Origin of the sequence: uncultured Nostoc sp. (assembly GCF_937863485.1) — a bacterium.
Taxonomy (GTDB): domain Bacteria; phylum Cyanobacteriota; class Cyanobacteriia; order Cyanobacteriales; family Nostocaceae; genus Nostoc.
The window spans coordinates 1-48,343 of sequence record NZ_CALMFY010000240.1; the positions used below are offsets into that span (position 1 = coordinate 1).

General features: G+C 41.5%; 41 protein-coding genes and 2 pseudogenes. 22 read left to right on the plus strand and 21 right to left on the minus strand.

Going from position 1 to position 48,343, the window contains the following annotated elements; translation table 11 throughout:
* On the minus strand, window positions 1-2,561 hold a 2,561-nt coding region (locus tag Q0541_RS32445; protein ID WP_298920828.1), incomplete at its 3' end, for an NACHT domain-containing protein.
* Window positions 2,562-2,710: 149 nt separating this feature from the next.
* On the opposite strand from Q0541_RS32445, the gene Q0541_RS32450 reads away from it, so the two are divergent.
* On the plus strand, window positions 2,711-3,526 hold the full coding sequence (locus Q0541_RS32450) for a Uma2 family endonuclease (RefSeq protein ID WP_298920830.1): 816 nt from the start codon (window positions 2,711-2,713) through the stop codon (window positions 3,524-3,526).
* Between the two features lie 98 nt (window positions 3,527-3,624).
* Window positions 3,625-4,479, plus strand: coding sequence for an HIT family protein (locus Q0541_RS32455; protein WP_298920832.1), 855 nt, complete (start codon window positions 3,625-3,627; stop codon window positions 4,477-4,479).
* A gap of 263 nt (window positions 4,480-4,742) precedes the next feature.
* Here the strand turns inward: Q0541_RS32455 and Q0541_RS32460 are convergent, their stop codons facing one another.
* Window positions 4,743-5,588, minus strand: a complete 846-nt coding sequence (locus Q0541_RS32460) for a Uma2 family endonuclease (protein WP_298920833.1) — start codon at window positions 5,586-5,588, stop codon at window positions 4,743-4,745.
* An 814-nt stretch (window positions 5,589-6,402) separates the two neighbouring features.
* Between Q0541_RS32460 and serA the strand changes: the two genes are divergently transcribed.
* Window positions 6,403-7,983, plus strand: a complete 1,581-nt coding sequence (serA, locus tag Q0541_RS32465) for a phosphoglycerate dehydrogenase (protein WP_298920836.1) — start codon at window positions 6,403-6,405, stop codon at window positions 7,981-7,983.
* Between the two features lie 122 nt (window positions 7,984-8,105).
* Window positions 8,106-9,026, plus strand: a complete 921-nt coding sequence (gene prmA / locus Q0541_RS32470; protein WP_298920839.1) for a 50S ribosomal protein L11 methyltransferase — start codon at window positions 8,106-8,108, stop codon at window positions 9,024-9,026.
* A 405-nt stretch (window positions 9,027-9,431) separates the two neighbouring features.
* Here the strand turns inward: prmA and Q0541_RS32475 are convergent, their stop codons facing one another.
* Window positions 9,432-10,616, minus strand: a complete 1,185-nt coding sequence (locus Q0541_RS32475) for an acyl-CoA dehydrogenase family protein (protein WP_298920841.1) — start codon at window positions 10,614-10,616, stop codon at window positions 9,432-9,434.
* 646 nt (window positions 10,617-11,262) lie between these two features.
* Here Q0541_RS32475 and Q0541_RS32480 point away from each other — a divergent pair.
* Window positions 11,263-12,978: an iron uptake porin gene (locus tag Q0541_RS32480; protein ID WP_298920843.1), complete on the plus strand. Its 1,716-nt coding sequence runs from the start codon at window positions 11,263-11,265 to the stop codon at window positions 12,976-12,978.
* Between the two features lie 391 nt (window positions 12,979-13,369).
* Here the strand turns inward: Q0541_RS32480 and Q0541_RS32485 are convergent, their stop codons facing one another.
* Together Q0541_RS32485 and sfnG are read right to left on the minus strand one after the other, a co-directional pair.
* Complete coding sequence (locus Q0541_RS32485; RefSeq protein WP_298920845.1) at window positions 13,370-14,578, minus strand: SfnB family sulfur acquisition oxidoreductase; 1,209 nt, start codon at window positions 14,576-14,578, stop codon at window positions 13,370-13,372.
* A gap of 431 nt (window positions 14,579-15,009) precedes the next feature.
* On the minus strand, window positions 15,010-16,107 hold the full coding sequence (gene sfnG / locus Q0541_RS32490; protein WP_298920847.1) for a dimethylsulfone monooxygenase SfnG: 1,098 nt from the start codon (window positions 16,105-16,107) through the stop codon (window positions 15,010-15,012).
* Window positions 16,108-16,781: 674 nt separating this feature from the next.
* Here sfnG and Q0541_RS32495 point away from each other — a divergent pair.
* Together Q0541_RS32495 and Q0541_RS32500 are read left to right on the plus strand one after the other, a co-directional pair.
* Entirely contained in the window at window positions 16,782-17,831 is a 1,050-nt protein-coding gene (locus tag Q0541_RS32495; protein WP_298920849.1) for an LLM class flavin-dependent oxidoreductase, read from the plus strand.
* 23 nt (window positions 17,832-17,854) lie between these two features.
* Window positions 17,855-19,942, plus strand: a complete 2,088-nt coding sequence (locus tag Q0541_RS32500) for a LysR family transcriptional regulator (RefSeq protein WP_298920851.1) — start codon at window positions 17,855-17,857, stop codon at window positions 19,940-19,942.
* Here the strand turns inward: Q0541_RS32500 and Q0541_RS32505 are convergent.
* The 4 genes from Q0541_RS32505 to Q0541_RS32520 all read right to left on the minus strand — a co-directional run bounded on the left by Q0541_RS32505 (window position 19,873) and on the right by Q0541_RS32520 (window position 24,112).
* Window positions 19,873-20,280, minus strand: coding sequence for a TnsA endonuclease N-terminal domain-containing protein (locus Q0541_RS32505; RefSeq protein ID WP_366941958.1), 408 nt, complete (start codon window positions 20,278-20,280; stop codon window positions 19,873-19,875). The genes Q0541_RS32500 and Q0541_RS32505 overlap by 70 nt on opposite strands.
* Window positions 20,281-20,563: 283 nt before the next feature.
* Window positions 20,564-22,444 (minus strand): glutamine--fructose-6-phosphate transaminase (isomerizing), encoded by a 1,881-nt coding sequence (glmS, locus tag Q0541_RS32510; RefSeq protein ID WP_298920853.1) that lies wholly within the window; start codon window positions 22,442-22,444, stop codon window positions 20,564-20,566.
* A 441-nt stretch (window positions 22,445-22,885) separates the two neighbouring features.
* The gene (psaC, locus tag Q0541_RS32515; protein WP_012411495.1) at window positions 22,886-23,131 is read right to left on the minus strand and encodes a photosystem I iron-sulfur center protein PsaC; all 246 of its coding nucleotides are present in this window, start codon (window positions 23,129-23,131) and stop codon (window positions 22,886-22,888) included.
* 744 nt (window positions 23,132-23,875) lie between these two features.
* A complete protein-coding gene (locus Q0541_RS32520) occupies window positions 23,876-24,112 on the minus strand; it encodes a hypothetical protein (protein ID WP_298920860.1) in 237 nt (78 codons plus the stop codon).
* Between the two features lie 210 nt (window positions 24,113-24,322).
* Between Q0541_RS32520 and Q0541_RS32525 the strand changes: the two genes are divergently transcribed.
* Window positions 24,323-24,691, plus strand: coding sequence for a Dethiobiotin synthetase (locus tag Q0541_RS32525; protein ID WP_298920862.1), 369 nt, complete (start codon window positions 24,323-24,325; stop codon window positions 24,689-24,691).
* A 76-nt stretch (window positions 24,692-24,767) separates the two neighbouring features.
* Here Q0541_RS32525 and Q0541_RS32530 read toward each other — a convergent pair whose 3' ends face one another.
* Window positions 24,768-25,379 carry a hypothetical protein gene (locus Q0541_RS32530; RefSeq protein WP_298920864.1) on the minus strand — a complete coding sequence of 204 codons (612 nt, stop codon included), beginning with the start codon at window positions 25,377-25,379 and terminating at the stop codon, window positions 24,768-24,770.
* Window positions 25,380-25,582: 203 nt separating this feature from the next.
* On the opposite strand from Q0541_RS32530, the gene Q0541_RS34675 reads away from it, so the two are divergent.
* Together Q0541_RS34675 and Q0541_RS32535 are read left to right on the plus strand one after the other, a co-directional pair.
* Window positions 25,583-25,690 carry a hypothetical protein gene (locus Q0541_RS34675; RefSeq protein ID WP_366941956.1) on the plus strand — a complete coding sequence of 36 codons (108 nt, stop codon included), beginning with the start codon at window positions 25,583-25,585 and terminating at the stop codon, window positions 25,688-25,690.
* Window positions 25,672-25,908 (plus strand): hypothetical protein, encoded by a 237-nt coding sequence (locus Q0541_RS32535; RefSeq protein ID WP_298920867.1) that lies wholly within the window; start codon window positions 25,672-25,674, stop codon window positions 25,906-25,908. The genes Q0541_RS34675 and Q0541_RS32535 overlap by 19 nt, the downstream gene beginning before the upstream one ends.
* 149 nt (window positions 25,909-26,057) lie before the next feature.
* Here the strand turns inward: Q0541_RS32535 and Q0541_RS32540 are convergent, their stop codons facing one another.
* Window positions 26,058-26,444, minus strand: coding sequence for a hypothetical protein (locus Q0541_RS32540; protein WP_298920869.1), 387 nt, complete (start codon window positions 26,442-26,444; stop codon window positions 26,058-26,060).
* 494 nt (window positions 26,445-26,938) lie between these two features.
* On the opposite strand from Q0541_RS32540, the gene Q0541_RS32545 reads away from it, so the two are divergent.
* The gene (locus tag Q0541_RS32545) at window positions 26,939-28,843 is read left to right on the plus strand and encodes a chloride channel protein (protein WP_298920871.1); all 1,905 of its coding nucleotides are present in this window, start codon (window positions 26,939-26,941) and stop codon (window positions 28,841-28,843) included.
* Window positions 28,844-29,048: 205 nt separating this feature from the next.
* On the opposite strand, the gene Q0541_RS32550 is transcribed toward Q0541_RS32545, so the two are convergent.
* Entirely contained in the window at window positions 29,049-29,219 is a 171-nt protein-coding gene (locus Q0541_RS32550) for a hypothetical protein (protein ID WP_298920874.1), read from the minus strand.
* 149 nt (window positions 29,220-29,368) lie between these two features.
* The gene (locus tag Q0541_RS32555) at window positions 29,369-29,782 is read right to left on the minus strand and encodes an AbrB family transcriptional regulator (protein ID WP_298920876.1); all 414 of its coding nucleotides are present in this window, start codon (window positions 29,780-29,782) and stop codon (window positions 29,369-29,371) included.
* Window positions 29,783-30,255: 473 nt separating this feature from the next.
* Between Q0541_RS32555 and Q0541_RS32560 the strand changes: the two genes are divergently transcribed.
* From Q0541_RS32560 to pyrR, 3 genes are all read left to right on the plus strand, one after another.
* Window positions 30,256-30,696 (plus strand): Rrf2 family transcriptional regulator, encoded by a 441-nt coding sequence (locus Q0541_RS32560; RefSeq protein ID WP_298920878.1) that lies wholly within the window; start codon window positions 30,256-30,258, stop codon window positions 30,694-30,696.
* Between the two features lie 273 nt (window positions 30,697-30,969).
* A complete protein-coding gene (cbiB, locus tag Q0541_RS32565) occupies window positions 30,970-31,941 on the plus strand; it encodes an adenosylcobinamide-phosphate synthase CbiB (protein WP_298920880.1) in 972 nt (323 codons plus the stop codon).
* 108 nt (window positions 31,942-32,049) lie between these two features.
* Window positions 32,050-32,586: a bifunctional pyr operon transcriptional regulator/uracil phosphoribosyltransferase PyrR gene (gene pyrR / locus Q0541_RS32570; protein ID WP_298920883.1), complete on the plus strand. Its 537-nt coding sequence runs from the start codon at window positions 32,050-32,052 to the stop codon at window positions 32,584-32,586.
* Window positions 32,587-32,594: 8 nt separating this feature from the next.
* Here pyrR and Q0541_RS32575 read toward each other — a convergent pair.
* Window positions 32,595-32,795: pseudogene (locus Q0541_RS32575) on the minus strand (hypothetical protein); the annotation flags it as partial.
* 433 nt (window positions 32,796-33,228) lie between these two features.
* Between Q0541_RS32575 and Q0541_RS32580 the strand changes: the two are divergent.
* Together Q0541_RS32580 and Q0541_RS32585 are read left to right on the plus strand one after the other, a co-directional pair.
* The gene (locus Q0541_RS32580) at window positions 33,229-34,509 is read left to right on the plus strand and encodes a DUF4912 domain-containing protein (protein WP_298920885.1); all 1,281 of its coding nucleotides are present in this window, start codon (window positions 33,229-33,231) and stop codon (window positions 34,507-34,509) included.
* A gap of 83 nt (window positions 34,510-34,592) precedes the next feature.
* Window positions 34,593-35,519, plus strand: a complete 927-nt coding sequence (locus tag Q0541_RS32585; protein ID WP_298920887.1) for a phosphodiester glycosidase family protein — start codon at window positions 34,593-34,595, stop codon at window positions 35,517-35,519.
* A 389-nt stretch (window positions 35,520-35,908) separates the two neighbouring features.
* On the opposite strand, the gene Q0541_RS32590 is transcribed toward Q0541_RS32585, so the two are convergent.
* The gene (locus Q0541_RS32590; protein ID WP_298920890.1) at window positions 35,909-36,223 is read right to left on the minus strand and encodes a hypothetical protein; all 315 of its coding nucleotides are present in this window, start codon (window positions 36,221-36,223) and stop codon (window positions 35,909-35,911) included.
* Window positions 36,224-37,093: 870 nt separating this feature from the next.
* Between Q0541_RS32590 and Q0541_RS32595 the strand changes: the two genes are divergently transcribed.
* The 3 genes and pseudogenes from Q0541_RS32595 to ovoA all read left to right on the plus strand — a co-directional run bounded on the left by Q0541_RS32595 (window position 37,094) and on the right by ovoA (window position 41,178).
* Window positions 37,094-39,319 (plus strand): EAL domain-containing protein, encoded by a 2,226-nt coding sequence (locus Q0541_RS32595; RefSeq protein ID WP_298920892.1) that lies wholly within the window; start codon window positions 37,094-37,096, stop codon window positions 39,317-39,319.
* 46 nt (window positions 39,320-39,365) lie between these two features.
* A pseudogene (locus Q0541_RS32600) lies at window positions 39,366-39,500 on the plus strand (CRISPR-associated RAMP protein); the annotation flags it as partial.
* Between the two features lie 316 nt (window positions 39,501-39,816).
* Window positions 39,817-41,178 carry a 5-histidylcysteine sulfoxide synthase gene (gene ovoA, locus Q0541_RS32605; RefSeq protein ID WP_298920894.1) on the plus strand — a complete coding sequence of 454 codons (1,362 nt, stop codon included), beginning with the start codon at window positions 39,817-39,819 and terminating at the stop codon, window positions 41,176-41,178.
* A 274-nt stretch (window positions 41,179-41,452) separates the two neighbouring features.
* Here the strand turns inward: ovoA and Q0541_RS32610 are convergent, their stop codons facing one another.
* The 5 genes from Q0541_RS32610 to Q0541_RS32630 all read right to left on the minus strand — a co-directional run bounded on the left by Q0541_RS32610 (window position 41,453) and on the right by Q0541_RS32630 (window position 43,621).
* On the minus strand, window positions 41,453-41,794 hold the full coding sequence (locus tag Q0541_RS32610; RefSeq protein WP_298920898.1) for a hypothetical protein: 342 nt from the start codon (window positions 41,792-41,794) through the stop codon (window positions 41,453-41,455).
* A 199-nt stretch (window positions 41,795-41,993) separates the two neighbouring features.
* Window positions 41,994-42,239 carry a hypothetical protein gene (locus tag Q0541_RS32615; protein ID WP_298920899.1) on the minus strand — a complete coding sequence of 82 codons (246 nt, stop codon included), beginning with the start codon at window positions 42,237-42,239 and terminating at the stop codon, window positions 41,994-41,996.
* Between the two features lie 206 nt (window positions 42,240-42,445).
* Window positions 42,446-42,625 carry a chlorophyll a/b-binding protein gene (locus Q0541_RS32620; RefSeq protein WP_104906897.1) on the minus strand — a complete coding sequence of 60 codons (180 nt, stop codon included), beginning with the start codon at window positions 42,623-42,625 and terminating at the stop codon, window positions 42,446-42,448.
* A 71-nt stretch (window positions 42,626-42,696) separates the two neighbouring features.
* Window positions 42,697-42,894, minus strand: a complete 198-nt coding sequence (locus Q0541_RS32625) for an NblA/ycf18 family protein (RefSeq protein WP_298920903.1) — start codon at window positions 42,892-42,894, stop codon at window positions 42,697-42,699.
* Between the two features lie 490 nt (window positions 42,895-43,384).
* Window positions 43,385-43,621: a hypothetical protein gene (locus tag Q0541_RS32630; RefSeq protein WP_298920905.1), complete on the minus strand. Its 237-nt coding sequence runs from the start codon at window positions 43,619-43,621 to the stop codon at window positions 43,385-43,387.
* Between the two features lie 665 nt (window positions 43,622-44,286).
* Here Q0541_RS32630 and Q0541_RS32635 point away from each other — a divergent pair.
* Window positions 44,287-44,547, plus strand: a complete 261-nt coding sequence (locus Q0541_RS32635; RefSeq protein ID WP_298920907.1) for a hypothetical protein — start codon at window positions 44,287-44,289, stop codon at window positions 44,545-44,547.
* Here Q0541_RS32635 and ilvC read toward each other — a convergent pair.
* The gene (gene ilvC / locus Q0541_RS32640) at window positions 44,512-45,525 is read right to left on the minus strand and encodes a ketol-acid reductoisomerase (protein ID WP_366941959.1); all 1,014 of its coding nucleotides are present in this window, start codon (window positions 45,523-45,525) and stop codon (window positions 44,512-44,514) included. The genes Q0541_RS32635 and ilvC overlap by 36 nt on opposite strands.
* Window positions 45,526-45,782: 257 nt before the next feature.
* Here ilvC and Q0541_RS32645 point away from each other — a divergent pair, with 257 nt between their 5' ends.
* Complete coding sequence (locus Q0541_RS32645; RefSeq protein ID WP_298920911.1) at window positions 45,783-46,709, plus strand: DUF4349 domain-containing protein; 927 nt, start codon at window positions 45,783-45,785, stop codon at window positions 46,707-46,709.
* Window positions 46,710-46,943: 234 nt separating this feature from the next.
* Entirely contained in the window at window positions 46,944-48,305 is a 1,362-nt protein-coding gene (locus Q0541_RS32650; protein WP_298920914.1) for an NAD(P)/FAD-dependent oxidoreductase, read from the plus strand.
* The last annotated feature ends 38 nt before the right edge of the window (window positions 48,306-48,343 follow it).

Genomic DNA, 48,343 nt, shown 5'->3' on the forward strand with positions numbered 1-48,343 from the left:
GCTATACGTCGCACATCCCCTTGATTATCAGCAGTGGCGCGGTCTTTGAGAATCGAGTGGGTGTCCGGGTCTTCTTTAAAATTGCTGGCTAATGCTTCGATGGCTATACGTCGCACATCCCCATCATTATCAGCAGTGCTTAGGTCTTTGAGAAACGAGCGGGTGTCCGGGTCATCTTTGAAATTGCTGGCTAATGCTTGGATGACTACATCTCGTACATACTCTTCATTATCAGCAATGGCACGGTCTTTGAGCCAGTGTAAGGTATCGCTGTTATCTTTCCAAATCATGGCGACTGTTGCAACTGCTTGAGTGCGAATTTCCTGAACTAGCTCAGTTTCTTCTTCATCTTCATAAGGTTCGTAATAGTACCAGAGGTCATATTTAGTTAAGTCTTTTAGCTTATCAAGCAATTTATTAGCCACTGACGCAATTATCGAGCGATTTCTCACTTCTGCAAGACAGTTAGCCGCTAAAAACAAGTTGATAAATTTTTCCTCCTCGCCATCTTGCACCATTAAGTAATCAAGAATTTCACCAACGAATTTTGGCTCAATCATTCCCGCAATTAACAGCAACACCTCATGCCAAATTTCATCTTGCCAGTGTTTGCCAAAAACTTCAGTTTTGAGATTCTCAATTGTAATACTGCGTTCCTTCTCAAACTGCCAGACAAACTCCCAAGCACAGAAATATTCTAAAAAAGTCCGATGCACAAAGGCATAGTAATCTGCACCCAAAAAACATAAAATAAAGTTGCGAGTCCGCAGTTGATTAATCATCACCCGCGCAACTTCTCTAGCTTGAGTGATTTCTAGACTTTTGAAATAGTCAGTCAAAATCTTCTCTAAATTACCTACACTAATCAAATTGCCAGCCAAACCTTTATCGCCCGTTTGCATATGATAGGCAACCTGACGCAACATCGCTTGCTTATCTTTATAATCAATAATTTTAGGATCTAACCTCTTATCTTCTTGCAAAGCACGTTCCACATCCCATTGATGCAGCAATACCCGCGATGCTTGATTATAAAGTTCGGCTCTATCTCTTGGCAATTCCTGATTCCGATTCAGAATCGCCATCATCGTCAACAACAGAGGATTTCCTGCTAGTTCTGCAATAGATTGTGAAGTCTTAATCCCTATTTGCAGCCGTTCCCGTTTTCTAACTTTATCCGCTATATCGATAAAAGTTAACTCATGCCAGCGGTAAATAAAATCCTGAATTTGTTCTGGTTCTAAATCTTGCAATATAAAGTGGTGAAACTCAGCATCTCGCAAACGTTGCGGTTTGTAGCCAATCACGCGAGAAGTGACAATCACCTGCACATCACGATATTCATTAGTGAAGCGATGAATATCAGTAATTACATCTTCTCGTTGAGCAGGATCAAATACCTCATCCAAACCATCGAACATCACCAAAGCCTTACCACTCTTTAGCTGTTCGTGTAGTTGATGTTGGTTGAGGTGAGAAATCGCACCACTACATTTATGAAAAAATTCTAGAAAACTATGACACTCTTTATCCTCCCGCCGCCGCATATAAGTGCGTAACTCAATCAGCACAGGAATCGGTAGAGAAAAAGAATTATTCAGAGGACTCCTAGCCCAATTTAATGCCAAGTATTTTAATAAAGTAGATTTCCCTGAACCAGGGTCGCCCAGAATCACGATATATTTATTAGTCTGCTGCTCATTTACAATATCCACTATAGAACGTTTCGGTTGTTCTAAATAAACTCGTTTGTAGCGCTCTAATTCTTCTAACTCAACTTCTGCTTCCAGTTCGTTAGTTTCTCGCAATCTTCGGAGATGTTCTTTCGGCAGCTCGTGAATTCGGGGAATAACTTGGTGAATTTCGCGGACATTTTGTGCTATGAATATATCCCAGACTTTGAGTTTATCTCGATAATCATAGGTACTCGTATCTAAGCTGTCTAAATTAAGATTGCTATAGGTTTCTTTAATAGCTTCTTGGTATCTTTCCAAATCAAAATCAGGAATAATCCCGGCTATCTCTGTTGTCTTGTATCGGATTTTGTCTAAATTTTGGGAATTCAGAATCTCTCGCAGTTCAGGAACTCCTATAATAATCTCTTTAACCGTTTGCAGATATTTCCTGGCAATCCGTTTCCAGTTAAAATCATCCGGTAACGGGTATGAAGCATTAAGTTCATACCAAATTGTTTCTAATTTCTTGGTATCTATGGTTTGACAGTCATCTTTAAAAGCAGTTCCCAAAATTGCTTTGACTTCTGGATGCTTCAGAAATTTATTTAACGGCTGCTCATACTTTTTGATTTCATCTTCAGCAAGTTCACTATCATCTAAATCCTGCTGCATGAGTTGCAAAAATTCTGTTACAGCCATGACAACAGCTTTCTCCAGGGGTTCTCGCTTAAAAGGCGCGGTTACAGCATTATTAAAGATATTTTTGAAAAAATCTTTAGCGTAGTCCTTGAGTAAATCCTTGACAAACTCTTCGCTGATAATAGTTTTGACAAGAAATCCAACCGCTTTTTGACCTATCCAAAGAGTGAACCACTCAATTATCATACTCACGCCTGCTAAGTGCTTGACTACGAGTATATACACTAGCTTGAGGAATATTTCCAGATTTCTGAGTCTTCTAAGTTAAGAGCGATGCTAGCTGAAGATTTGTTAAAAATAACTAATAACTGTGAATTGATATTAGGAGTAGTTTTATGGTTCTACAAGTTAACCCTATCCAAAAAGAACCAATTGTTACTTGGGAAGCACTTCCAGCCGACTTCATTTTACCTGACGATCCAGTGGAAAATATTCAACAACCTGCGATCGCTGCTGCGCTTACCGATGCTTTGGGAAGCACAGGACGCATCCAACCCCAGATGCTGATTGGCTCTAATTTTGGACTTGTAGCCACAGTCAACAAAAAAATCGTTGTCAAAGCCCCTGACTGGTTTTATGTCCCTCAAGTGCAACCTGTAGCCGCAAATGTAATTCGTCGCAGCTATACCCCAAATTTAGAAGGCGCTGCTGTGGCTGTGGTGATGGAATTTCTTTCAGACACAGAAGGTGGAGAACTATCAGTTCGCTCAACTCCACCCTACGGTAAACTCTATTATTACGAAAAGATTCTCCAAGTTCCAACCTACGTAACCTACGATCCTTATGAACCAAGCATAGAACTACGCTGCTTGCAAAATGGACAATATACTTTGCAGCAAGCAGACGCTAATGGACGTTACTGGATTCCTGAGTTAGAGTTATTTCTCGGAATTTGGCAAGGTGAAAGATTATGCCAAACCATGAATTGGCTGCGGTGGTGGGATACAGAAGGAAATTTGCTGTTGTGGAGCAGCGAACAAGCCCAACAGGAACACCAACGCGCTGAACAAGAACGCCAACGCGCTGAACAAGAACGCCAACGTGCTGAACAAGAACACCAACGTGCTGAACAAGAACGCCAACGCGCTGATATATTAGCAGCTAAGTTACGTGAGCTAGGTATTGACCCTGATGCGACGCCGATAGCGTAGCGGTAGCGAGTCCGCGAGCGTCATAGCCCGTTGTAGACATAGCATAACCTCAAGGGATGCTGGGAATAATAATTTTGGGACATCAGCACCAAAATTCTATGAAACAGCAAAAAAATCAGTTCAGCCATCTCACTGCGATCGAAAGAAGTTATCTGTCATTTCCTGCACAGTTTTTATTAAATCAAAACCTTTTCCAAGGCAAAATACTAGACTTTGGTTGTGGCTTTGGTAATGATGTTAAAATATTGCGCCAAAAAGGTTGTGATATTACAGGCTATGACCCCTATTATTTTCCACAATATCCTGATAATAAATTTGATACCATAATTTGCTTCTATGTTTTAAATGTTTTATTTACTGAAGAACAAACTAATGTTCTTATGGAAATATCACACTTATTAAAACCAGGAGGCAAAGCTTATTATGCTGTAAGAAGGGATCTGAAAAAAGAAGGATTTCGAGAACATTATGTTCATAAAAAACCTACTTATCAATGTATTGTCAAACTTCCCTTTGCTTCAGTTTGCTTAGATGAGCATCGAGAATTATATGAGTATGTTCACTATAATCATCAGCAAAATTCATCTAATTATTGCATCTTCTGTAATCCTCATAAAAGTCTAAAATTATTAACTGAATCAGCAACTGCTTATGCTATTTTTGATGGTTATCCTATAAGTAAAGGACATATTTTGATTATTCCTAAACGTCATGTTAGCAGTTATTTTGAACTACCATTGAAAGAGCAATCTGCTTGCTGGCTTATGGTGAACAAAGTACAAGAAATTCTCAAAACAGAATTTGAACCTGATGGTTTTAATATAGGAATGAATATTAACAGAGCCGCCGGTCAAAATATTATGCACACCAGTATTCATATCATCCCTCGTTACAAAGGTGATACTGTCTCTACTAAAAGTGGAATCAGGAACGTTATTCCTAAAAAGCAATAGTTTTTTTCCTGACAGTTTTTAGTAGCAAACCCAGATATATAGCAAATACATAAATTTGAAAAACCTGATTTTTCAGTCTTGTTGAAAATATTGCAAAATATTTCAGTTAACGTGAGTTCGATGGGTTACATGGTGTTGGCCTAATTAGTCTAATAAAAAACTTCTAAGAGGTTTTACTATGCAAAATCTGTCCCTCTCCGACGGGCGAGAGAAACTTGAACTTTAATTCAAGACAGGGAGAGGTTCGTCGAACTCACGTTCAATTAACCCAGATTATCTGGATCTATTCCCAGCGCTCTTAATTTTTCTGTCAATTGTTGCACCTTTTGTTCTGCAACTTCAGCGCGTTGTGCTTCTTGTTGAGCGCGTTGTGCTTCTTGTTGAGCGCGTTGTGCTTCTTGTTGAGCGCGTTGTGTTTCTTGTTGAGCGCGTTGTGTTTCTTGTTGAGCACGTTGTGTTTCTTGTTGAGCGCGTTGTGTTTCTTGTTGAGCGCGTTGTGTTTCTTGTTTTATTTGTTCTGCGGGCGTGAGATACCGTTGTCCTTGTTCACCATACCAATACATCCATTCCCGCGTTACACCGCAATAATTTCCCCTTTCGCAACCAATTCCCAGCCCAATTTCTGGTAGCCAAACGGGGTTTCCCTCTTGCAATTCATATTTACCATTAACTAACTTATGCACTTCCAAATGCGGTTTGCGACGGCGACGGGAGGAATAAATCACGTAGTAAAGTACACCCAAAGCCGCATATTCATCCAATTTAGTAGTGTATTCCTTGCGATAATTTTGGGAAACTACTTCTAGCACGAAAATCGGTACAACATTTTCATCCCACAGCACATAACTAGGACGCAACTCTTCATCATAAAACCGCTCTACCCCTAAGCTTAAAAACCCATCTGGCACAATCGGTGGTTTATCCGGGTGATAATAAATACCCATATCTATCCCAAATAACCAGTCCATACGTTCTGCCCAGAGTATCAGCAGGATCGCCTTCAGCAAGCCTGGTATTAATTCTTGCAGTTCATTATCCACAGGCGTTTCATCAGAGTCGGGTAATTCCTCGGCTGAAGGCAAGTACCTTGGTAAGTTGTAGTGTAACATGGCTGGTTTCCCCAAAAATCAAAGGATATTTGGCTCTATTTGGCTCACCAGAATTATAGCGATTTCTTTGCTAGCGATATCTACGACGGGCTGTGACACTCTAATACTCGCTCTAAGCGTTGGTACAACCTCTCGTAGAGAAGGCTTTACGCAACTCTACAAGACACTGTTCGCTTTCGCTACCAGTGACGCACGGACATTAACTATGTCATTAGTTTACTACTATATATTTAAGTAATTTACTAATACTAATTGGCAGCTTTTAGCTACTAGACAATCTTAAGTCTGCGGCAATCATGAGCAACAAAATTTATTTGATTACCTAAATTCTAACTGTCACAATCCGATTATCTTGATGATGCAATGCTTTGCTTTGACTAAGGGATACTACTTGTGGTAATGAGAAACAGCCAAGATTCGACAGATATAATAGTTGCTGGCTGGTTTTTTGGTTGTGCAGAGCATTGCCTCAGCTAAAGTTGCAGCCCAGTCAATAATACAGGCGTTTCTATCCTACCAAGGAAGTTGCTTAACCCGAGAAAATTTTGGTAACTCTTAACTATTAATAAATATATAAGTGCTTAGTGCTATTCATGCTTTATATTTAGCGACAGGGTGGCGCAAACAGCCACTCATGTTCAAATACTTAGGAGGCAGTACCCACCGGAAGCAACTCACGCTTCGATACTATCAGCACGGAGCGTAAGAAGGTTAAGTTGATATTAAAACGAATAATTTTTGCTGAATTGCGACAGATAAAGACTAAACTAAAAAGTCTTGTGCAGCAAAACCTGTAGCTTTAAATGAAATAATCATGTCTAAGGTTCTTGTCTCAGATTCTATTGACCAAGCTGGAATTGACATTCTTTCTCAAGTTGCTACCGTTGATGTCAAAATAGGTCTAAAACCAGCCGAACTGCTCCAAATTATTGGTGAGTATGACGCGCTGATGATTCGCTCTAGTACACGCGTCACCCAAGAAATTATTGAAGCCGGCACGCAGCTAAAAATCATCGGTCGTGCTGGTGTGGGTGTGGATAATGTGGATGTTCCTGCTGCCACACGCCGGGGAATTGTGGTAGTCAATTCTCCAGAGGGAAATACAATTGCCGCCGCAGAACATGCGCTAGCGATGATTTTGGCCTTGTCTCGCCACATCCCCGATGCTAACGCTTCGGTGAAACGCGGTGCGTGGGATCGCAATAGCTTTGTCGGCGCGGAAGTCTACAAAAAAACTCTCGGCGTTGTTGGTTTGGGTAAAATTGGCTCCCATGTTGCCACTGTAGCTAAGACAATGGGGATGAAACTCCTAGCTTATGACCCTTTTATTTCTACAGACCGAGCCGAACAACTTGGCTGTCAGCTAGTGGAGCTAGATTTACTCTTCCAGCAAGCAGACTATATTACCCTACACATCCCTAAAACCCCAGAAACCACCCACTTAATCAATGCCACAACCCTGGCAAAGATGAAACCCACAACCCGGATTATCAACTGCGCTCGTGGTGGGATCATTGATGAAGTAGCTTTAGCAGCAGCTCTGAAAGCGGGTAAAATCGGGGGTGCAGCCTTGGATGTGTTCGAGTCAGAACCACTGGGTGAATCTGAATTGCGATCGCTAGGCAAAGAAATCATCCTCACCCCCCATTTGGGAGCCTCCACCGCGGAAGCTCAAGTAAATGTGGCTATTGATGTTGCCGAACAAATTCGGGATGTACTTTTAGGACTACCAGCACGTTCAGCCGTCAACATTCCCGGACTCGGCCCCGATGTGTTGGAAGAACTCAAACCCTACATGCAACTAGCAGAAACTCTAGGTAATCTGGTGGGACAACTAGCTGGCGGACGGGTGGAAGTACTCAATATTCGACTGCAAGGGGAACTCGCGACCAACAAAAGTCAGCCTTTGGTAGTAGCTGCCCTGAAAGGATTACTTTACCAAGCTTTGCGGGAACGGGTAAATTACGTAAATGCCAGCATAGAAGCTAAAGAACGCGGAATTCGGGTGATTGAAACCCGCGATGCTTCCATTAGAGACTATGCCGGAACGCTTCATCTAGAAGCCACGGGTACTTTAGGGACTCATTCTGTCACAGGCGCTTTGTTGGGTGAGCGGGAAATTCACCTGACTGATGTTGATGGTTTCCCGATTAACGTCCCACCCAGCAAATATATGTTGTTTACCCTGCACCGCGATATGCCGGGGATTATCGGCAAACTCGGTTCTTTACTCGGCAGTTTTAATGTGAATATTGCCAGTATGCAAGTAGGTCGTAAAATCGTCCGTGGTGATGCGGTAATGGCTCTGAGTATAGATGACCCCTTACCTGAGGGTATTTTGGATGAGATTATAAAAGTCCCTGGTATTCGGGACGCGTATACAGTAACACTTTAATTTTGGATTTCGGATTTTGGATTTTGGATTGGTAATGGCTAATTGCTCATTGTTTTTCGCATTGGTCATTATCCGTTACCTAGTCCCCAATCTAAAATCTAAAATCTAAAATCTAAAATTATATGGCAAACACCTGGTGGGAACTACAGATTTTATGTGAGCCAGACCTAGAAGATTCTATCTTTTGGCGACTGGAAGATTTTGGCTGCCGTGGTACAGCTAGTGAAAACAAAGGAAATTCATCTTTAGTTAGGGCTTATCTACCGACGATTCAAACGCAGCTACTAGATTTGGCAGCGCTATCGCTGTGGCTGCGTCAAGATGCCCTCTGTGTGGGACTTTCATCTCCCTCCCTGCAATGGCAGTTGATTGATGAGGAAGATTGGGCGACTAGCTGGAAACAATATTGGCATCCGCAGGAAATAGGCGATCGCTTCCTAATTAACCCCGCTTGGCTACCATTACCAGAAACAACGGAACGGTTAGTGATTCGTCTTGACCCAGGTGTAGCATTTGGTACGGGCAACCATGCCACCACTCAGCTATGTTTGGAATCCTTGGAAATGCGGCTGAGTGGAGTTCCTCAGTCGTTTGTGGGTACTAGTGGCAAACATGAACATCTAGTAATTGCGGATATTGGCTGTGGTTCTGGTATCCTTTCCATTGGGGCACTGCTACTGGGGGCAGAGAAAGTTTATGCAGTAGATACTGACCCTTTGGCGGTGCAATCAACTATCAGTAATGGTGCCCTGAACGACATTAGTCCAGAACGTTTACTACCAGCACTGGGAAGTGTAGACGTTTTGACAAAACTAGTTGAAAAACCAGTGGACGGTATTGTATGCAATATTTTGGCTAATGTGATTATTGAATTGGTTCCAGAAATGAGTGCGATCGCCAAACCTGAAACTTGGGCTATCTTCAGTGGTATTTTACTAGAACAATCAAAAGCTGTTGCTGACGCTTTAGAAGAAAATGGTTGGATCGTTGCTACCCTGTGGAAACGAAAAGAATGGTGTTGCTTGAATGTACGGCGTTCTTAACCCAATGAATACTAGTACGCTACGGCGTAAATAAAGCAACCATTTAAAATCCCTAAAAAGCCCATTCCATAATACTTTTGACTTTTGACTTTTGATTTTTGACTTCCGCCTTGCGGTACTAGTACACTGTGGCGTCAGTTTGCCTACCTTTAAGACGTTGTGATTACCTACATTTTTGTCACAGTCAAAGTATCGCACCACTGTAGAAATTGGTATATTTGGGAAACTAAAATACTTTGTGAATAACCTTGGTCGCTTTTTTACAACAATATGAGTGCTGTAATAAGTAAAATTCAGTTTTGATTTGCCAAAAATGGAAACAACACTAGTGGTTTTGATTCTCTAATCAGAGAACTAGAAAACGACAAAACTAGTACTGTGATCTCAAACAAGCAAAGTCAATAATTATGAATAAAAGTTGGGTTTTGGCAGTTGATCATTTAAAGCCCAGTTTCCTATATCTTGGATTTTGTAATCTACTGGATCATGGAGAGTGAACGTGCGGAGATTACGCCAATACCGGTCAAAGCCATATTTTGCATTAGTAGCGCGTGCACCCATAACTTCAAAGATGCGGTTGGTGATGTCTAAACCGACTCTAGTGGCAACGACTTTGGCAGTAGCGACCAAAATCGCACATTCTCCCCGTTGTTCTGCGGTAAGTGACCATTCTTGCTCCCAAGCTGCTTGGAGTAGTTCTCCCGCCTGTTCAGTTAAATATGTGGCTGCTTGGAGATCAACCCATATTTTGCCAAAGTGCTGGAGGATGTAAGGATCTTTGGTAGCACTCTCTACACCTGATGTCAGCCAAGGTTTTGTATTAGTGCAAGTATATGTTTTAGCAGCTTCAAATGCTCCTTGTGCAATTCCCAGGTAGATATTAGCAAGATTCAATTGAGTTAAGCACGCACGAATAGTGGTGAAGGGTTGACTGGGTTTGTCTCTACTACCAAGAATTTCGTCAGGGTACACCAACACATTCTCAAAAGTCACACTACCACTGTCTGTTTGACGTTGCCCTATATTATTCCAATCATGATTAACAGTAACACCTTGCCGTTGGGTAGGAATTACCAGAATACTCAATTCACCATTTTCTTGATGAGTGGCAGTGATTGGTAATATATCTGAGTCTTGAGAACCAGAGCAAAAGCTTTTGATGCCGTTGAGACGGAAATAATCATTTTCCGGTGTCAGAGTAGTTCTTTTATCCAAAGGGTTGAGGGCATTGCACCAAAACCAATTGTTGCGAATAGTTTCTGAGTAATACCGCTGTTTTTGCTCTGCCGAACCAAAGATATAAGGAATTACTACACCTAGATGGTGGTAAGAAAAGACGTGAGCAATGGAGCTATCAACTTTGGCAAACTCACGGGTAATTTGCAGAACGGTAATCCAGCTTTGCCCTAAACCACCGTACTCTGTGGGTACAATCAGCTTCAGCAAGTTGCTTTGGCGCAAGCGATCGCGTTCATGTTTTGGTGTTCCCCCTTTTGCATCCCGCTCTACAGCAGTCTTTGCAAATTCTTTTGCTAAAGACTTAGCTAGATCAATATAATTTTGAGACTCTTTGGTTTCGATTAATTGCATATCTTGCAACTTCTCCTGCTAACCTTTTGTGAGGAGCAACTATAAATTTGTCTGGAAAAACTTTCAATCTACAGTGTTTTGATAAAACTACCGTACTATAGAGATATAATTGCATAGTTTAACTAATAAAGCAAGTTCAAATTAAATTAATTTTGCTAAAGCTATAGGTTGTTAGTGCTGGATCAAAAAATATTTGGTTGAGAGTAAAACAGAAAAACAAGTATATTAAAAAAAATATGATAATTTACTTGTTTTTTCAGACTATATATGCAATATTAATAAATTAAATCCATTAATCTACTTTAACTAGATAAGTAAACAGTAGATAGTAAGTAATGGGCAAAAAAATCAGATTTCTGTCTAAAGTTTAAATATTTTTTACAGATAGATATTCCCTTAGCAAATAGATCAGCTTAAACAGGGATTATTTTGTTGTAAAAAATTTTCTACATTGAAATATGGGGATTAGAATGCCAGGTATTAACTGATATATCTGGAAGCATAGCGATATTAATGAAAACTTTTGAGTATTAGACTAATTCAACATTTCTCAGGGCTAGTCATAAATTTTTAGCTTAACAAGTCACTGAAATGTCTGATGGCTTTCACTAAATTTTCCCTATCAAAAATATGAGGAGTGATAGAAATGTTCAATCGTTCATTTCATAATTTATGCATTGAATCGATGATTTTGGGGGCTACTTTGCTAGCCAGCACATCAGCTTATGCTGAAGACAGGAATTTAGTGGCTGTGACTGGGACTCAAACAAATATACCAACTGCGATCGCGCATTTGGCGTCAGGCATCACCAAGCGCGTCCTAGACCCCAACCAAACTCCACGTTTCGGAGATAATTTTTCGGAAACAACCATTGTACAAACGCCTGAAATTCCTGTAATCAATAGTGATACAAGTGTCCAAAACACAAACAGTATGTCTCAGGTAACATCTGTATCTCAGTTTTCAGATGTGCAGCCAACTGATTGGGCGGTTCTTGCACTCCAGTCTTTAGTTGAGCGTTATGGATGTATTGCGGGGTATCCAAATAGCACTTATCGGGGAAACCGCGCCATCACTCGCTATGAATTTGCAGCAGGCTTAAATGCTTGTTTATCTCGCATCAACGAGCTAATTGCAACAGCTACATCTGACTTAGTTACCAAAGAAGACTTAACTAGTTTACAAAGACTGCAAGAAGAATTTGCCTCTGAATTAGCAACTCTACGGGGTCGCGTTGATAGTTTAGAAGCTCGGACTGCGGAATTAGAAGCAAATCAGTTTTCTACAACAACAAAGCTTTCGGCGGAAGCCATTTTTGTGATTACGAATGCCTTCCAAGGCTCAGTTAATGGTGATAACACAGTTTTTCAAGATAGAGTTCGCCTCGTTTTCCAAACTAGTTTTACAGGTAAAGACAATCTATATACTCGTCTAAGTACTGGAAACACTACTATTTTGCAGCTTCCTGGTGGTTCAACCGAAGGTTTGCAAACCTTCAATCTTGCTCCTGGTAACAACAACCTGTCCCTAGATTGGCTCTCTTACTATTTCCCAGTTGGCAACAAAATCGATGCTTATATAGGAGCCGTGAACGGAGTACTTTATGATTTTGTTCCTACTCTGAGTCCCTATCTTGAGAGTGCCTCAGGAGGTGGTCGTGCTTTGACAGAATTTGCTTCCTCTAGTCCTATCTACCGTATTGGTGGTGGTGCAGGTGGGGGATTCAATTATCGATTCAGTGACCAATTGGTATTGAGCTTGGGTTACTTAGCAGGAGATCATGCCAGTCCTCAGCCAGACAGAGGTTTTTTTAATGGTCAATATAGCGCATTTGGACAAATAGCATGGAACCCCAACAAGAACTCTGGGATTGGTTTGACCTATGTAAATGCCTACCAAAATCGGGGAGCAATATTTGACTTGGGTAGTGGTTTTCCACTTGTGGGAACAGAACAAGCCAATACTCCATTTGAGCGGATGATTACCAACTCCTACGGAGTAGAAGCTTTCTATAAATTTAGTCCTCGATTTGCAGTCAATGGGTTCTTTGGCTACACTAATGCCAAGAATTTGGCAGGTAGTGGTAGTGCAGATATTTGGTACTATGCTCTGGGATTGGCATTCCCAGATTTAGGTAAACAAGGCAACCTTGGTGGTGTTCTTGTGGGTGCAGAACCTTATCGGGGTGGCAATCCTGCACCTGCAAACGATTTGTCCTTACATATTGAAGGCTTTTACAAGTATCGGCTTACAGATAACATTGCCATCACCCCTGGCGTAATTTGGATTACAGCTCCTGCTCAAAACAATGACAATGAGGATGCGGTAATTGGCACTGTAAGGACAACCTTCACCTTTTAGTTAATCAGCAAAGGTGCAAAGAATAATTCATCGAAAGTCGGCGAGTTTTTTATCCTCCTAATCAGCAATGCAGATATGAAAGCTAAAAAACTCTCCCACTGCTAATACCATTTCACTTTAATAATGATACAAATACGTTGGTAAGGGCATGGCATTGCCATGCCCCTACAAGAAATCTATCTGTATCAGGGTTTTCGTGAATTGGTATAAGAGGATAGAGGGAGCAGAGACGAATGGCACTAAGTTAAGACGTAGCCCTAATTTATTAAACTAGCAACAGATGCAACTATGCCTTTTGTGGGCTGTGATAGCTCTGTGAAAGGCCACATATTGAATTGTCAAACAAATCCAAAATCCAAAATTGAGTCACATCCAATAGAGAATGGGACAATTACAGCCAAGGATGGCGTGGGGGGTAGACACCATTGAGGAAGTAGTTGCCAACAGCGTAGTACTTCCAGCGCACGGGATCGTGGAGTGTGTGAGCGCGGGCATTTCGCCAGTGGCGATTGTAGTTGAATTGCTCCAATGTGGACTTAGTACCTGCTAGTTCAAACAACTTGTTGGTAGCTAGTAGTGATGCTTCGGTGGCTAAGGCTTTGGCTTCAGCAACTGCGATCGATGCTTCAACTACCTTGGGTTCTTCTAAACCTGACTCGTTAGCGATGTCGATAAATTCACCTGCACGTCGCAGCAATGCTTCAGCAGCGTGAACCTGAATTTGTACATTGCCTAAGTTATAGAGCGTCAGCGGGTCTTCGTATCCTTTTTCTAAATTGCTGTCAACCCAAGGGCGGGTATGGTTGCGGACAAAATAGATGGTGTCACGGACTGCGGCTTTGGCAATTCCCACGTCTACGGCGGCTTGGATGATTTGCGCGATCGCACCCATTGGTGTTGCCCTCTCAAAGGCTAAGTAGTGCGGAATCACGTGCTCTGCCTTAACTTTCACATTTTCAATAATGCTAGTGCCGCTGGCAGTGGTACGCTGTCCGAAGCTCGTCCAGTCATCAAGTAGCGTCAATCCTGGGGCATCCCGTTCGACAAATGCCACCACTGTTTTACCATCTGGATTGCTGGCAATGACGGGAACCCAATGTGCCAGTAGTGCCCCAGCAGAGTAGTATTTGCGTCCGTTGAGTACGAAGTCAGATCCATCTGGTTCTAATTTTGTCTGGACATCAGTAACAGACTTAGTGCCAATTTCCGAGAAGGCGTTACCGAACCGCTTGCCTTGTAGAGCCAAATCAAAGAAGAACTTCTTCTGCTCATCTGTGCCATCTAGGCGAACTGCTTCCACCATATAGAGGTGGTTTTGGGGAATTTGACCGAGGCTAGAGTCGGCTTCGGAGATGATTTTAATTACTTCTGCCAGGGTAGCACTTGATACAAAAGCACCACCATACTCTTTCGGGACTGTAATTCCCCACAATCCACTCTGGGAGAACTTTTGCACTTCCTCAACAGGGAGACGCCGATTTTGGTCGCGCTCTGAGTCTCCCTTGGCAAACTCAGCTGCTAGTTCGTGAGCGATCGCGATCGCTTCTTGGTCATCCTGAATAATATGCGCCTTCTGTTCTGTATTAATTATTGATGTCATGCTAAAACTCCTTGATTGTGATTGAGTGACTCATAATCCAATACGGTTCAGTTAAGAGACGCGATAAATCGCCGTCTCTACAAGTGTTTTGGTCTTATCTGAACTGTATTAACTCATAATCGCCACTACTATGAGACAACGCGAAATATTTGTCAGGACTTACGCAATAACTCTGTGAAACTCTTATTCCTTTGTGTCCTTTGCGTCCTTTGCGGTTCGTTTTATCATGATTTTGCGTAAGTCCTGTTTGTATTTGATCAGCACATCCTAGTTGAAGGATGGACATCTTGCCCATCTAATGTTGGTGATGGACAAGATAGGCGCTGGTATTTACGATCGCCAATTACTGTTGCTGTAAAAGCGGGTTTAGGCGTTATCTAGAACAGCTTCAATCTAGAAAACCCGCCCCTATAAAGTATATTCCTGTTAATCTAGACCACAACCAACTCATCAGCTGTCCGACGATTAGCTTCTAGTTCGCGTACAATCGGAATTACTGTCTTACCAAATGCTGGAAGATCATCTGTGTAGTGTAAAAAGCCACCGAGAATTAGATCAACTCCCGCTTCATAAAACTGGCGAATCTTGTCAGCTACTTGATCAGCCGTGCCAATTAAGCCTGACTTGAAGCCATCGTTATACTGCACCAAGTCTTCAAAATTGGAATTCGCCCACATTCCCTGACGCTCACGAGTAGAAGATCCCGCCTGTTTCACCGCTTCGCCAAATCCTTTCACCGCCTCTACATCGGCCTGGGCAATAATATCGCGCAATACTTCATGGGCTTCTGCTTCCGTATCTCGCACAATGATAAAGGAATTCAGACCAAACTTAATTTTGCGTCCTTCAAGACTCGCTAATGCAGACACTTCTTCAATCTGCTCTCGTACCCCTTCTATGGTGTTGCCATTCATGAAATACCAATCAGAGACGCGGCCAGCCATGCGCCGCGCTGCTTTCGAGTTACCACCTTGAAATATCTCCGGGTGTGGATTCTGATTAATTGGTTTAGGCTTCACCCAACCGCCGTTAATGCGGTAAAAGTCGCCCTTAAAATGAAACTCATCCTCAGTCCACAAACCTTTGAGAACGCGGATAAATTCCTCTGAACGACGATAGCGTTCGTCATGGTCTAACCAATGTTCACCATATATAGTGAATTCATCTTTGAACCAACCGCTAACTACATTCAGAGCGAACCGACCGTTAGAGAGAAAATCAATACTGGCACCCATTTTGGCAACTACTCCCGGATGCCACAATCCAGGGTGAACTGCTGCAATTAGCTTCAATTTCTTGGTGACTGGAGCTAGGGCTGATACAGTTGTTAATGCCTCTAACTGGTACTCAGCGCCATAGCTGGCGATAAATCTAGCTTGTGCTAAAGCATATTCAAATCCAACTTCTTCAGCCGTCTGAGCTAGTTGAGCATTATATTCATAAGTCCAATCTGTCCGTTGGGGAATTTTACTAACAACTAACCCCCCGCTGACGTTGGGAATCCAGTATGCGAACTTAATATCTACCATAATTGTGCGTTTGTAATTGAAACTGCTTGGTTATTTGTCTAAATTTGCTTATGATGCAACAAAGCCTAATTTGCGATCGCTAACAAATCAGCTAAAATTTGAGCCGACAAAATTTTAATCAAAATTTAAAGCTTGAGAGCGGCTGGAAACTACTCTGAGTTTACAAGTAGACAATTTCAGGTTCTGATGGTCGTAATATACCATAACCCGACTGAACTACTGTAGTTTTTAATGGATCAGACTGTATCACGATAATTTCTCCGATGTCGTGACTCAATATACTTAAATTCCATTTCCATATTCCAAAATGGAATACTGCCAATTTTGCTAAGTGTTTAATTATTACAGGACTTACGCAAAATCATGATGAAACGAACCGCAAAGGACGCAAAGGACACAAAGGAATAAGAGTTTCAGAGAGTTCTTGCGTAAGTCCTATATTATTTGATATTTGCTGGTTATCAGCCTGATTCTGTCAGAGCAAATTAGGAATCAGGACTCAACAAAGTATCAATACTATTCCATATCGTGATAGGCAACTGATTTTCATGTGTCATCTGCAACTATACACAGCAGAAATAAATGTGGTAGTGTGAACTACTAAACAACGGTAAAAAGATATAAGTACCGTATTTTAGTTGATGTCTCGTAGAAAAAGGCACAGGAAAAAATTTATGCCACTTCAGTTTGGAATTTGGTCGCCTGTCTGTGGTGGATGGTTGCGAGTTGTCAACCATGAGGCTAATTTATCCACGCAAGATTTGGTAAAGCTAGCAGTTCAGGCAGATGAGTTAGGTTATCACTTCTATTACATTCCTGAACATTACTTGAATGCAGTTCATGGCCCTAACTATAATGTGACTGACGCCTGGACTACAGCAGCTTTAACAAGTTTGAATACCAAAAATATCAAGATTGTTGCGGCTGTACAACCTGGTTTTAAACTACCTGCGGTCGTTGCCAAGCTGAGTGCAGACATTCAAAATCAACTCAGCAATGGTAGATTTGCTCTGAGTGGTATTGCAGGTTGGTGGAAATTAGAAGTAGAAAGCTATGGAGATATCTGGCTACCCCACAGCGATCGCTATGCACGATTAGAAGAGTATATTGATGTAATCAAGGGGCTGTGGACAGTTGAAGCTTTTAATTACGTTGGTAAATACTACACGATCGCAGGTGGTATTCTTTCAGATAAGCCTACACCAACACCACCCATTTTCATTGCTGGTGAATCAGACCGGGCGATTGACCTAGCGGCTCGTCAGGGAGATTATTTATTTATCAATGCTGATCATCCTGAAAAAACGGCAGCATTGGTGGAGAAAGTGAAAAGATTGGCTAGCGATCACTACGGTCGTCAGATTAAAGTGGCAATGAGTGCGTTTGCGATCGTTCGTGAAAATACCGCCCAAGCCGAAGCCAGATTAGAGGCGATTTATCGTTCTGTGGATCAGCAGCAGATCAAATACTTTCAAGAGCAAATCGATCCTAACGTAATTGCCCACAACAAACTCGATATCAGTCAAACTATTGAAGCCAATCTAGGTTTATCTGCTCAACTCGTTGGCGATCACTATACTGTTATTCAACGCCTGAAAGAATACGAAGCAGTTGGCGTTGACTTAATAGTACTCAAATTTGAATCTATGTTGGAAGACACTATTCGCTTCCATAAACTAGTGATTTCCGAATATACACAGCAGAACAGCTTAATTGCCTTGTAATTAAAAATCTTGCTTTACCTAGTATGAATAAGATTAAACTCGAAGATATTACCCTAAACCACATCAAAATTTTAAAAGCAGTAGATGACTGTGGTAGCTTCTCTAAAGCAGGACAAAAACTAGGGTATAGTCAGGCACTAATTAGTAAAAAAGTCAAGCAAATAGAGGATTATTTCGGAGTAATTCTTTTAAATCGCTCTCCTGGCTCTATATGCTTGACTAATAAAGGGAAGAAATTGATTTCCCAGACACTTAATGTAGTAGAAACTGTAGAAAATCTGCAAGAAGAATTTCAGACAACATTTAGCACTGAAGGTGAAGATTTGATATTAGGGGCTACTAGTTTAATTTTAGAAGTCTGGCTCAAAGAATATTTACAGCGATTTCTGCTTTGTTTTCCAGGGAGAAATATTAAAGAGATTGTGGTTCAAAATAGCATATTTTTCTCAAATTCTCAACTCATAGAGATGGATCTCTTGCTCAATAGTTGCTCTGGATATAAGGAAGAACACCACTGTACTAGATTAACAACTCATAAAATGCTGCTTGTTTCCTTTGGGGCAAATAAGCATCTCAATCAGCATAGCTTAATTAAAATCAATGATATTGATCTAGCTGATATTGTGCTTTTAGATGCGGTTCATCATGAACTATCTAAAAATGAGTTTTTGATAAATAAATTAAGTAATGCAAAGGTGCTACATAGTTATCCAGATGTACTCAAATATGCTTCAGAAAATCAAAAATTAACGATTCTACCTGACTTTTGTCAAGCTGATATAATATCTAAATACAAAGCATTAACTCTGACGATTCAAGATGTTAATGAATATGGCATTTATCTTCATGTTCCTCGCTTTAGTGAGTTGCTGATATCCGCAGAGAGTTTGGTGAGAAGTTTTAGACTTGATCGGGATAACTTGGAAAGTTTGCCTAATGTGAATCTAATTTTAGGTAGCTGTTCTTCCAAAGAAGAAAATATTTTGAGGATAGGTATTCAGAGGGATTCTATCGGACAGTTTATTGCTGGGTATGGGACTAAATATATTTCTGATTTACAAAGAGCATCGTCATCACTTGAACAACCCATTTTCAAAAATATTGAAATTAATCGAGATTTCGAGTTACAAATTCTGCCGTTCGCCTCTGGGGAAGAAATGAATCGACAGATGAAACGGGGAGAACTGGATATTTGTATTTTAGATGACATTTCTCTATTGAATAATGGTAGCCAATTCTTTGATGATTTAAGTTTTGGTTCTAAATTAATTGGGATTGCTTCCTATAATCTTTTGGGTGAGGATATTAACATTATTCTGCCTAAAGATTCTTCTATAAACACTGTTCAGGAGCTTCAAGGGAAACGAATTTCCACCTTGTTTGGTTCAAATGCTCACAGGTTCATCATTAATTTATTTGACCTCTATGATATGGATGTCAGTAAAGATTGCAGATTAGTAAATGAAGATCCTCGGAAGGCAAGTAAGAGTTTAGCAAATAAAACTATAGATGCTTACGTGTGTTGTCATACTTTTGCCTCAGTTTTAGAAGGATATGCTTTTGTCAGAAAGCTGCCTTTATCTCAGACAGTTAGTTTAAGAATTCCATCAATCAGAGGAATTGTCTGTCGCTCACAATTCATTAAAGAAAACCCTAAAATTGTCGTTGCTTATTTACATGATTTAGTAGTTGCTAACCATTGGTTTAATTCATCTCCAATGAATGCGGCAGATTTATTAACGAAAGTGACTGATGTGAGAAAAACTCAAGTAAATCAGTTTTTTAATCCTGTCTTTGGGAACCGCATCGATCCGACCCTCAAACCTCAATGGTCTTGGTTACTGAAAACTTTAAATCGCAGGTTGGAAGGGAAATATGGCATTTCCCTATTTGATGTAGATTTTTGGATAGATGATTATTTCTTGAGACTTGTCTACAATCTGCTGAATCTAGATTATCATTTTCATCAAGTTTCTTTTGCCAGTGAATTTTCTAGCAGCTATTTTGTCGAGGAACAGTTTAGCCGACACATGAAAGTTCTCTATAATAAATACGATCTGTTGCTACAAGATTCAATGGCGATCGCTCCCCAGTCAAAGCCAAACCAGTAATTTTCTGTAATTATGCCCCAATCAATAGCTTTGGCAGCATAGTAACGCTTTTCTAACTCAAATTTTTCAGCTACAGACTTACTACCCAAATCTTTAGTTAGCTTAAATGTTCGTGCTTTCTGGACTATCGTTTTGCCTTGCTTAACAGAAAGCATAAAATCCGTTGTTAAAACACGGGGAGTATTACTTTGCGGATCTTTGGGATAGTTAATACCTATTTCCTCTGCAATACTCATTGCTAAGTCAAGGTCAATTAGAGGAAACTGCTCTCTTATATCTACAATCGTATCTGACCACTCGAAGACGTAAAACAGCCGCTTCTCGTTATCAGAAAGCAGATGATGTTCTCGGTTTGTTTTCCAACCTGGAGGTCTAGAAACGCGACCCTTTGAGAGAAAATCCTAAATCTTTATCCAAGGTTGATAGTCTTTCCTACTACCCTGACCACGGCCTTCCTTCAAGTAACGCTCAAACTTGGCTTGCGTCCAATCTTGCTTGCTTCTAGCCATAAAAACTCCTGTAGATGCTCAGATACGCACCCACAGGATAAATTGTATAACTTTTTTATTTGTTATACGACTTTATTATTCCTCCACAACTCCACAATGGTATATATTTATACTATTCTACAGTGACACTTTTAGCAAGGTTACGAGGCTGATCTACATCCAAACCGCGAAGGGCGGCAATATGATAAGCCAATAATTGCAAAGGAACCACTGTCAGAATCGGAGAAAGTAATTCTTCTACATGAGAAACAGGAAGCAGATCGTTAAAGATTTCCCCAGCTTCGCCATCTTTAATTGGAGTCACGCCAATTAAGCGAGAATCTCTGGCTTTTGCTTCTTGAGCATTGGAAATAACTTTTTCATATACACTACCAGGTATTGCGATCGCAACTACTGGTACTTTCGCATCTAATAGAGCGATCGGGCCATGTTTCATCTCTCCAGCCGGATACCCTTCGGCGTGAATGTAGCTGATTTCTTTTAATTTCAACGCCCCTTCCAAAGCAATAGGAAAGTTAATTCCTCTTCCCACAAAAATGAAATCTTTGGTTTCGGCGAATTCGTGGGCTAGCTGTTCAGTTAAACGTTCTTGACTTTCCAAAGTTGCTTCAATTTCTTTGGGAATCTGCCGCAACCCATTAATAATTTTCTCTAATGCATCTTTTGAAACTGTCTGACGACGAGCTGCTAAATCCAATGCCAAAGCATAAAACGCCATCAGTTGGGCAGTAAAAGTTTTTGTCGCTGCTACTCCAATTTCAATTCCCGCTAAAGTACTAATAATATGCGGCACCATATGACCAAGGCTGCTTTCGGGGCGATTGGTAATACCCAGTAGTCGCACTTGATATTTGGGTTCTTTCCCCTGGCGACGTTCTTTTTCCATCGCCAAAGCTGCTAGGGTATCAGCAGTTTCACCTGATTGGGTAACGCCAATGATCAACGTGTTAGCCGTCACGGGTGATGGTGCATAGCGATACTCAGAAGCGTAATGCACCTGAGTTGAAATTCCTGCTAATTGTTCGATTAAATATTTTCCGATTAATGCTGCGTGCCAACTAGTACCACAGGCGACGATCTGAATTTGTTCTAAATCCTTGTATAAATCCGCAGGTAAACCAAGATTGATTGGCGATTCGGTAGATTCGGCTGGATTAAAGTAAGCGTCTAAACTAGCTCTTACTACCCCTGGTTGCTCATGAATTTCTTTGAGCATGAAGTGTTTGAATCCCTGCTTTTCTACCGTTGCAGGATTGAAGTTGAGCAGCCGGGGTTGTTTTTTCAACCTGTCGCCAGCAAAATTGTAAATCTCAACGCCCAAAGGTGTGAGGCGAGCAATTTCGCCATTTTCCAGAGGTAGCACTGCACGGGTGTAGGCAACGATCGCTGGCGTGTCAGATGCACAAAAGAACTCCCCTTGCCCAAAACCAATTACCAAAGGTGCTTGTTGGCGGACAACAATCAATTCATCGGGGTAGTCAGCAGAAATAACTGCGATCGCAAATGCTCCCTGCAAGTGGTTAACGGCTTGGCGAATTGCCTCTAGGAAGCGAGATGAGGGAGATGAAGGGGGAAGATTCTTTAAAAATTCGGCTATGAGATGGGGAATTACTTCTGTATCGGTTTCAGAAAGAAACTGGTGTCCTTTTCCTTTGAGTTCTTCGCGTAACTCGCGGTAGTTTTCGATAATCCCATTTTGCACCACCGCCACTCGCTTTGCCGTATCCATGTGGGGATGGGCGTTGTACTCTTCTGGTTTACCATGAGTTGCCCAGCGTGTGTGACCAATACCAATCTGGGCGGGCGTTTCTATTTGTTCGAGTTTAGAACGCAGGTTATGCAGTTTGCCTTTTGCCCGTACACAATTTACCTCACCTTCCCAAATAGTGGCGATTCCAGCAGAATCGTAGCCCCTGTACTCTAGTTTTTCCAGCCCAGCCAGTAAAATCTCTGTTGCCGCTTGAGTGCCTATATATCCAACGATTCCGCACATTGTTCACACCGCTTTTTTTCAGGATGATTAAATCTAGTATGTATAGTTGGTAGCACAAACTTGACGTTTTGCAAATAAAAAAGGGAGTAAATTACTCCCTCTACCACTAAGTATTGCTAAAGATGCTTGCTATTAAGAAACTTTAAAATTCTTGAGTACTGAGTTCTGAGTTCTGAGTTCTGAGGGCTGAGTGAAGAATCAAGAAATTGTTTTTTTGATTTACTTCTTTTGCCTCAAAACTCAGGACTCAGCGAGAACTCTGTAGCTTGCTTCCCGCAGGGTGGGGAAGCTTTCTTTGATGGTCTGTATCACTGCCGAGAGGCGTAAAGGCTTGCACCTCTCCCTTATATCCAAAGGACACAAGGCAACCGTTCTGGAAAAAACGGTTGGACAGTAGACCCGCATCGCAATCAGAAGTTCGGTGACTCAACACTGAGCTTTTTAGTAAGCTAGACCCATACTGCGAGTTGTTTCAGCGCCCAGGTAAACCCGGATGCTCAAAAAGTCGGTGGGACAAGCGGTTTCGCAGCGCTTACAGCCCACGCAGTCTTCTGTACGGGGTGAAGAGGCAATTTGAGCAGCTTTACAGCCATCCCAAGGAACCATCTCCAGTACATCAGTAGGGCAAGCGCGGACGCATTGGGTGCAGCCAATGCAGGTATCGTAAATTTTTACTGTATGAGACATTGAAAAAACCGCTCCTTTCGAGTGTTCTTCTCTGCGAAAGAATCATAATCAACGCATAGTTTACCGCAGTGGTTGATAGGCCGTAATCAAAAGGCTACATAACTTCAAACAATGTAATGAGCACCCTTGAAAAGTTGTTTTTGCGAGATCGTCCCTATTGCCCGATTAATTAGCAACATCATTGGAGCGTATTTACACCACTCCTATACCATAATGGGGTTTAATCGTAAAGACAAATGAAATAAAAGTCAATCTACAAGACTTAGATGCAGAAGTTATCTATGGTACTTATTGATTGGCAACTATATATAGCAGTCCTAAATCAAACGCGTAGAATTTGAAATTATTGCGACCCCCCTGTAGTCCCCCCAAGGAATCGGGGGGAAGGCGTTAGCGGGGGGTGAATTTTTTTACAACTCATTTAGGATTGCGATCGTAGTCCTAAATCATTCGTGAAAAGTCAGATCACCGACAATTTTTAGGAATTCGGGGATTTGGACACCGCGAATTTGAACAAATCAGATAGGATTGCTCTAGCTGAAACCTAAGGTTTAGAAGTGGGAGCGAACCAAACAGTTATCTTTCCCTGTTTAGTTAACAACATCAACTGTTGGTTTTGGTTTTTAGCATCACTGCTAGTGAGTCTATCAAATCTCGCCTCAAGCAATTCTAAGCGATCGCTCACCGATAACTTGTATATTTGACTTATAAATCTGGCAAACTCATAATTGTTACTTTTACATATCAGAGGATTTCAGAAATTGCAAACTCATCATTTATCGCAGCAATTTCTACTGGAATCCTTGGTTGACTAACTATCAGTTCTAGTTTTTCTTTGTGATTTTGGACATCAGCCAATTTATCTTTTGTATACTCATTTTCTCGGATTTGTCTAGCAATACTTTCTAGCAGCCAAAGTTGTTCTTCCACAGACAAGGCACGGATGGAACGCTCAATTTCTAGTAAATTCGGTGATATCATTTTGCTTCTGATTCCAAGCGGGGCGTATTTTTCAAAGATATTATATTTAGTCTATACTGGTTAACCTAGAGCATCGCAAATCCCTCATTATTTTCTCCATGCCTATCTTTTCACAAATCAAATGAGATTGCTATAAATAATCAGAAGCCAGTTTTATAACTTTTTAATTAGGTATTCCTGCTGAAGCAACATGTACGCTAAACTGACTACATGAATTATGAAACAGCTCGGAAACTCCTCATAGATCAGACAATCACAACCGAGGAAAACCCAGATGCGCTGTTAATGCGTATGAAACAGGGTAAACCGCCGATACCCGGTCAGATCAGCTTAATTTTATTGGCATTGAAAGTGGTCTTTGAAGCCCTCAAAGATGCAAACAGCCTAGACCGGCAACTGGCTTTGACCCTTTATCAGTTAAGCATTAAGGCGCAACAGCTATTTGCCGCAGGGCATAAAGCCGGGATAGATTGGCCACCACTACTGAAGGAAGATTTGCTCCGAATTTCTTTAGCATCTGAAAGTATCTTTTCGGGTATATGGCAAACCCTAGCTTCTGTAGGGTTGGGGAAGTTGTAGAAAGTATGAGCTAGACGTGGTAAGCCAGGCTTTGGACTGAGCCAATGTGCGGCGTCTTCTTCTGTATCTATCCCGATTAACGAATTTGCAGTTCCCTTTCTAACTTGTCTAAGTCAGTTTTGAGCAAAATGGTCATTTGACCAGTAAAAGCTTTGCCAGTCTTGGGTTGGGCGATTTCTACCCAATATACATAGTGATCGCCTACTCGTAATTCTCCCTTTAAAGCTTCCCGAATCGGAGTTTTGGCAAAACGCGCCGAGTTAATTACGCTCTGGTTGGGATACTCATACACTACCTGAGCGCGATCGTAGTCTTGATAAATCTCCAAGCCATAAATCACCCGTAAGGATTCTTGGAGACGCGCAAATGTCATGCCGTTAATGGCATCATACATGGCAGTGCGCTCACTGCGAATTGTGCCACGGTCTTTAGAAAATTCTACCCTACCGGGGGGTAAAACCGACGCTTGAAAAGTGAATCGTTGAGCAGCTGTATCAGTCTTTTGGACAAACAATTGCTCTCCACTCCTGGGGCGGAGTGTAGGATGTGCTTTAATCCAGGTGCCTACTTCCTCTGTACTTTGCCCTGGTAAAGCATTAGCTTGAGAATCAAAAAGCGTTCCCACGCACAGCCAGGGTGCTAGAGAAAAAGGCAAAATCAAAAAGTTAAACAGAGATTTTTTGAGCATTTTGCTATTCAGGACTTTTATGGAAATTTCCCCATTAGGAAGTAACCATAGTTTTCCCGTTTTTCAGCAAGATTATTTCAAGCGTCAACCCAACTTAAGACATTAAGGATCTTATTTATCAACGCTTTATCATAGAAAAAGCCAAGAATGGAATCGTTATGAGCATTACGTTCAGCCCAGAGTAAGAAGAACTAATTCAGGTTTTGCTAGCAACAGGTAGATTTAACAGTGTTGATGAAGTAATTCAAACTGCATTACGCCTTTTAGCGGAAGAGACTCTTTCTTACCAAGGATGGCTCAAGAGTTGTTAGTGAATCGTAGCAATACCCTCAGATGTCATCCCATCAAGTGGGAAGATACCAGTGAGAGCGGATTTGGTTTGCCGAATGAAGAACAATTAGTTGACATACCATATCAGTTTTCCATCTCCTCAAATGAATATGGTAGGGTTCATGGGTTGTTTATTAAGGAGATTTTCTACATTGTTTGGCTAGACCCAGATCATCTGCTGTACCCCGCAAAAAATTAAAGAATCATCGCTACCTTGAGCAGTCTATAAGCGGACATAATGTAAAGCCGTGTCCTATTTGGGGCGAATAAGACACGGTTTCACAGAAGTATTTAGTTATAATATTACAAAAATCAAAGTAAGATTTGATTTATACTAAAGTAATCCATTTACTGAGAGTTGTTTCCGAGTTCATTAACTTTCTCTGTTGTGGGAAAAATTTGGCGATCGTAATTTGTCCTTTCCTGAGTCAAGGCGATCGCACTAAAGAAAATGGCACTTCCTACAGCCAAGGCTACCATAGGACGCTTCAGCAGGACAAAATCTCTGATAATCCTAGCTAAAGGTCGGCTTTGACGACGTAGCGCCGAAGAAATCATCAATTGTCTCCAAGTAAACGGATCACGGACATAATGACCGCTTTGGCAAACTACTAGCCGTTCCTGGCAATAGGGACAGCAAAACAAGCCCATGCGCGTTTTAACTAGTTTTGGTGTAGCATTTCTTTGGCAAATTGGGCAAGTAACATAATGATTATCAAAGGTGTGTATATTCATTTACCTCGTCCGCCTAGTCCATTTACTCGCTCTATAACAATAGTTATATTGAATGCCGATCAATACTTAGCAGACTTCCAAGTATGGTCTGACATCAGGCATAAATCATACATACATTGTATTACTACAAAGGATGGCTCAATGGTCGTAACACGAGTATAGCTAGATTTAGGCAAGGATGACTCCTAGTTAATGTTTGCGAGTGCGGCCACCCAGCCCACAAAAACTCTGTTGTCTCTAGAAAGCAATAGCGTTGGCGCTCACTCGCACTCCACTAGCGACGCCGAATAGCCCAACTTAGGCATCGTTGACCCTTTAACAATTGTCTCCCATTTAACCATTCTGCCCACAAAAGTTTTGCACAATAACATTTTTTGCTAAAGCTTTGTAAATCAAGCAAATAAAGTCTACTTGTCTGGTTGCTAAATAATGGCTCACAATGAGAAGTAACAGATAAAAATTTAAATTTTTTCTTACATTTACCCCGCCTCTCAATGACTCTCTTGCCTCCCACTCAACTGAGGAAGGTAACGGAACAACCTGCCTTTCCTACACCTTCCGCTCGTTTAGCTCACCTAATTAATCGTTTTCAACCATCCCCAGAAACAGTTGTGCTGTTTTTAGCTATGCTCATTGGCGGTGGTACTGGTATGGGTGTAGTCACCTTTCACTATTCAATCCAGCTGATTCACCAGCTGATGCTGGAAAATTTAATGGGTCAAATCGGCGTCTGGGGTGCTTGGACTTTAGCCTGCGTTCCCACCCTTGGCGGATTAATCGTTGGCTTCATGCGCTGGCGCACTCAAGACTTTGGCCCTGAACTTTCATCTCTAATCGCCGCCTCTCAAGGAACAGAGATTAAGCGGCCACTAAGACCAGTTACGAAGATGTTAGCCGCATCTGTTTCTTTGGGAAGCGGTGCTTCTTTGGGGCCAGAGGGACCGAGTGTAGAAATTGGCGCAAATTTTGGGATGTTGTTGTCTGTGATCCTGAATGTATCTCAAGAACAACAACGTTTGCTGTTAGGTGCTGGCGCGGCAGCTGGACTCGCTGCTGGATTTAATGCTCCCATCGCTGGAGTATTTTTTGCCCTAGAGGTGGTAATGGGAGCTACATCTTTTGCTACTTCTGCTGTGAGTGTGGTGCTGCTAGCGGCGGTGGTAGCAGCATTAATTGCCCAAATTGGTTTGGGGACACAACCTGCTTTTGATTTACCTGCTTACCAAGTCCGTAGTCCTTTGGAATTACCCCTTTATCTTGGCTTGGGTTTAGGGGCCAGCTTAGTTTCTTTGGCTTATACTCAATCAATTCGGGGAGCAAAAGCCTGCTTTGCTGGAAAGGTTCCAGGTTTTGACTTTTTGGGACGAATTCCTGAGCCGATTCATCCAATTATTGGCGGTGTGATAATTGGCGCAGTTGCTTTGCACTTCCCGCAAATTCTGGGCGTCGGTTATGAAACTGTAGAAGCAATGCTTCAGGATGTGGAGTTTCCACTCTACCTGTTGGTGGTGCTGTTGGTAGTGAAGCTACTGATGACTGCAATTAGTACGGGTAGTGGTTTCATTGGCGGTTTGTTTGCACCAGCAATGTTTTTAGGTGCTTCTTTTGGATCAGCTTACGCCAAGATTTTGGCTGTGGCATTCCCGGCTATTTGCGATCAGATGGCAGCTCCCCCAGCTTATGCAATGGTAGGAATGGCAGCAGTGCTGGCTGCTAGTGTCAGAGCGCCGTTAACGGCTATTTTAATGCTGTTTGAATTAACCCGCGACTATCGGATTGTTTTACCGTTGATGGCAGCTGTGGGTTTGAGTGTTTGGCTAGTGGAAAGGATTAAACCAACTTTTAACTCTAACTCTAACCTACAACAAATTGGTCTTTCTGAATTGAAAGATGAAAAAGCGGAAATTGTGGAGCAAATTTTGGTAGAAGATGCTATGTACCCCTGTCCAAAAAAGCTACCTGCAACCCTTGGAGTGTTAGATGCAGCTGTGGAAATGATCCGCGATCGCGCCCGAAGTGCTTTAGTAATTGATGAAGCAGAGCAATTAGTTGGTATACTTTCTCTGGAAGATATTAACCGCGCCCTTGCTCTTTGGCAAACTTACCCAAATTCGCTAACTGAAATTCCAGATAATTTATCCAGTCAAACCCTCATAGACATTTGTACTACTGAAATCCTCTACGCATGGCAGGATGAACTATTATCTGAAGCTTTAGACCGGATGACTCTTCGAGGTTTGCATCAATTACCAGTGGTAGCACGAGATAAACCCGATCGCATTTTGGGTTTACTAGAAAGAGAGCAAATTGCATTAACTTGCAATTTAGCAGTTACGCGCAAGGCACTTCGCCACTATTTACCAGTCTTACCCACCACAGATATAGTTATTAATAATTAGTCAAGGACCAATCAATTTGGGATTTTAGATTTGCGTTAGCAAGTCTTGTCTATGACACACTACGCATAGCTTGCTTTCCCGCAGGAGTACGAGCGTCTTTTAGATTTGTTCCAACCACAAGGGGTGTGGTATGAACCAAAAAACAATTCCATTATCCAAAATCCAAAATTGGCAAGGTCAAGTATCAAAAACCTTGGACTTTTGATTAATCACTCTTGAGTGCCAATTTTAGATTGAAGAAAACCCGATAGCGCAGTGTAAAGCCAACTCTTAGAGATGCTTGTCTGCAACACGCCTCTGGTTCGCCAACGGCAACTCTTAGAGTTGCCATGCCGCAGGCTTTACGCTGCGCTACCCTTGCGTCTTTTAGGTTCATGCTAGACTAATGTCTCGCTACGCGTTTTCACGCCTTGTGGGTGACACAAATCCAAAATTCAAAATCTTCAAGCCCCATCTGTTTATTGGTGGGGTCAATCCAAAATCTAAAATCTAAAATCTGTTGACTTTGGACTCTTGACTATATTATTAAGCTGTGGCTTCTATAGCTTCATCATCTTCTTGATCTTCTGGATCTACCTGTCTCAGACGAATGTGCTTTTTGCCTAAAGTGATCAGAAACTCATCTCCTGGTTTAAGATTCATCTGTTTTGTATAAGCTGAACCTATAAGTAAGTTACCATTCGATTGCACACTAATTCTATAGCTGGCACTACGTCCACCGCGCCCATTAGCACTGGGTGTACTGTCCAACTGAATGCCTTCGGCATCAATTAGGGCATTTAAGAACTTCATCATATTTACGCGCTCTATACCGTTTTTGGTAATGGTATAGTAGCCGCACTTCTTGGCTTTGTCTTCCTTGCTCTCGCTCTCTAGCTCTTTGACTTTTTTGAGCAGTTCTTCACCGAGTAGGGGTTCAATTTTTTTCAGTTTAGGCATCAACTTAGGTCGAAAATGAATGTTTGAAGTGTTTGAATCGATTTTATTTTAGCTGACATTGAGCTAATAGGAACATAATCCTTTAGTTTTTATCTCAACCTAGCCAAGTATATTACACTCATAGGCACAATTGTTATGTGATTAACAATATTGCCAAGACAATCTATTTTACAGAATGCTGGCAATGCTGATAATTATATATATATAGTTAGTGAATCACTGCTAGACTATACAAGTTTTAAGTTTTCTAAACTAACGCTCAAAAGGTTGTTTACAAGCTTTAGATGATAACTGAGTCAGAGAATGATAAGTAAAACTGATCCTTAGTCAAAGGTCAAGAGGAGGCAGTGCGGTCTTAGGGTCTCCCCAAATAGAGCAATAAGCGTGTTTCCCCAAAAGAGCAACTACCGTTCAAGGGTCAATATTTGGACTCTGTAAAATTGACTATTGACTAAACAATAAACCTTGCCAAAATGAAACTAACTACCAGAGGACACTATAGTGTGAAGGCGTTGCTAGATTTGAGTTTACAGCCAAGATATGGCCCTGTATCTGTGAGAGCGATCGCCAAACGCCAAGATATCCCAGCTCCTTACCTCGAAAAATTACTAATAGAAATGCGTCGTGCGTCAATAGTTAAATCAATTCGTGGTAGCATCGGTGGATACCAATTGGCAAGAGAGCCTGCACAAATATCTATAGGACAAATTTTAGAAGCAGTTGGCGAGACTAGCCATTTACCCCATCACACCCCAGCACCTGCACAAGCTGAAGATTGGGTAACATTTAGCCTCTGGCAGAGACTCAACCAAAAGCTTAAAGAAGCTTTGTACAGTATTACTCTGGCAGACCTTTATTACGATGCTCGTAGCTGGCAGGCTTCCCTTGGAGAAGAGGCTAGTTTTGTGGTTTAGTAAAGAGTCAATAGTCAATAGTCAATAATCCAAATATTGACCCTTGAGAGCCAGTTCACTTGAGAGAGGAAACTCCCGCACATGACTGGCTCCTCTTGACCACGAATTTTAGATTTTAGGTTTTTTGGTTCATGCCCCGGACAACTCTTGGAGACGCTAACGCGTAGCTTGCTTCCCCGTAGAGGTACGTACCGCTGTTCGCTTTCGTGGTCAGGGTCAATTCCATTATCCAATTCCATTATCCAAAATTGGTTGACCCTTGACCAGTAACTTATGACTAATAGCATCTATATCTTAATAATTGCTGCACTTTTAGATTACTTAATTGGCGATCCTTGGAATTGGCCTCATCCAGTGCAAGTTATGGGGTGGGTAATTTCTCGCCTGACTAAATTTTCTCTGCAATTGTGTCAAAATTCTCTAACACAACGCCTAGCTGGAATTGTATTAGGCATTATTCTAATAATTGGTAGCGGCCTTGTTGGCTTTTTGATTATTCAAAGTGCCAAATGGGTTCATCCATTGTTGGGAATTGCAATAGATAGTATTCTTTTGGCTAGTTGTTTTGCTGGCAGAAGTTTGCGAGCAGCAGCAGTGGCTGTTTTACAACCTTTAACAGCGGGAGATTTGGGGCAGGCTCGGAAGATTTTAAGTAATTACGTTGGTCGAGATACACAAAACCTCTCACAAGCAGAAATTTCACGAGCCGTTTTAGAAACGGTTGCAGAAAATGCCACCGATGGGGTAATGGCTCCACTTTTTTATGCAATTGTTGGTGTCTTTGTGCCACTTGTGGGGCCAACTCCCTTGGCTTTAGCATACAAAGCCAGTAGTACCCTTGATTCAATGGTGGGCTATCGGGAAGCACCTTATACTTATTTGGGATGGTTTTGTGCGCGGTTGGAAGATTGTTTGACTTGGCTACCTTGTCGGTTAACAGTTGTGACTCTGGCGCTGTTATCAGGTAAACCGATGCATGTTTGCCGAATTTGTCGTCGGGATGCAATTAATGATCCTAGTCCCAATTCTGGCTGGAGTGAGTGCGCCTATGCTGCTTTTTTGGGTGTGCAGATGGGGGGTACAAATTGGTATCGTGGGGTAGCTAAGTACAAACCACTGCTAGGAGATGCTATTTATCCCATTACTGCAACTTCTATTCAGAATGCTTTGCAGCTGACTCGATATTGTTTTTTGCTATGGTTAGGGATAGCGATCGCTATATTCTTAATACTCCCAAATAGGTAATGATAAATATAAAGTTAGGAGTTAGAGACGCGATTAATCACGTCTGTACAGGAGTTAAGAATAAAAATTCCTAACTCTTAACTGATCACTCCTAACTTATCACTCGCTATGTCTGCCAAAGTAGTTGAAATTCTCTCATCAGAAGAAATCCGTCGGACCTTGACTCGCCTCGCCTCTCAAATTGTGGAAAGGACACGTGATTTGTCTCAACTGGTGCTTCTTGGTATTTATACCAGGGGTGCGTTATTAGCCGAATTGTTGGCGCGTCAGATTGAGACACTAGAAGGTGTAGCCGTGTCAGTCGGCGCTTTGGACATTACATTTTATCGAGATGACCTTGATAAAATTGGATTGCGGACTCCAACGAAAAGCGAAATTCCTTTTGACCTGACGGGGAAAACGGTTGTACTCGTGGATGATGTTATTTTCAAAGGACGGACGATTCGCGCTGCTTTGAACGCAGTCAACGAGTACGGTAGACCAGAGGTGATTCGTTTAGCTGTGTTAGTAGACAGAGGTCATCGAGAATTACCAATTCACCCAGATTTTATTGGCAAGCAGTTGCCTACTGCCAAAGAAGAAGTTGTCAAAGTTTACTTACAAAATTGCGATGGACGAGATGCAGTGGAGTTGATTGGAGATTAGGAGTTGGGAGTTAGAAGAATTTGCTCGATTTGTAAAGACTGACGAATTTTCAGGGTGATATTAGCCAAAACTTATGATCGCAAGTTTTGGCTAACTAATTCTGCTTGTACCCGATTGTGGCGCAGCACGGCAAGCCGTTCGCTAATATCCATGATTGCGCCCATCATCCGCACTGGCTTACCTGTTTTGTGATCAACGACATAACCCCTTTGAATCCTACTCCTTTGTTTATGGATTACGGTTTTTGGCTAACCCACAGCCTAATGTCATGAAAATTTGACATTATCACCATTACTCAATATGAACTAGCTGGTAATGTTATGAAAACCTGACAATTCGATCCCAGAAGAGCTAATAAATTCGTGAAACAGGTAAAAAACCTATTGAAACCCCTTGATCCCTACATATGCTTAGTGGTTAATATTGACTTAACATAACAAATAGAACTCCTCCGCTCCCAAAGAAATGCTGATTTTGGCATAACTTGGAATTGATTGGAAGTGATCTCAATTTAAAAACTTAAAAACTGGGCAAAACCAGGAGTCAGGAATAAGAAGTTCATCTGGAGTGGATGACATTTTATATAGCATTCTTTAACCAGGGGAAATCATTTACCGCTTAAACTACTGGAGGCCAAACTAAATGGCAAAAGAACGCCCACCACTAGAAGAGATGACCTTACGGCAACTACGCAGAGTTGCCAGCGAATATAGCATCTCTCGCTATAGCCGAATGCGTAAATCACAATTGCTGGCATCAATTCTAGAAGTCCAGCGCAGCAAAACTTTGCTCAGTCCATCTCGTTCGTTGGAGGCACAAGAAACCGTGGAAGCAGCTAAGTTTGAATTAGGTCAGGAAGATCGGACTGGTGGATCTTTGGCTGATGTTGATGAAGGACTCGCCGATCTGCCCTCTGGTTATGGTGAAAGCCGGATTGTCCTCTTACCGCGCGATCCTCAGTGGGCTTACACTTACTGGGATATTCCGAATGAACATAAACAAGAACTGCGCCGACAAGGAGGACAACAACTCGCACTACGGATTTATGATGTCACCGACATCAATATCGAATACCAAAGCCCCCACAGTATTCAAGAATATCCTGCTGATGAACTAGCTAGAGAATGGTATCTACCAGTTCCAGTTAGTGATCGCGATTATGTGATCGATATCGGTTATCGTGCTGCTGATGGTCGCTGGTTGGTACTAGCTCGTTCTGCTAAAGTACACATTCCTCCCGTCTATCCTTCTGACTGGATTGAAGATGTCTTCATTACTGTCAACTTTGAAGAAGATTTGCGTGGTGAGACTCAGTACGAACTGGTTCACCCTGCTGAGAAGATTGCAGTTACCGCCAATGATGGTGTGAATGTGAATGTCAATGGCAACAGCAACAGCAACGGTAATCCCATCTACGACGAAATATTTGGTTTAGCTGAATCTGCTGAAGTACAACGAGTTGCTGGTTCTATCTTCGGCTCCCAGCAGCAAGTACCAGGTTCAGCGCGTCCTGAACAAGCCATTAGCTCCTACATTTTTCCATCTGGTGTGGGTCTGTGGGCAGTTCCCACCGGATCTGGCTTAACTGCTTCTGGTGCAGGAATGTCAGGTGTTGGCTTCTCGGCTTCCGCCGTACCAGTACGTCCGCGCCAGTTCTGGTTAATTGCCGATGCTGAGTTGATAGTCTACGGTGCAACCGAACCTGATGCTACCGTAACCATTGGTGGCCGGGCAATTCAGTTAAATCCAGATGGGACATTCCGCTTCCAGATGTCCTTCCAGGATGGTTTAATCGACTATCCGATTTTGGCTGTAGCTGCTGATGGTGAGCAAACTCGGTCAATTCAAATGAAATTTAATCGTGAGACACCATCCCGGAATACTAACAGCAAAGAAGAAGCTGTTTTAGAATGGTTCCCTTAACTTTTGGCTCTTAGATTAACTTCAAACTGAAATTTTAAATTATTCCCCGCTATAGTAATTCTGTAGCGGTTTTTTTGCATTATATGTCTACAAAAAAATTCTTTTTGTTATTTAGCTTGATAATTGGTGCAAGCTTTTTATCAGGTTGTCAAGAGATTGAGGCAAATTCAGTCCCAAAAGCATCTAAAACTTGCCTTGGTAAAGATGCTAAGTTCAGTATTGATTTTTTTAAAACTAATAATCAAGGTAAAAAAAGTCAAAGAGGCATTAACAATGTGATTATTTTTAATCCCAAATCAGCAGAATTAGATTTCAAAGTTAATGTTGGTCTATCTCATAAACTCTACGCCAAAGATGCTAGGGGGAAACTGCGTAAAGAATATGTACCAAAACAGTTTCATGAACTTATCAACAATGAGAATGCCAAATTAGACGGCCAGCTACCCATTGCCGCAATTAATGCCGACTATATAGGTACTGATGATAAACCACAAGGCTTAAATGTTTCTCGTGGCGTAGAGTATTCGGGAGCATTTAAGAATAAACGTTCTTCCTTTGGGATATCAGGAGGTACACCCAACCAGCGACAGGCTACTATCCAAACTGGTAGAAGAAAGAGCGATATTCTAAATTATAATTTAGTGGGTGGTAATGGCAGATTCTATCGTCAGGGTAAGTTTAAAGATATTTGTCAAGATTTGGGAGAATTTGCCTGTAAAAATGCAACTAATCGCTCTCTGGCAGCTATCACTAATCAAGGCTATGTAATACTATTAGTTAATGACTTAAAAGCTAATTCAAATATTGAATTGTCTCAAGTTAATCAAGAGTTACTGCCAGATATGTTTGATAATGTCCTAGAAGGTATTGCTAGCAATAACTGTTTAGGTAAGATTCAAGAAGGGATTTTATTTGATGGAGGGATGTCTCCAGGATTATATTATAACCAGAAAACTTATGTAGAAAACCTTGGGCCGATTGGTTCAGTTTTTTTAATTTACAAAAAATAAAATAGTTTAGAAGTTTAGGGCTGTAACGTAACTACGCCCGTTGTAGACATCGACTTTTGTGCCATCAACAGGCTATTTTAGACTGGATAGCTTGAGAGCATCCCGTTTTGGAAGAAACATCTTTGGTATCTCACCCTAAATCCAAATACTTTGTCCAGTAAAGAGTTTTGTAGCTGGCTAGGACTAGTACCGCAAGGCGGAAGTCACTCATTCAAAAGTTTGACCCTGAGCGCAGTCGTAAAGCCTGCGGCATAGCTACGCTTAGGGCGCAGCCTCTCCAAGAGTTGGGTCAAAAGTCAAAAGTATTATGAAATAAGCTCTTTAGGAATTTTAAATGGTTGCTCTATTTACGCCGTGGCGTACTAGATTTACTTCCATCTGGCTCAATTTTAGAGTACTGACCCTTTAACTTTTTGCGAATTCTCAAGCTTGTTTGGATTCACCCAACGATTAACAAATTCGTTGTTATGTTTGTACACCTTGATTTGCACTTGTTTGGAGCTTAACTTGACTACTTCGGCAGGAATTCTTTGGACATCGCTAGAATCTGCGCGAGCCTTGTAAAGCCAAATGACTTTTTGCCCTACTTGAAAGTAGTTAGGATTGCTAGTTAAAGAAGGCGCTCTTTCTGCCCAAGAAGGGAAAGCAATTGCTAAGTTGATCAAAAGTACTAAGACCACTAGAGTGATTTGGAAAAGTTTCATGATCATTGCACTTGTCTTGGGTCTGGTGGGGCAATCAATCTGCTCCTCTAGCATTTAGCTATTGTCCTTCTTTGCTTTCTCAAAGTTGAAAAGTAGATACACTAAAACTTCTTTTGACAATTTAACATTACTTTGCTCTTTGAACTCTGAGCGAGTGGCTCAGGAATGGGCGCTCCGGTACTGAGTACTGTAGAAGTTATTCTTATTAAGTTCTTGGTTGGAGTCCCAATCCTCCGTAAAGAGTTCAAAGTTCAAATCTCTACTGATTTCAGGATAAAGCAACTTTGATAATAAAATCAAATAGTCTTGTTTTTTAATGTGATAAATTTATTTTATGATAAAAGTTGTGATCCTCTGACTTGAGATCACAATCTCTATCTCAACAGTTTGCAACTTAAATCATGCATTTTCCCTAAAACAGGAGATACTTTATTGACTTGTTTGAGAGCTTTTGTTGTTTGTTGAGCAATACGCTTGCTCTAATTCCCTCCTTAAAAAGGAGGGTTAGGGAGGATCAAGCCTTAATCCAAGCGGATTAGTTTATTGAGGTTAGATTCTTTTTTAAGTAATATATTTACTCTTAATTAATCCAGCTAAAAGTTATTCCTATTCTGGCTGAGATTTGCCTTGATTTGGTAACTTAAGTTATTAATATAACTCCTGATTAATTGGCTTAATTGCACAAAATAGATCGGTAACTATTTAAGCATTTAGTATAATCTTATGGATGTGTTGGTGAGTTACCTGCTCAATTAAATTATTCAATTAATTAAACTCATCAAATCTTCATCTATTTGAAGTGTAATTTATCTTTTCCATTAAAAATAGTGGGAATAATAAAGAAAATCGGATTGAGCAGATTAGTTAGCTATGAGCCAAATATGTGCTATCTCCAAAACCTGTGCTTGTCGCAATGTTGCACGCTGCCGGACTAAGGAGGCTGGCAAGCTCTTTCTCTGGTTCCCCGTTCCCCATACACTGAAAAAAGTCACCTCCTACCTACAGCAGTTTGCCCTGAAGTATGAACTGATGCACAAGCGTCCAGGTCTGAGTTTGAACTGTAGACCTGGACAGTCACAAGAAATTGCCCGTAACCTGGCCCAACTACTTGCACCGAGAGAATTAAGAGAGACGCAAGTCCTTTTCCTTCAAGGTGCTATCGAACCTCAACTCCACGATTTTAGTGACATAACCTCATTACAACGCTTCATTAAGTTCAACCAATCCGACTGGCTGGTTGAAATGCTGGCAACGGAACGATTCACCAGTTACTTCCAACCAATTGTCTCAATTAAGGATACATCGCAGATTTATGGATATGAATCACTCTTGCGGGGGCTGGATGAACAAGGCAATTTAGTGTTACCGGGACCAATTCTGGAGTTAGCAACTGAAGCCGGACTCTTACCACAACTCGACCAAGTTGGTCGCCTGAGCGCGATCGCTCAATTCAGCCACCATCAAGTAAGCGGGCAGATTTTCATCAATTTTGCACCAACGGCGCTTTATGATCCAACTTTTTGTCTACGTAGTACGGTAGAGGCAATTGATCAAGCAGGCATCTCCCATGAGCGGGTTGTTTTTGAAGTCGTGGAGTCAGACAATCTTCAAGATTTAGACCATCTCAAGACAGTGCTCAAATACTACCGGGATGCTGGTTTTTTAATAGCCCTTGATGACCTCGGTTCTGGCTATTCCAGCCTAAACTTGCTGCATCAGTTACGTCCAGACTTTATTAAGTTGGACATAGAGTTAATTCAAGATGTGCATCAAAACCTTTACAAAGCTTCGATTACAGAGAAGCTTCTGGAGATTACTCAAAAGTTAAATATCCAGAGCGTCGTTGAAGGGATTGAGTGCATTGAGGAACTGAACTGGCTGCGAGAACGAGGCGCAACTTTTGCTCAAGGCTATTTGATTGGTAAACCCAGTGCAATGCCTGTCACTACAACTCCTCACTTTGATCCGATCGCGTTAACTGTTGCATCGGCAGATGGTAAGCAAGTTGAGCGGCATGTTCAACACCAAAGCGAGTCCGAGCGAATTGTCGCGGCTGTGACGCAACGCATTCGACAATCATTAGAATTAGACGAGATTTTGCAAACCACAGCAGCCGAAGTGCGACAAATGTTTGAGGTAGACCGAGTGGTGATTTACCAGTTTGAGCCAGACTGGAGTGGTTTAGTCGCTGTAGAATCCTTAGCAGAAGGGTGTATGTCCATTCAGGGATACGTCATGGACACGTGCTTTCAACCCACGCGTGCAGCTTACTTTCAACAAGGTAACACCAGAGCGATCGAAGACATTGAAACTCCTGGACTATCGCCGTGTCATGTTGACTTCCTCCGAAGTTTGCAAATCCGGGCATACCTGATCGTGCCCATCTTGCAGCAAGACGGTTTGTGGGGACTATTGATCGCTCACCAATGCCATCATGCCAGACAATGGCAGCAATCGGAGATTAACTTGTTTAACCAGTTAGCGGGTCAAGCTGCGATCGCTATTCAGCAATCAGAACTTTACCACCAATTACAACAAGCAAATCATGAATTACAGCGCCTTGCCTGTTCGGATGGTCTAACCCAAGTGGCAAATCGACGCTGCTTTGATGACACGTTCAACGCACAGTGGCAACGGTTGGCACGAGAGCAAGCCTCGTTATCTTTGATTTTGTGCGATGTCGATTACTTTAAGCTTTACAACGATACGCATGGACATCTGGCAGGAGATGATGCACTCAGACAGGTTGCCAAGGCAATCTCTCAGACAGTTAAACACCCCGCTGATTTAGTTGCTCGTTATGGTGGAGAAGAGTTTGCAGTTATTTTACCAAATACTGATATTGAATCGGCCATTGCAGTTGCAAGAGATATTCAGAAGAATATTAGTGCGTTAAAAAAGCCTCATCCCCATTCTCAGGTCAGTGAATTCATCACGCTAAGTCTTGGTGTGGCAACCATCACTCCTCATAGCCAATTACCTCCCGCAACCTTAATTGCTACTGCTGACCAGGGACTCTACCAGGCAAAAGCACAAGGAAGAAATTGTGTGGTGCAGATGGATTGTGAGGAGGTTGACGCTAAATCTCTCCTTTAGCACCAGTCTCCATTTTCTCTGCCAATTATCGTGAATATTGTTGATCTACGATTTCCAAGTAGTTCCGGCTGCGACACAATTTGATTTTAAAGCTGTGATAGAAAATGCAGAACCTTGGAAATTGAGACTGTTGATGATTGGTTTGCACCAGTTTGAGACAGAACAAATACCTCTGCCTGGGAACGAGGAACCCAGAAACTCTCTCCTTTTAGGAGAAAGGTCAGAGTGTATTGTATACAAACGAGAAGTGCTATGTTTGCACTCCAGAAAAATCATCTGAAACTCAGTTAAGATAAGTAATTGAACGCTAATTCATTATTGATATTATTCTGGCAACCCGTAGTTTAAGTATTTTAAAATACATTCTTTGTCTATTTACAAATTGAGCAAATTGGCTGATCATGACGACACAAGAAAAAATGTGATAAACAACACTTATTTTTGTAATAAGTTGTAGTTTATGTAACTTGTGCAGTTAATCTCCTGTCAAAAATATCATGCCTTTAGTTTCAACGATAAATAAACTGACATCGACTCAAGTCCCCACACTGAATGATTGCAGTTCACAAAGCCTGCTCAACTACTTTCAAAATACTTGGGAGCTTGAAGAAACACTCATGAAAAGTTTGGTCAGGGAAGAAACTTTTTATTTTAACCCTGATCCTTTAAGAAACCGTCTAATTTTTTATCTTGGTCACTCAGCTGTTTTTTTCATCAACAAGTTAATTAGAGTTGGTTTAATCAAAGCTCGAATTAATTCCCAATACGAAACCCTATTTGAAATCGGAGTTAATCCAGAAACACCGATAGAACTCGACGCAGCGATGAAAGGAGTTAGTTGGCCTGATGTAGAAAAAGTTTGGCAATATCGAGACAAAGCACGAGAAGCTATTACAAAGGTGATTCAAAATACTTCCCTGGATTTCCCGATTCATCAACAGCATCCCTTCTGGGCTTTGCTGATGGGAATAGAACATAGTCGCATTCACTTTGAAACCTCTTCGATGCTGGTGCGTCAATTGCCTACTAATTGCCTAAAACGCCCCCAAGGCTGGAATTATGCACCTAGCAAGGGGAATATTCCCAAGAATGAAATGCGCCGGGTTCCCGGTGGTGTGGTGAAACTAGGAAAACCCAAGGATGATCTTACATTCGGTTGGGATAGCGAATATGGCGATCGCACTGTTGAAGTAAAACCCTTTTTAGCTAGTCAATATCTAATCACTAACGGAGAATATCTGAAATTTGTTCAAGCTGGTGGTTACAACAATCCAGACTACTGGAATGCTGAATCTTGGGATTGGAAGCAACTCTACAATGCCCAACATCCCAAATTCTGGATACCCTTACAGGATGGCTACCGATATCGAGCCACATTCGACGAAATAGACTTACCCCTAGACTGGCCTGTGGAAGTCAATTACTACGAAGCGATCGCATTTTGTCGCTCTCAAGGCACAGAAATCCGCTTGATGAGTGAAGCCGAATGGAATCAAGCTTTACTTACCTGTAAGGATAACCACTTATCAACTAACTCTAATCTCAACTTACAATTCATTTCCCCCAGCCCAGTGGGAATGTTCAAACCAGCTAATAGCGCTTGTGGGCTTTATGATCTCAGAGGAAATGTCTGGGAATGGCTGGGGGACACTTTCAACGCCCTACCAGGATTTCAACCTCATCCGCTTTACGAAGACCAAGCAGCACCCTTTTTTGATGGCAAACATCAGATGATGCTCGGCGGTTCTTGGGCTACTAATGGTGCAATGGCATTACCAACCTATCGCAACTGGTTTCGTCCCTACTTTTATCAACACGCTGGTTTTAGAATTGCTCAAGATTTGAAAGCTGTGTCATGAAATGAATGAATTGAATATATTGAATATTGAATTTAGCGATCGCAAAATAAACTCAAGACATTTAAAAGGAAATTACTGAGAATGAAACCACATTCTATTCCACCAAAACCCGGTCAATAATCAGTTTGGGATTATCCTTGTCCGGCTCGTTTAGAAAATACCAACAAATCAATTCGGGTGATTTGTTGGTATTGTTTTATAGGACTCATATTTGATTTTTGAAAAACGAAGTTGGCTAGAAAGTTGCTCTATAAAGGGTTACTTCTCAGTGTACTTAGGAAAATTCAACTTTAATCGCTACATATGCGTTTGCAAAGTGTTTGTATAGTAGAATTGCTCCTAAATTTGCGAACAGACAGATGCTTCCTAGTCCCAATAAAATATATGTGGGAGCCATGACAACTCCAATCATGAACCAAGCAAATACGTGCAGTATCATTAATAAAGCAAAGGTACTGGCAATTGCAGCACTTCGCCAAATCTCAATAGCTGGACGACACAATAATGTCAAACCTATTGTTAACGAGGTAGCAATTAGGTTGACTGGGATTAGAAAGGCACAAATCCCAATGCAGTAAGTGCTTGAGAATACGGTCAAAGTGTTGAAATCTAACATTAATTCTCCTAGATGAAATTGCCAAATTTTAGATGAATATTTGTCCTGATATCCTCAAGGCTAGTCAGACTTTAAAAGATTTGTAGGTTAGCCGAAACGATTGGGTTACTCAGATATTAGTGAAGACACACTAAAAATTTGAACCACCAACTTCTTGGTGGTTCAGAGTTATACTTCGTATTAGCTACTAGTCAAGCACTTAAGCAGGAAATATTGTCCGGATGATCAGTGCGCTGGCGAACCCAGAAACACTAAGACCTAGCAAAATACTAGTAAACAAAAGACCTATTCGAGGGTTAGAATCTAGTTTTTTGTCTTCTCTACCACCTGTAAAGAATAAAGACCAAGCTTGCGAAGCATTGATAGTCTTAAAGCTATTAAAATCAGGTCTGAAAACAACAGAACCAAATAGCTCAGGAGATTTCAAGTCTAAATTATTGTTCATGTAAATAAGTATAACAAATGTATTGTCAAATAGCTAGCTTTATGATATGTATCTACAGATAAAGGCAAGGTAGATATGTCGAGGGCAGCGATCGCCGGCGTTGAGTGGTGATTTTTCAGAGGGATCTGAGGAACGGATATCGCTCAAAATGTATCAAATAGTGATACCGTGCCCACTACTAAACCAGCACCAGAGCAACTGCTAACCTACAGAAGACCCCAAAAGTGAAGGAAGCCTTGACCAGAAAATAGTTCAATTAGGGCAGCGCACAAAAAGCCAATCATCGCCAAACGACCGTTCCAAAGTTCAGCCTGGGGTGTAAATCCCCAACGCCAGGCATTGCGATTATCGAGCATCGGGGGGTTAATATTTGTGTTCGCTGACATAGTTAATAATCCAAGTTTTGTAACTGTAATAACTTACTGGCGTTGTGCAAAGTAAGGATTGCTTCCCGGTTTTAGAATGAGGCGAAATCCATATCTAGTTTCCACTTGTGTTTGAGGATTTCTTGAAATATCGTTTCCCGAATCATCATCTGTTTATAGTGCAAGATCAAGAACTCTTGAGCTTGTTCACGGGACATCTGCTGCACTTGATCGCTAAAGGAACGAATGCTAAATTCTTGTTCTAAAGATAATTTGATTGGCTGATTCATTACTGCCTCTTGTAATCCACTTAGGGTAAAAACTGTCAAATTAATCTTGCAGAGCACTATCTTCAAATCTGGGTCTGAAGCTGAACGACTCGCTATATTTAACGCCTAGCTAATGGCAAAGGCAGTCAACGAAGTCAGTATCATCAGCGGCATAGCAACGCTTCAAGCAAAGAATAACAATGGCGCTCTTCAGACCTAAAACAATCAGATAGGTGAGTCGGTTTTTCTAGTTGCGTAGGCATTGGACACGCTTCTGTCATCAGTGGTGTACAGGTTTGTATTGCCTACTTGTTACTTTATATAAATTAGTATAACAAATTATTTACATATTTGGACATTTTAGAGTAAGCATGATAAATCAGCCTTTCGGCTAATCAAGCAATTAGCACCGTTCAAATTACATTTATTGCCTCTGTGCGATTTTTTGCTGACGCTACTCGATACTCTGACTGCTCTAGTCCAAGTCGCAGTTCTTTCCGGATAAAATGCTTCATCGTCCAATAACTGCAAAATCCCGCACTGGTCTTGAATTTTGTCGAAGCGTTGCGATTGTTCGCACTTGTTGCACTAATCTATCAATATCTACGACACAAGGCTGGGTAAATTCTTCTCGGTCAATAAATTCTGCCGGGGGATTAGTAGTAATTTCCCGCCAGCTTGTAGTTTCTTTTTTTCGGTACTGATAGAAAAGTATTCTCAAGAAGTTATCGAGTGCATTGCTACCCATATTGCCTTATTTGAAGACATGAAATTATGTTCATTATTTCCTAAATAACCCAAGTTGCTAATTACTCATCCTGGAGCTTCGCGCTAGGGTATCGTGCATGGTTACTCAGATAAGAAAATCCCCTCCAACGAGAAAAAAGAGGGGAAGATGCTAAACAAAATAATTACGGTCGATGCTATTATCAACGACCTGTTAAAGGCTATTGGGCATAATGAACACAGTCGTCGAGAGATGATCGATGCAGAAATTATTACAACGACCTATTGGTTATGTTGCTATTAACAGCTTATTTGCTATCTTACTTTATAAAAACAGTCTCTAGATATAAAATTAATTCATCCTATGAGTAGGTGCAAAAATATAATAACCTAAGTTCCTAGTTACTCACTCCAGAGCTTCGCGCTGGGGTATCGTGGATAGGTTACTCAGATATTGCAGAAACTAGACTCTTGGAACAAGGGGACTTGGAAACAAAGGGAGGAATCAGATGGGGATTCAGACCACGCCTGATACATAGCCAACAAAAAATGGTGCTCTTGTATTAAACCCTATAAAGCTTGCCGCACTCTTTGAAGATGGGAGACAATTTCCCCTTGTCCTCTTGATAAAATCCCCTCCAGTGAGATAAAAAGAGGGGAAGATGCTAAACGAAATGATTACGGTCTATGCTATCAATCGACGACCTGTTAAAGGCTATTGGGCATGATGAACACAGTCGTCGAGAGATGAGCGATGCAGAAACTTCTGGAGTACTGGAACAGGTTAATCCAATTAAAAGCTATAAAATCTCGATTTACGATGACTTTACTGACTTTCACTTTCTCCAGTTATATTTTCTAAAAAATTCCGGAATTACAGTCCCAGAAACTCCAGTTTCTATCTTTGAATCATTATGCTTTTTTCAACCAGCTAAACATAGCGCGTAAATCTTTGCCAACTTCCTCAATTTTGTGTTCAGCTTCTTTGCGACGCAAAGCGGTAAATCCTGGTTTACCAGCTTGGTTTTCCAGAACAAATTCCCGTGCAAATTGTCCAGATTGAATTTCGCTGAGAATCTTCTGCATTTCAGCTTTGGTTTGTTCGGTGACAATCCGCGGCCCACGAGTATAATCGCCATATTCAGCCGTGTTAGAAATGCTGTCGCGCATTTTGGCTAAACCGCCTTCCACAACCAAGTCAACAATCAGCTTGACTTCATGGAGACATTCAAAATAAGCCAATTCTGGTTGATAACCAGCTTCTACTAAAGTTTCAAATCCGGCTTTGATTAAAGCACTCAAACCACCGCACAATACTGCTTGTTCGCCAAATAAATCTGTTTCGGTTTCTTCGCGGAAAGTAGTTTCAAGAACACCAGCGCGGCTACCACCGATACCTTTAGCATAAGACATGGCGCGATCGCGTGCTTGACCACTGGCATCTTGATAAACTGCAAATAGCGCTGGTACACCTTCACCCTGTTCATAAGTCCGCCGGACTATATGCCCCGGCCCTTTGGGTGCTATCATCACCACATCTACGTTAGCTGGTGGTACAATTTGCCCAAAGTGAATATTGAAACCGTGGGCAAAAGCTAACACATTCCCTTCTTCTAAATTTGGTTCAATCTCGTTTTTGTAAATCGTTTTTTGGACTTCATCAGGTAATAAAATCATGATGAAGTCAGCAGCATTGGCAGCATCTGCAACATTCTTCACAGTTAACCCCGCTGCTTCAGCTTTTTCTACTGACTTACTACCCGGATATAATCCCACAATCACATTCAAACCACTATCTTTTAAATTGAGAGCATGGGCATGACCTTGGGAACCATAGCCGATAATAGCAATAGTTTTTCCAGCCAAAAGGTCTAAATTGGCATCTTCGTCATAATACATCCGGGCCATAGAAGCATCTCCTGTCAGCAAGCGTCGTCATTCAATTAGCAGGCTTTTGATTGTACCTCAAATTGAGTACTACAGATGAACTATGAGCTATTAAATTTATCCGTTTGAACTCAGAGGGAGTTAAGGAGATGAGGGAGAAAAACTTTTAACTCCTGTACAGACAAAGATTTTTCGCGTCTTTTAACTTTACCCCTGTTACATAAATCGCAACAATACAGGCTTTGAGTTTTATGTGAGCAATACTGGGGTTAACTTCATCCATCTAGGGGTAGATTATGTACGCTTTGACTAAATTACCGCGCACATCTGCTTTATTTGTGAGTGTGTTATTAGGAGGGGTGATTTTCACCAGTTGTGCCTCTTCCCATCAGTCAGCAAATAAGGCTTTACCTCCAATTGCAGCCGATGGCAGGGCAAATCAAGCAACTGCACCTGCCAATGAAAGCAGTATTTCCCAAAAGGCGGAAGCTGCACCAATAGCTCGTTCTCGTCCCCAACTAATCAAAAAGGCAGCAATCTCTTTGACTGTCAACTCTGTAGATCAGACTATTAATGCCGTTTCACAAATTATCAATAAACAGCAAGGGGATTTGATCGGGTTGAAACAACAACAACCCAAAAACGACAACCCACGTTACACAGCAACAATACAATTGCGGATACCAGAAAACCTACTGGAATCTACCTTAGAACAACTAGCTAAATTGGGCACTGTTGAGAGTCGCAATATCACTGCGGAAGATGTAGGCGATCGCCTGGTGGATTTCCAAGCTAGATTAACCAATTTGCAGAAAACTGAAGCCAATTTGCAAAAAATTATGGATCGGGCAGGTTCTGTTAGAGATGTGCTTAGTGTTGCCCAAGAACTGAGTAATGTCCGAGAAACGATAGAACAAATTGATGCCCAACTCAAAAGCTTACAAAATCAAGTTGCTTATTCCACTATTACGCTGAACCTAGAAGCAGCAGTTTCTAGCACCAGTCCCCAACCTGCCTTTGGTTTGCAAGTTCAGGAAACTTGGAACAACTCCACCCACTCTTTGAGTGCATTTTCCGTTGGCTTACTCAAGCTGAGTATCTGGTTAATTGTTTACAGTCCCTATTTGTTAATTTTTGCTGCTCTTATCTATGGCTTTACTCGTTGGCGGCGAACTCATTCACCACATTTAACACAAACACCAGAATCAACTAGTTCTGAGTAAGCTTGCATAAATCGTACATCTACCTGTGATAAATTTACATAAGTAAAAATTAATTCAAATATTGCCAAATCTTATTGTCTGAGTCTCCATCTTGAAAAGTTCTATTTATCCTGTCGTTTTGATTACTTTAATCTTTAATCAAATGTAAAAAACAATACAAAATATATGATGACAATTTTGATACAAGTTTGTTAAGAATAGTTACAATAGTCGGAATACAGGATAATATTTCTTATGGTAAACTCACTTGACAATAATCCACCTCATCAAGTAGTCATTGTTGGTGGTGGTTTTGGTGGACTTTATGCGGCCAAAACACTCGCCAAGGCGGCAGTAAACGTTACTCTGATTGATAAACGTAACTTTCATCTATTTCAACCCCTTTTATACCAAGTTGCTACGGCTGCTTTGTCTCCTGCTGATATTTCTTCACCGTTGCGTTCTGTACTCAGTAAGAGCAAGAATACGAAAGTGCTGCTGGGAGAGGTGAATAATATTGATCCAGAAGCAAAACAAGTGACTGTGGGCGACGAAGCAATAGCTTACGATACGTTAATTGTTGCTACAGGTGCGAAGCATTCCTACTTTGGCAAAGACAACTGGGAAGAATTCGCCCCAGGCTTGAAAACCGTAGAAGATGCTATAGAAATGCGTAGCCGGATTTTTACGGCGTTTGAAGCCGCAGAAAAAGAAACTGATCCAGAAAAACGCCGTGCTTGGTTAACCTTTGTAATTGTTGGTGGTGGCCCTACTGGTGTAGAATTAGCTGGCGCGATCGCAGAATTAGCAAACCAAACTCTCACAGAAGATTTCCGCAGCATCGACACATCGGAAGCCAAGATTTTGCTATTAGAAGGTCTGGATCGGATTCTGCCACCCTTTGCACCAGAGTTATCACAAGAAGCGGAAGCATCCCTGACGCGGTTGGGGGTGATTGTTCAGACAAAAACACTGGTAACGAATATTGAAAATGATATTGTTACCCTCAAACAAGGCGATGAAGTTAAAGAGATTGCCTCAAAAACAGTATTATGGGCAGCAGGTGTGAAAGCTTCAGCAATGGGAAAAGTGCTAGCAGAACGCACAGATGCCGAATGCGATCGCGTTGGACGCGTTATTGTCGAACCTGATTTGAGTATTAAGGGACATCCCAATATTTTTGTTATTGGCGACTTAGCAAATTTTTCTCATCAAAATGGTAAACCCCTACCTGGTGTTGCACCTGTAGCGAAGCAACAAGGTGAATATGTAGCAGCGCTAGTCCAAAAGCGGCTTACAGGTAATAGTTTGTCACCCTTTGCTTATGTTGATCGCGGTAGTTTAGCGATGATTGGACACAATTCTGCTGTGGTAGATTTGGGCTTTATCAAGCTGAAAGGTTTCTTTGCATGGCTGTTTTGGCTATTGATTCACATCTACTTCTTAATTGAATTTAACAACAAATTAGTAGTAATGATTCAGTGGGCATGGAACTATTTCACCCGTAATCGCGGAGCAAGATTAATTACAGGTCAAGAATCACTCACGCAGTTCCAAATTGGCGATCGCAACAGTTATTACACATCAGGCACTAATAAACAGCCGATAAATATTTGATCATTGGCCAAACAGGGCATTGGTTATTTCCCTTGTCC

Excerpts from the sequence above, each read along its gene's own strand:
- Q0541_RS32450 (WP_298920830.1), top strand. The coding sequence starts at position 2,711 with ATGGTTCTACAAGTTAACCCTATCCAAAAAGAACCAATTGTTACTTGG.
- Q0541_RS32455 (WP_298920832.1), top strand. The coding sequence starts at position 3,625 with ATGAAACAGCAAAAAAATCAGTTCAGCCATCTCACTGCGATCGAAAGA.
- Q0541_RS32460 (WP_298920833.1), bottom strand. The coding sequence starts at position 5,588 with ATGTTACACTACAACTTACCAAGGTACTTGCCTTCAGCCGAGGAATTA.
- serA (WP_298920836.1), top strand. The coding sequence starts at position 6,403 with ATGTCTAAGGTTCTTGTCTCAGATTCTATTGACCAAGCTGGAATTGAC.
- prmA (WP_298920839.1), top strand. The coding sequence starts at position 8,106 with ATGGCAAACACCTGGTGGGAACTACAGATTTTATGTGAGCCAGACCTA.
- Q0541_RS32475 (WP_298920841.1), bottom strand. The coding sequence starts at position 10,616 with ATGCAATTAATCGAAACCAAAGAGTCTCAAAATTATATTGATCTAGCT.
- Q0541_RS32480 (WP_298920843.1), top strand. The coding sequence starts at position 11,263 with ATGTTCAATCGTTCATTTCATAATTTATGCATTGAATCGATGATTTTG.
- Q0541_RS32485 (WP_298920845.1), bottom strand. The coding sequence starts at position 14,578 with ATGACATCAATAATTAATACAGAACAGAAGGCGCATATTATTCAGGAT.
- sfnG (WP_298920847.1), bottom strand. The coding sequence starts at position 16,107 with ATGGTAGATATTAAGTTCGCATACTGGATTCCCAACGTCAGCGGGGGG.
- Q0541_RS32495 (WP_298920849.1), top strand. The coding sequence starts at position 16,782 with ATGCCACTTCAGTTTGGAATTTGGTCGCCTGTCTGTGGTGGATGGTTG.
- Q0541_RS32500 (WP_298920851.1), top strand. The coding sequence starts at position 17,855 with ATGAATAAGATTAAACTCGAAGATATTACCCTAAACCACATCAAAATT.
- glmS (WP_298920853.1), bottom strand. The coding sequence starts at position 22,444 with ATGTGCGGAATCGTTGGATATATAGGCACTCAAGCGGCAACAGAGATT.
- psaC (WP_012411495.1), bottom strand. The coding sequence starts at position 23,131 with ATGTCTCATACAGTAAAAATTTACGATACCTGCATTGGCTGCACCCAA.
- Q0541_RS32520 (WP_298920860.1), bottom strand. The coding sequence starts at position 24,112 with ATGATATCACCGAATTTACTAGAAATTGAGCGTTCCATCCGTGCCTTG.
- Q0541_RS32525 (WP_298920862.1), top strand. The coding sequence starts at position 24,323 with ATGAATTATGAAACAGCTCGGAAACTCCTCATAGATCAGACAATCACA.
- Q0541_RS32530 (WP_298920864.1), bottom strand. The coding sequence starts at position 25,379 with ATGCTCAAAAAATCTCTGTTTAACTTTTTGATTTTGCCTTTTTCTCTA.
- Q0541_RS32535 (WP_298920867.1), top strand. The coding sequence starts at position 25,672 with ATGGCTCAAGAGTTGTTAGTGAATCGTAGCAATACCCTCAGATGTCAT.
- Q0541_RS32540 (WP_298920869.1), bottom strand. The coding sequence starts at position 26,444 with ATGAATATACACACCTTTGATAATCATTATGTTACTTGCCCAATTTGC.
- Q0541_RS32545 (WP_298920871.1), top strand. The coding sequence starts at position 26,939 with ATGACTCTCTTGCCTCCCACTCAACTGAGGAAGGTAACGGAACAACCT.
- Q0541_RS32550 (WP_298920874.1), bottom strand. The coding sequence starts at position 29,219 with ATGAACCTAAAAGACGCAAGGGTAGCGCAGCGTAAAGCCTGCGGCATG.
- Q0541_RS32555 (WP_298920876.1), bottom strand. The coding sequence starts at position 29,782 with ATGCCTAAACTGAAAAAAATTGAACCCCTACTCGGTGAAGAACTGCTC.
- Q0541_RS32560 (WP_298920878.1), top strand. The coding sequence starts at position 30,256 with ATGAAACTAACTACCAGAGGACACTATAGTGTGAAGGCGTTGCTAGAT.
- cbiB (WP_298920880.1), top strand. The coding sequence starts at position 30,970 with ATGACTAATAGCATCTATATCTTAATAATTGCTGCACTTTTAGATTAC.
- pyrR (WP_298920883.1), top strand. The coding sequence starts at position 32,050 with ATGTCTGCCAAAGTAGTTGAAATTCTCTCATCAGAAGAAATCCGTCGG.
- Q0541_RS32580 (WP_298920885.1), top strand. The coding sequence starts at position 33,229 with ATGGCAAAAGAACGCCCACCACTAGAAGAGATGACCTTACGGCAACTA.
- Q0541_RS32585 (WP_298920887.1), top strand. The coding sequence starts at position 34,593 with ATGTCTACAAAAAAATTCTTTTTGTTATTTAGCTTGATAATTGGTGCA.
- Q0541_RS32590 (WP_298920890.1), bottom strand. The coding sequence starts at position 36,223 with ATGAAACTTTTCCAAATCACTCTAGTGGTCTTAGTACTTTTGATCAAC.
- Q0541_RS32595 (WP_298920892.1), top strand. The coding sequence starts at position 37,094 with ATGAGCCAAATATGTGCTATCTCCAAAACCTGTGCTTGTCGCAATGTT.
- ovoA (WP_298920894.1), top strand. The coding sequence starts at position 39,817 with ATGCCTTTAGTTTCAACGATAAATAAACTGACATCGACTCAAGTCCCC.
- Q0541_RS32610 (WP_298920898.1), bottom strand. The coding sequence starts at position 41,794 with ATGTTAGATTTCAACACTTTGACCGTATTCTCAAGCACTTACTGCATT.
- Q0541_RS32615 (WP_298920899.1), bottom strand. The coding sequence starts at position 42,239 with ATGAACAATAATTTAGACTTGAAATCTCCTGAGCTATTTGGTTCTGTT.
- Q0541_RS32620 (WP_104906897.1), bottom strand. The coding sequence starts at position 42,625 with ATGTCAGCGAACACAAATATTAACCCCCCGATGCTCGATAATCGCAAT.
- Q0541_RS32625 (WP_298920903.1), bottom strand. The coding sequence starts at position 42,894 with ATGAATCAGCCAATCAAATTATCTTTAGAACAAGAATTTAGCATTCGT.
- Q0541_RS32630 (WP_298920905.1), bottom strand. The coding sequence starts at position 43,621 with ATGGGTAGCAATGCACTCGATAACTTCTTGAGAATACTTTTCTATCAG.
- Q0541_RS32635 (WP_298920907.1), top strand. The coding sequence starts at position 44,287 with ATGCTATCAATCGACGACCTGTTAAAGGCTATTGGGCATGATGAACAC.
- Q0541_RS32645 (WP_298920911.1), top strand. The coding sequence starts at position 45,783 with ATGTACGCTTTGACTAAATTACCGCGCACATCTGCTTTATTTGTGAGT.
- Q0541_RS32650 (WP_298920914.1), top strand. The coding sequence starts at position 46,944 with ATGGTAAACTCACTTGACAATAATCCACCTCATCAAGTAGTCATTGTT.